The 44,463-nt window shown below is 70.6% G+C and carries 41 protein-coding genes, 1 tRNA gene and 3 pseudogenes; 21 read left to right on the top strand and 24 right to left on the bottom strand.

The genetic code is table 11. The features are described 5' to 3' along the window. Positions 1-71 precede the first annotated feature (71 nt). A complete protein-coding gene (locus tag RB628_RS12730; protein ID WP_318320477.1) occupies positions 72-920 on the bottom strand; it encodes a DUF4429 domain-containing protein in 849 nt (282 codons plus the stop codon). A gap of 67 nt (positions 921-987) precedes the next feature. Continuing rightward, positions 988-2,232 (bottom strand): alpha/beta hydrolase, encoded by a 1,245-nt coding sequence (locus RB628_RS12725; RefSeq protein ID WP_318320476.1) that lies wholly within the window; start codon positions 2,230-2,232, stop codon positions 988-990. Between the two features lie 332 nt (positions 2,233-2,564). Here RB628_RS12725 and RB628_RS12720 point away from each other — a divergent pair. Together RB628_RS12720 and RB628_RS12715 are read left to right on the top strand one after the other, a co-directional pair. Beyond that, positions 2,565-2,783: pseudogene (locus RB628_RS12720) on the top strand (MFS transporter); the annotation flags it as partial. Positions 2,784-3,081: 298 nt separating this feature from the next. Beyond that, positions 3,082-3,252: pseudogene (locus RB628_RS12715) on the top strand (small hydrophobic protein); the annotation flags it as partial. A gap of 22 nt (positions 3,253-3,274) precedes the next feature. Here RB628_RS12715 and RB628_RS12710 read toward each other — a convergent pair. After that, positions 3,275-4,030 carry a potassium channel family protein gene (locus RB628_RS12710; RefSeq protein ID WP_318320475.1) on the bottom strand — a complete coding sequence of 252 codons (756 nt, stop codon included), beginning with the start codon at positions 4,028-4,030 and terminating at the stop codon, positions 3,275-3,277. 115 nt (positions 4,031-4,145) lie between these two features. Next, entirely contained in the window at positions 4,146-6,893 is a 2,748-nt protein-coding gene (aceE, locus tag RB628_RS12705; protein ID WP_318320474.1) for a pyruvate dehydrogenase (acetyl-transferring), homodimeric type, read from the bottom strand. A gap of 468 nt (positions 6,894-7,361) precedes the next feature. On the opposite strand from aceE, the gene RB628_RS12700 reads away from it, so the two are divergent. The 6 genes from RB628_RS12700 (at position 7,362) to RB628_RS12675 (ending at position 11,889) form a co-directional block, all read left to right on the top strand. Further along, complete coding sequence (locus tag RB628_RS12700; protein WP_318320473.1) at positions 7,362-7,799, top strand: DUF3052 domain-containing protein; 438 nt, start codon at positions 7,362-7,364, stop codon at positions 7,797-7,799. Between the two features lie 183 nt (positions 7,800-7,982). After that, entirely contained in the window at positions 7,983-8,441 is a 459-nt protein-coding gene (locus tag RB628_RS12695; protein WP_318320472.1) for a peroxiredoxin, read from the top strand. 123 nt (positions 8,442-8,564) lie between these two features. Beyond that, positions 8,565-9,140, top strand: a complete 576-nt coding sequence (locus RB628_RS12690; RefSeq protein ID WP_318320471.1) for a TerD family protein — start codon at positions 8,565-8,567, stop codon at positions 9,138-9,140. Positions 9,141-9,244: 104 nt separating this feature from the next. After that, positions 9,245-9,820, top strand: a complete 576-nt coding sequence (locus RB628_RS12685) for a TerD family protein (RefSeq protein WP_318320470.1) — start codon at positions 9,245-9,247, stop codon at positions 9,818-9,820. 50 nt (positions 9,821-9,870) lie between these two features. Beyond that, complete coding sequence (locus RB628_RS12680) at positions 9,871-11,019, top strand: DUF475 domain-containing protein (RefSeq protein WP_318320469.1); 1,149 nt, start codon at positions 9,871-9,873, stop codon at positions 11,017-11,019. Between the two features lie 132 nt (positions 11,020-11,151). Further along, on the top strand, positions 11,152-11,889 hold the full coding sequence (locus tag RB628_RS12675; protein ID WP_318320468.1) for a Tellurium resistance: 738 nt from the start codon (positions 11,152-11,154) through the stop codon (positions 11,887-11,889). Between the two features lie 141 nt (positions 11,890-12,030). Here RB628_RS12675 and RB628_RS12670 read toward each other — a convergent pair whose 3' ends face one another. After that, a complete protein-coding gene (locus RB628_RS12670) occupies positions 12,031-12,774 on the bottom strand; it encodes a TerD family protein (protein ID WP_318320467.1) in 744 nt (247 codons plus the stop codon). Between the two features lie 194 nt (positions 12,775-12,968). On the opposite strand from RB628_RS12670, the gene RB628_RS12665 reads away from it, so the two are divergent. The 3 genes from RB628_RS12665 (at position 12,969) to RB628_RS12655 (ending at position 17,535) form a co-directional block, all read left to right on the top strand. Continuing rightward, on the top strand, positions 12,969-14,141 hold the full coding sequence (locus tag RB628_RS12665) for an HpcH/HpaI aldolase/citrate lyase family protein (protein WP_318320466.1): 1,173 nt from the start codon (positions 12,969-12,971) through the stop codon (positions 14,139-14,141). A 71-nt stretch (positions 14,142-14,212) separates the two neighbouring features. After that, on the top strand, positions 14,213-16,696 hold the full coding sequence (locus RB628_RS12660; RefSeq protein WP_318320465.1) for a phosphoribosyltransferase: 2,484 nt from the start codon (positions 14,213-14,215) through the stop codon (positions 16,694-16,696). After that, a complete protein-coding gene (locus RB628_RS12655) occupies positions 16,693-17,535 on the top strand; it encodes an HAD family hydrolase (protein WP_318320464.1) in 843 nt (280 codons plus the stop codon). The genes RB628_RS12660 and RB628_RS12655 overlap by 4 nt, the downstream gene beginning before the upstream one ends. Here the strand turns inward: RB628_RS12655 and RB628_RS12650 are convergent. From RB628_RS12650 to RB628_RS12635, 4 genes are all read right to left on the bottom strand, one after another. Next, positions 17,426-18,169, bottom strand: coding sequence for a DedA family protein (locus RB628_RS12650; RefSeq protein ID WP_318320463.1), 744 nt, complete (start codon positions 18,167-18,169; stop codon positions 17,426-17,428). The genes RB628_RS12655 and RB628_RS12650 overlap by 110 nt on opposite strands. Before the next feature lie 58 nt (positions 18,170-18,227). After that, complete coding sequence (locus RB628_RS12645; protein ID WP_318320462.1) at positions 18,228-18,446, bottom strand: zinc ribbon domain-containing protein; 219 nt, start codon at positions 18,444-18,446, stop codon at positions 18,228-18,230. A 168-nt stretch (positions 18,447-18,614) separates the two neighbouring features. Next, the gene (locus RB628_RS12640; RefSeq protein ID WP_318320461.1) at positions 18,615-20,045 is read right to left on the bottom strand and encodes a hypothetical protein; all 1,431 of its coding nucleotides are present in this window, start codon (positions 20,043-20,045) and stop codon (positions 18,615-18,617) included. A 144-nt stretch (positions 20,046-20,189) separates the two neighbouring features. Beyond that, positions 20,190-20,987 carry a DUF4097 family beta strand repeat-containing protein gene (locus tag RB628_RS12635; protein WP_318320460.1) on the bottom strand — a complete coding sequence of 266 codons (798 nt, stop codon included), beginning with the start codon at positions 20,985-20,987 and terminating at the stop codon, positions 20,190-20,192. 222 nt (positions 20,988-21,209) lie between these two features. On the opposite strand from RB628_RS12635, the gene RB628_RS12630 reads away from it, so the two are divergent. Both RB628_RS12630 and RB628_RS12625 read left to right on the top strand, forming a co-directional pair. Beyond that, positions 21,210-21,284, top strand: a tRNA-Val gene (locus RB628_RS12630). A gap of 153 nt (positions 21,285-21,437) precedes the next feature. Further along, positions 21,438-22,985 carry a serine/threonine-protein kinase gene (locus tag RB628_RS12625; RefSeq protein WP_318320520.1) on the top strand — a complete coding sequence of 516 codons (1,548 nt, stop codon included), beginning with the start codon at positions 21,438-21,440 and terminating at the stop codon, positions 22,983-22,985. A gap of 16 nt (positions 22,986-23,001) precedes the next feature. Here the strand turns inward: RB628_RS12625 and RB628_RS12620 are convergent, their stop codons facing one another. Together RB628_RS12620 and RB628_RS12615 are read right to left on the bottom strand one after the other, a co-directional pair. Continuing rightward, positions 23,002-23,340, bottom strand: a complete 339-nt coding sequence (locus RB628_RS12620; RefSeq protein ID WP_318320459.1) for a hypothetical protein — start codon at positions 23,338-23,340, stop codon at positions 23,002-23,004. A 107-nt stretch (positions 23,341-23,447) separates the two neighbouring features. Beyond that, positions 23,448-24,392, bottom strand: coding sequence for a 2-dehydropantoate 2-reductase (locus tag RB628_RS12615; protein ID WP_318320458.1), 945 nt, complete (start codon positions 24,390-24,392; stop codon positions 23,448-23,450). A gap of 139 nt (positions 24,393-24,531) precedes the next feature. On the opposite strand from RB628_RS12615, the gene RB628_RS12610 reads away from it, so the two are divergent. Continuing rightward, entirely contained in the window at positions 24,532-24,777 is a 246-nt protein-coding gene (locus RB628_RS12610; RefSeq protein WP_318320519.1) for a DUF2277 domain-containing protein, read from the top strand. 64 nt (positions 24,778-24,841) lie between these two features. Here RB628_RS12610 and RB628_RS42590 read toward each other — a convergent pair whose 3' ends face one another. The 7 genes and pseudogenes from RB628_RS42590 to RB628_RS12580 all read right to left on the bottom strand — a co-directional run bounded on the left by RB628_RS42590 (position 24,842) and on the right by RB628_RS12580 (position 31,586). Further along, positions 24,842-25,111 carry a ricin-type beta-trefoil lectin domain protein gene (locus RB628_RS42590; RefSeq protein ID WP_412180647.1) on the bottom strand — a complete coding sequence of 90 codons (270 nt, stop codon included), beginning with the start codon at positions 25,109-25,111 and terminating at the stop codon, positions 24,842-24,844. A gap of 158 nt (positions 25,112-25,269) precedes the next feature. After that, positions 25,270-25,437 (bottom strand): annotated as a pseudogene (locus RB628_RS42585) (hypothetical protein); the annotation flags it as partial. 93 nt (positions 25,438-25,530) lie between these two features. Beyond that, positions 25,531-26,157, bottom strand: coding sequence for a DedA family protein (locus tag RB628_RS12600; RefSeq protein WP_318320457.1), 627 nt, complete (start codon positions 26,155-26,157; stop codon positions 25,531-25,533). Between the two features lie 225 nt (positions 26,158-26,382). Beyond that, positions 26,383-26,823 carry a DoxX family protein gene (locus tag RB628_RS12595; protein WP_318320456.1) on the bottom strand — a complete coding sequence of 147 codons (441 nt, stop codon included), beginning with the start codon at positions 26,821-26,823 and terminating at the stop codon, positions 26,383-26,385. Between the two features lie 93 nt (positions 26,824-26,916). Further along, entirely contained in the window at positions 26,917-28,872 is a 1,956-nt protein-coding gene (locus tag RB628_RS12590) for an FAD/NAD(P)-binding protein (protein ID WP_318320518.1), read from the bottom strand. A gap of 198 nt (positions 28,873-29,070) precedes the next feature. Beyond that, on the bottom strand, positions 29,071-30,729 hold the full coding sequence (locus RB628_RS12585; RefSeq protein ID WP_318320455.1) for an alkaline phosphatase D family protein: 1,659 nt from the start codon (positions 30,727-30,729) through the stop codon (positions 29,071-29,073). A 212-nt stretch (positions 30,730-30,941) separates the two neighbouring features. Further along, entirely contained in the window at positions 30,942-31,586 is a 645-nt protein-coding gene (locus tag RB628_RS12580) for an HNH endonuclease family protein (RefSeq protein WP_318320454.1), read from the bottom strand. A gap of 364 nt (positions 31,587-31,950) precedes the next feature. Here RB628_RS12580 and RB628_RS12575 point away from each other — a divergent pair, with 364 nt between their 5' ends. Together RB628_RS12575 and RB628_RS12570 are read left to right on the top strand one after the other, a co-directional pair. After that, positions 31,951-32,532, top strand: coding sequence for a TMEM165/GDT1 family protein (locus RB628_RS12575; protein ID WP_318320453.1), 582 nt, complete (start codon positions 31,951-31,953; stop codon positions 32,530-32,532). 181 nt (positions 32,533-32,713) lie between these two features. Then, the gene (locus tag RB628_RS12570; RefSeq protein WP_318320452.1) at positions 32,714-33,385 is read left to right on the top strand and encodes an HAD family hydrolase; all 672 of its coding nucleotides are present in this window, start codon (positions 32,714-32,716) and stop codon (positions 33,383-33,385) included. 238 nt (positions 33,386-33,623) lie between these two features. Here the strand turns inward: RB628_RS12570 and RB628_RS12565 are convergent, their stop codons facing one another. Beyond that, positions 33,624-34,607, bottom strand: a complete 984-nt coding sequence (locus tag RB628_RS12565) for a peptidoglycan-binding domain-containing protein (RefSeq protein WP_318320451.1) — start codon at positions 34,605-34,607, stop codon at positions 33,624-33,626. A 185-nt stretch (positions 34,608-34,792) separates the two neighbouring features. On the opposite strand from RB628_RS12565, the gene RB628_RS12560 reads away from it, so the two are divergent. Then, positions 34,793-36,850, top strand: a complete 2,058-nt coding sequence (locus RB628_RS12560; RefSeq protein WP_318320450.1) for an MDR family MFS transporter — start codon at positions 34,793-34,795, stop codon at positions 36,848-36,850. On the opposite strand, the gene RB628_RS12555 is transcribed toward RB628_RS12560, so the two are convergent. Continuing rightward, positions 36,843-37,388 (bottom strand): GNAT family N-acetyltransferase, encoded by a 546-nt coding sequence (locus RB628_RS12555; RefSeq protein WP_318320449.1) that lies wholly within the window; start codon positions 37,386-37,388, stop codon positions 36,843-36,845. The two genes, RB628_RS12560 and RB628_RS12555, sit on opposite strands and share 8 nt — an antisense overlap. Before the next feature lie 170 nt (positions 37,389-37,558). Here RB628_RS12555 and RB628_RS12550 point away from each other — a divergent pair, with 170 nt between their 5' ends. After that, positions 37,559-38,161, top strand: coding sequence for a hypothetical protein (locus tag RB628_RS12550; RefSeq protein WP_318320517.1), 603 nt, complete (start codon positions 37,559-37,561; stop codon positions 38,159-38,161). 1 nt (position 38,162) lies between these two features. Here RB628_RS12550 and RB628_RS12545 read toward each other — a convergent pair whose 3' ends face one another. After that, positions 38,163-38,573: a hypothetical protein gene (locus tag RB628_RS12545; RefSeq protein ID WP_318320448.1), complete on the bottom strand. Its 411-nt coding sequence runs from the start codon at positions 38,571-38,573 to the stop codon at positions 38,163-38,165. On the opposite strand from RB628_RS12545, the gene RB628_RS12540 reads away from it, so the two are divergent. Then, a complete protein-coding gene (locus RB628_RS12540) occupies positions 38,551-38,946 on the top strand; it encodes a hypothetical protein (RefSeq protein ID WP_318320447.1) in 396 nt (131 codons plus the stop codon). The two genes, RB628_RS12545 and RB628_RS12540, sit on opposite strands and share 23 nt — an antisense overlap. Positions 38,947-38,963: 17 nt before the next feature. Here the strand turns inward: RB628_RS12540 and RB628_RS12535 are convergent, their stop codons facing one another. Continuing rightward, positions 38,964-39,377 (bottom strand): DUF1992 domain-containing protein, encoded by a 414-nt coding sequence (locus tag RB628_RS12535; RefSeq protein ID WP_318320446.1) that lies wholly within the window; start codon positions 39,375-39,377, stop codon positions 38,964-38,966. A 157-nt stretch (positions 39,378-39,534) separates the two neighbouring features. Here RB628_RS12535 and RB628_RS12530 point away from each other — a divergent pair, with 157 nt between their 5' ends. Further along, a complete protein-coding gene (locus RB628_RS12530) occupies positions 39,535-39,927 on the top strand; it encodes a hypothetical protein (protein ID WP_318320445.1) in 393 nt (130 codons plus the stop codon). A 13-nt stretch (positions 39,928-39,940) separates the two neighbouring features. Here RB628_RS12530 and RB628_RS12525 read toward each other — a convergent pair whose 3' ends face one another. Then, a complete protein-coding gene (locus tag RB628_RS12525) occupies positions 39,941-40,612 on the bottom strand; it encodes an O-methyltransferase (protein ID WP_318320444.1) in 672 nt (223 codons plus the stop codon). A gap of 466 nt (positions 40,613-41,078) precedes the next feature. Between RB628_RS12525 and RB628_RS12520 the strand changes: the two genes are divergently transcribed. Then, complete coding sequence (locus tag RB628_RS12520; RefSeq protein ID WP_318320443.1) at positions 41,079-43,130, top strand: bifunctional glycosyltransferase 87/phosphatase PAP2 family protein; 2,052 nt, start codon at positions 41,079-41,081, stop codon at positions 43,128-43,130. Positions 43,131-43,214: 84 nt separating this feature from the next. Here the strand turns inward: RB628_RS12520 and RB628_RS12515 are convergent, their stop codons facing one another. Next, positions 43,215-44,144 (bottom strand): phytoene/squalene synthase family protein, encoded by a 930-nt coding sequence (locus tag RB628_RS12515; protein WP_318320442.1) that lies wholly within the window; start codon positions 44,142-44,144, stop codon positions 43,215-43,217. Positions 44,145-44,463: the final 319 nt, after the last annotated feature.

Genomic DNA, 44,463 nt, shown 5'->3' with positions numbered 1-44,463 from the left:
CGCGGGGGCGTGACATGCCGTATCCGGCCCGCAGCGCGGAAGCCCCCGCAGCCGCCCCCCCCGGGCAGGTGTTACAGCTCTGCCAGCAACTCAGCCTTCTTCGCCGAGAACTCCTCGTCGGTCACCAACCCGGCCTCGTGCAGCTCACCGAGATGCCGAATCCGTTCAGCGACATCCCCGGGAGCACGCCGACCGGGGTTCGCACTGATCGCCGCCGGACCTCCGGAGGAACGCCGCACCGCCGCCAGTACCGCCGCCGCGAACGGCAACGACTCATGCACAGGCCCGTACCCCAGCCCGAACACCACCGAGGCGGGGTCCTGGTCGACCGGAGTGACGGAGGACTCCGCCCGCCGCACCAACCGCAGATGCCCCTCGAACACCTCGGGCGACCGCCACTCCACTCCGCTCAGGTCGGCGACCGGAAACGTCTGGTCGCCGGCCTTCCACTTCGCCGACGACGCGCCTGTCCAGAACCAGCGGAAGGACACGGCCCGCCCGTCGAAGGACGCCTTCGCGTCGTACGCCTTGAACGCCCGCGGCACCTCGGGCGCAGCCACCAAAAACCTTTCAGCAGGCCCCTGCTGGGTCAGCTGGGCCCGCAGCTCGTCCGCGTAGTACTCGGCGAGCGTCTCCCGCTCGGCCGGCAGCACCAGCCGGTACGGGTCGCAGCCCTCCTTCAGCTGGCCGTCGGCCGCCTCCATCAACGGGTCGGCGCCCGGACGGGGTTCGGCACGCAGGACCACCGTGCCGCGCTTGCCCGGAGTGAGCGTCACACCCGCGATCGCCTCAAGGGGGATACGGCGTTCGCCGAGCGCCTGGAACAGCTTCGGCGTGCGCAGGCCCCGTTCGAAGCGGATGAGCACGGAGTCGGAATCGAACTCCCAGGCGGCATGAAATCCGGCCAGTACGTCACCCATGCGGCTCATCGTATGTGGCGCGAGCTTCATAGTCCCCTCCCCGGGCACACCGTGATTTCTGCGTTCTCTACGCGCGTCCGGCCATCGCCCCGTCGGACAAACCCTTCAGACACACGTCATCCTTGCGGTCCTGCTGATCCTTGGGAACCCGCTGAGCGCACCGCACAGCGCGATACGCGCCGACGCCGATCTCCGCGAAGTTGTGCAGACTCTCCGTACCCGGCTCGAAATAGCCGCCGTGTCCCTTCGCGCCCCGCGCGGACAGCACCCGCGCGCCGAACGCCGACGACACCGGATCGGCGCCGTGTCCCAGGCCGCCGACCTCCAGGTACGGCACGTCCTGGATCCAGTCGTCGGCGTCCCGCATCGCCCACACCCGGGCGGAGGTGCGCAGCTGAGCGGAGTTCTCGGCCCGCATACCGGGGCTGCCGGCCACCGCGATGTCGGTCACCCGGCGCGGCAGCGTGCGCGCGGCGACCCCGCACACCACCGAACCGTAGCTGTGGCAGTACAGGGCGACCGACGCCCGGCCGGGCAGACCACGCACCAGCCTGTTCAGCCGCACCGCCCCCGACTCCGCGCGCATCGCCGTCGCCGCGTCCATGCCGAGCCCGCTGGGCGCGGTGTAGTCGGCCCACGCGATCACGGCCGTACGGGTCGTGGGACTCGCCTCCCACTCCGCGCGGTACAGCGCCGAGGCCATGCCGACGGGCGCCGAGTACCTGCGGTTGGTGCGCTGGAAGGTGAGGACGTCGGTGTCCACGCCCGGGACCACGACCGAGACGCGCTGCGCCGTGACGAGGTCGCCGAAGACCTCGGCGACGCGGCCCGAGCCCTCGGGGTCGAAGGAGAGGATCTGGCGGCCCTTCTCCAGCAGGTCGTCGTAGCGGTGCATCCGGCGCCCCGCCTCGTGCTGGCCGACGGACGAGAGCCGGTTGTCGTGCATACGCACCCGCTCGGCCTCGCGGGCCGTGCGCAGCGCGATGTGGTTGGCGCGGTAGCGCAGCGCGACGGGCACGCCGTTCATGTTGCCGACCGCCAGCGGGTAGCGCCGGACGAGCCGGTCGCGCTGGTGGGCGGTGAGCGAGGCGAAGAACCGGGTCAGCCGGCCGGGCGTCCCGTCCGGGTCGGGCAGCGAGCGGCCTCCGATCCGTCCGTCGTCCCACGCGGAGAGCGACGCCTGGAGCGGCGAAGGGGTGCGATGGCTGCGGACCGCGGTCCAGCCGGTCGTCGCGAGCATCACGAAGACCACGGCCAGCGCCAGCAGAGCGCGCCAGACGTTCAGTTGCGGGGAGGTGTCGAAGGAAGTCACTGAAAGGACACACTAGGAGAACGAGAGGGTCTCGCGTTGGCCGAGTGACGGGGATCACGTTTCGATAACTGACGCTGGGTATGCCACTCCGTACGCACGCCGGTACGAGGCGTCATCGCCGTCTCGTCGGCCGCATCAGCCCACCGAACAGGTCCGGCACGACCTGCGGTTGGAGGTCGCCGTCCACGTCCCCACCCTCACGCTCAGCGATCAGCCGCGCCATCGCCTCCTCCGTCTCGGCGGAGTGGCGCGTGTGCGTGGCGCTTGCCTCTGTGAAGCCGTCCTCCCTGAGGACGGACGAGGAGACGGTTGTCTGGCGGTGTCCTGACCCGAGAGCCGACAGTGACCTCGCGGGCAACTGGACGGCCGCGGGCCTTCCGCCGCTCACCCCGGAGACGCTCGTCGCGCAGATGACGGAGGTCGCCCACGACACGTTCATCTCCGGCATGAGCCCGGCCGGTCCGGTCGCCGCCGGGGTCGCGGTCCTGGTCGCGCTGCTGACGAGGCGCGGCGAGAACGCGGAGGCGGGCGCGGGCGCCGCGAACATGTGAGGCGCGTATATCGCGCATATATCTATGGCCTGGGCGGCGGAGTTCCCCTATCAGGGTGACTCCGCTAAAGATTCCTCCCCTTCGGGACACGGGACAGGTCACAGTTAGTCAAGTCCTCCGCACGACATGGCCTGTACGACATGGCTCGTACGACCTGGGAGGACGGCCGGGCCGCGGCGCGCTGCCGGAGGGGGACAGCGCGCCGGCGGGCCCGCCGAAAGGGCGGGAAGGGTCTCCAGCGGTGCGGCGATCGGCTCGGTGAGCCGCGGAAAGCCGATTCCGGCTCGGGCGCAGCCATATCGTCCTGGGCCCCGTGGCCATCGTCTGCGGCTGGCCGGCGATGGGCCGCAGCTGGAAGGGCCCGCACCCGATACCGGCCCTGGTGGCCGTGATCCTGGGCGCGATCGACACTCTCCTGGCCATCATCTGGCTGGCGAGCGCCACAGGCCCGACGACCGGCTTCTTCTGAGCGTCCGTCTGGCGCGGGCCTCCTAACGGGGCTGCTCCTCACCGACCCGTTCCCTCGTGACGGTGAGGGCGGTCACCTCCGCCCGCAGCGCCCGTACCTCGTCCGTCAGTGCCGCGATCGCCGCCGTCTGGCGCCGTTCCTCCACGTCGTCCATCTCGAACCGGGAGATGAACCAGGCGGCGATGTTCGCGGTGACGAGGCCGAGCAGCGCGATCCCGGACAGCATCAGTCCGACCGCCAGGACGCGGCCCACTCCGGTCGTCGGCGCGTGGTCCCCGTACCCCACTGTCGTCATCGTGGTGAACGACCACCACAGCGCGTCATCCAGCGTTCGGATGTTCCCGTCCGGTGACTCGCGTTCCACCGACAGCACGGCCAGCGAACCGAACATCAGCAGTCCCACCACGGCCCCGCCGACGTACGTCGTCAGCCGTACCTGGGACGCCATCTGGGCCCGCCGGCCCACCAGCAGCAGTGTGGAGACGATCCGCAGCAGCCTGAGCGGCTGGAGCAGCGGCAGCAGTACGGCGAACAGGTCCAGCCAGTGCCGTCGTACGTAGTCCCGGCGATGTTCGGCGAGAGCGACCCGCACGAGGTAGTCGACGGCGAACGCGCCCCACACCGCCCACTCCGCGATCGTGCACGCGATCGACACGGACCGGCTCGCGGAACCGTACACGATCGGCACCGCGTAGGCGACGGCGAAGACGACCGCGAGCGCCATCAGGGGCCGTTGGGTGTGCCTTGCCCAACGGGCCTGTGCCGATGGTTCCTTCATGCCCCGCATCGTAGGTGCTCCGGAGCGACCCACAGGGCCGCGGGGTGCTGCGCGACCAGCTCCCCGCGACCCGCGGACGGCCAAGTACCTGATGACCGCCCGCCCGGCGGAGTGCCTACGCGTCGCCGCCCGCGGCGCCCGGGTCCGCCGACGCCACGTCGAGCAGCTGGTACCGGTCGATCGCCTGCTTCAGCACCGAGCGGTCCACCTTGCCCTCCCTGGCCAGCTCGGTCAGCACGGCCACCACGATCGACTGCGCGTCGATGTGGAAGAACCGCCGCGCCGCACCCCGGGTGTCAGCGAAGCCGAAGCCGTCCGCGCCCAGCGACTGGTAGGTCCCCGGCACCCAGCGCGAGATCTGGTCCGGAACCGAACGCATCCAGTCGGACACGGCCACGAACGGACCCTCGGCCGCGCTGAGCTTCCGTGTCACATAGGGGACGCGCTGCTCCTCCTCCGGGTGCAGCAGGTTGTGCTGCTCCACCGCGACCGCCTCGCGCCGCAGCTCGTTCCAGGAGGTCGCCGACCAGACGTCCGCCCGTACGTTCCACTCCTCGGCGAGGATCCGCTGGGCCTCCAGCGCCCACGGCACCGCGACACCGGACGCGATGACCTGGGCCGGGATGGTCCCCGAAGTCCCTTCGCCCACGCGGTGGATGCCCTTGAGGATGCCGTCGGCATCGACGTTCTCGGGCTCTGCCGGGTGCTGGATCGGCTCGTTGTAGACAGTGAGGTAGTAGAAGACGTCCTCACCCACTTTGCCGTCGGCGGACTCCCCGTACATCCGGCGCAGACCGTCCTGCACGATGTGCGCGATCTCGTACGAGTACGCCGGGTCGTACGCCACACAGCCCGGGTTCGTCGAGGCGAGCAGCTGCGAGTGGCCGTCGGCGTGCTGCAGACCCTCGCCGGTCAGTGTCGTGCGACCGGCGGTCGCACCCAGGACGAAACCGCGCGCCAACTGGTCGGCCATCTGCCAGAACTGGTCGCCGGTGCGCTGGAAACCGAACATCGAGTAGAAGACGTACACCGGGATCAGCGGCTCGCCGTGCGTCGCGTAGGCCGAGCCTGCGGCGATCAGCGAGGCGGTGCAGCCCGCCTCCGAGATGCCGTCGTGCAGCATCTGGCCGGTCGGCGACTCCTTGTAGGCGAGGAGCAGCTCGCGGTCGACCGACTCGTACTGCTGGCCGAGCGGGTTGTAGATCTTCGCGCTCGGGAAGAAGGAGTCCATACCGAAGGTGCGGTACTCGTCCGGCGCGATCAGCACGAAGCGCTTGCCGATCTCCTTGTCCCGCATGAGGTCCTTGAGCAGCCGGACGAACGCCATGGTCGTGGCGATCGACTGCTGACCAGACCCCTTCTTCACACTCGCGTACGTCTTCTCCTCCGGCAGGGCCAGTGGCTTGGCCCGGACGACGCGGGTCGGGACGTAACCGCCGAGCGAGTTGCGGCGGTCGTGCATGTACTGGATCTCTTCCGAGTTCCGGCCCGGGTGGAAGTACGGCGGCGCGCCGCCCTCCAGCTCCTTGTCGGAGATCGGCAGATGGAGCCGGTCGCGGAAGCCCTTGAGGTCGGCGACCGTCAGCTTCTTCATCTGGTGCGTGGCGTTGCGGCCCTCGAAGTTGGGTCCGAGCGTCCAGCCCTTGACGGTCTTGGCGAGGATGACGGTCGGCTGGCCCTTGTGCGCCTTGGCCGCCGCGAACGCCGCGAAGATCTTCCGGTGGTCGTGGCCACCGCGCCCCAGATGCAGGACCTGGTCGTCGGTCATGCCCTCGACCATCGCGCGCAGCCGGGTGTCGTCACCGAAGAAGTGGTCGCGGATGTACGCGCCCGTCTCGGTGGCGTACGTCTGGAACTGACCGTCGGGGGTCGTGTTCATCTTGTTGACGAGCACACCGTCCCGGTCCTGCGCGAGCAGCGGGTCCCAGCTCCGGTCCCACACCAGCTTGACGACGTTCCAGCCGGCGCCCCGGAACTGTGACTCCAGCTCCTGGATGATCTTGCCGTTGCCGCGCACCGGGCCGTCGAGCCGCTGCAGGTTGCAGTTGACGACGAAGGTCAGGTTGTCGAGGCCCTCGCGGGCGGCGATCGACAGCTGGCCGAGCGACTCCGGCTCGTCCATCTCACCGTCACCGAGGAACGCCCACACGTGCGACTTGGAGGTGTCCGCGATCCCGCGCGCCTCCATGTAGCGGTTCATCCGGGCCTGGAAGATCGCGCCGAGCGGACCGAGGCCCATCGAGACGGTCGGGAACTCCCAGAAGTCAGGCATCAGCCGCGGGTGCGGGTACGAGGACAGCCCGTACGGCGCCTTCGACTTCTCCTGGCGGAACGCGTCGAGCTGCTGCTCGCTGAGCCGGTCGAGGAGGAACGCGCGGGCGTAGATACCGGGTGAGGCGTGGCCCTGGAAGAAGATCTGGTCGCCGCCGTCGCCCTCGTCCTTGCCCCGGAAGAAGTGGTTGAAGCCCACGTCGTAGAGGGAGGCGGAGGAGGCGAAGGTCGCGATGTGGCCGCCGACGCCGATCCCGGGCCGCTGGGCGCGCGAGACCATCACGGCCGCGTTCCACCGGGTCGCGTTGAGGATGCGGCGCTCGATCTCCTCGTTGCCGGGGAAGAATGGCTCGTCCTTCGTCGCGATCGTGTTTACGTAGTCCGTGCTCCGCATCTCGGGCACGGCCACGCGCTTCTCGCGGGCACGCTCGATCAGCCGCAGCATCAGATAGCGGGCCCGCTCCCGGCCGCGCTCGTCAACGGCGGCGTCGAGGGAGTCGAGCCACTCCTGGGTCTCTTCGGGATCGAAGTCAGGAACCTGACTCGGAAGGCCGCCAATGATGATCGGGTTGCGATCTGATCCGGAAGCCACGCTGTTCCTTCACTCTCGGGGGGGGCTTGATCCGGGGCACGCACGGGGCCTGCCCTGGGGCTGGGATGCACTGCTCCCCATCGTGTACCCCGGGGCCGGGTACGTCACCTCTACTCAGAGGTAGCCCCGGTGGAGGGCGCTGCGAGGGGTGGCCGCAGCCAAATCGCAACGATACGCCCAGTCCGTGACGTGTTCCGTAAAGCGATTCGGATCCAGCACGTTTGTGTGAGAGGTTCGGGAGTCACTCGGGAGCAGCAAAACCGCAAAGCGGGCAGAATGGTGTGTCGTGGGTCACTTGTTCCCGGGAACCGCTGTCTGAAGTTGCGGCGACACCGCCAGGATCGTCACCGTTTCGGCGGTCTGAACGGCCGGGTACTTGCGCGATCCGCCCCGCCCGTGTGGACTACGGCCAATGCTTCGCGCACGCGCGTGGCTGGACATTTCTCGAACATGATCAGGAGGCAACCCGTGAGCGCGACCGCGGACCACGCGGAGGAGCGGACTAACCCTGCCGCAAGGCTGGGGTTCCAGCCCGAGCAGGTGGTCCAGGAGATCGGCTACGACGACGACGTCGACCAGGAGCTCCGCGAGGCCATTGAGGAAGTCATCGGCAGCGATCTCGTGGACGAGGAGTACGACGACGTCGCAGATGCCGTGGTGCTGTGGTTCCGCGACGAGGACGGCGACCTGACCGATTCGCTGGTGGACGCCACCGCGTACATCGAAGAAGGCGGCGCGATCCTGCTCCTCACGCCCAAGACGGGCCGTGACGGCTACGTGGAGCCGAGCGACATCTCTGAAGCCGCGACGACGGCGGGTCTGTCGGCGACGAAGAGCGTCAGTGTGGGCAAGGACTGGAGTGGGAGTCGTCTGGCGACACCCAAGGCAGCGAAGTCCAAGAAGTAAGCAAGTGACCGTTCGCCGGTGCGGGCGTCTACCGGGGGTTGCGCCCCCAGACCCCCGATCGGCCTGAACGGCCTCGTCCTCGAACGCCGGACGGGCCGGATCACTCCGGCCCGTCCGTCGCCTTATGGTCGGCGCTCACTAGGGTGTTCTCACCCGAACAGCCCACCGAAGGGATGCAGGATCATGGCGATCGAGGTCGGCGACAAGGCCCCGGACTTCGAGCTCAGGGACAACCACGGCGCCACCGTACGGCTCTCGGACCTCCGCGGCGCGAAGAACGTGGTGCTGCTCTTCTATCCCTTCGCCTTCACCGGCGTGTGCACCGGCGAGCTGTGCGACCTCCGGGACAATCTGCCGAGGTTCTCCGACCGCGACACCCAGGTGCTCGCCGTCTCCAACGACTCCATCCACACCCTGCGCGTCTTCGCCGAGCAGGAGGGCTTCGACTACCCCCTGCTGTCCGACTTCTGGCCGCACGGCAACATCTCGCGCGCGTACGGCGTCTTCGACGAGGACAAGGGCTGTGCGGTGCGCGGGACCTTCGTCATCGACAAGGAGGGCGTCGTGCGGTGGACCGTCGTCAACGGCCTGCCGGACGCGCGTGACCTGAACGAGTACGTGAAGGCCCTCGACACCCTGTGATTCTTCGGTTCCAGGCCCTGCGGGGGACGGGAACCCGTTACTAGGATCAACACGTTGATCCGATACCGGCGCACGACGGGGCACACCGCCCCCGGCAGCAGACGAGACACCAATGGAGGACTCGTGGGAGTCAGCCTCAGCAAGGGCGGCAACGTATCGCTGACCAAGGAGGCCCCGGGCCTGACCGCGGTCATCATCGGTCTGGGGTGGGACATCCGCACCACCACCGGGACCGACTTCGACCTCGACGCCAGCGCGATCCTGACGAAAGCCGACGGCAAGGTCAGTTCCGACGCCAACTTCGTGTTCTTCAACAACCTCAAGAGCCCGGACGGCTCGGTCGAGCACACCGGTGACAACACCACCGGTGAGGGCGAGGGTGACGACGAGCAGATCAAGGTCAACCTCGCGGCGGTCCCGGCCGACATCGACAAGATCGTGTTCCCGGTCTCGATCTACGACGCCGAGAACCGTCAGCAGTCCTTCGGTCAGGTGCGCAACGCGTTCATCCGCGTCGTGAACCAGGCGGGCGAGGCGGAGCTCGCGCGCTACGACCTCTCCGAGGACGCCTCGACGGAGACCGCCATGGTCTTCGGTGAGCTGTACCGGCACGGCGCGGAGTGGAAGTTCCGCGCCATCGGCCAGGGATACGCGTCCGGCCTGCGCGGTATCGCGCAGGACTTCGGCGTGAACGTCTGATCCGGTTCCCTCCGGCCACGTCGTCCGGCGTCGCACTCCCGGTGCGGCGCCGGACGCGCTCAGTTACGCGATCGCAAGGTTTCACCTCGGGGAGGACCAGCATCATGGGCGTCACGCTTGCCAAGGGGGGCAATGTCTCCCTCTCCAAAGCCGCACCGAATCTCACTCAGGTGTTGATCGGGCTCGGCTGGGACGCGCGTTCCACCACCGGCGCGCCGTTCGACCTCGACGCCAGCGCGCTGCTGTGCGGGGGCGGGCGGGTGCTGGGCGACGAGTGGTTCGTCTTCTACAACCAGCTCAAGAGCCCGGACGGCTCGGTCGAGCACACCGGCGACAACCTCACAGGTGAGGGCGACGGCGACGACGAGTCGCTGATCGTCGACCTTCCCACGGTGCCGGCCGCCTGCGACAAGATCATCTTTCCGGTGTCGATCCACGACGCCGACAACCGCGGCCAGACCTTCGGCCAGGTCAGCAACGCCTTCATCCGGGTCGTCAACCAGGCCGACGGCCAGGAACTGGCGCGCTATGACCTGAGTGAGGACGCCTCGACGGAGACTGCGATGATCTTCGGGGAGTTGTACCGCTATCAGGGCGAGTGGAAGTTCCGTGCAGTTGGTCAGGGGTACGCGTCGGGTCTCCGGGGCATCGCTCTAGACTTCGGAGTCAACGTTTCGTAAAGCCGGGTACGGCAGCGGGGGAGACCCGTGAACACACGATTGGGTAGCCAGTGATTCTGAAAACCTTCGGCTGGTCGTTCGCGGTCACCGCGCTCGGCCTGGTCGCGGCGGCCTTCTACGGAGGGTGGACCGGCTTCGGTGTCGTGGCGATCCTCTCCATCCTCGAGATCTCGCTGTCCTTCGACAACGCGGTGGTCAACGCCGGAATCCTGAAGAAGATGAGTGCCTTCTGGCAGAAGATCTTCCTCACCATCGGTATCCTCATCGCCGTCTTCGGTATGCGGCTCGTCTTCCCCGTCGTGATCGTGGCCGTCAGTGCCAAGATCGGTCCGATCGACGCGGTCGATCTCGCGCTCAACAACAAGGACCGCTACCAGGAACTGGTCACCGACGCCCACCCGTCGATCGCCGCCTTCGGTGGCATGTTCCTGCTGATGATCTTCCTCGACTTCATCTTCGAGGACCGTGACATCAAGTGGCTCGGCTGGCTGGAGCGCCCGCTCTCCAAGCTCGGCAAGGTCGACATGCTGTCGGTCTGCGTCGCCCTCATCGTGCTCATGATCTCCGCGATGACCTTCGCGACCAACGCCCACCAGCACGGCGGCGCACACGTCGACAAGGCACAGACGGTCCTCATCTCCGGCATCGCCGGTCTGATCACGTACATGATCGTCGGTGGTCTCTCCGGCTACTTCGAGGGCAAACTCGAGGAAGAGGAGGAGCGCGAGCACGAGGCCGAGGAAGAGGCCGCGCGCACCGGCAGGAAGAAGCCGGCCATCGTCCTCGCCGGCCAGGCCGCGTTCTTCATGTTCCTGTACCTCGAAGTCCTCGACGCGTCCTTCTCCTTCGACGGTGTCATCGGCGCGTTCGCCGTCACCAACGACATCGTGCTGATGGCGCTGGGTCTCGGTATCGGCGCGATGTACGTCCGTTCGCTGACCGTCTACCTCGTGCGCCAGGGCACCCTCGACGACTACGTCTACCTGGAGCACGGCGCGCACTACGCGATCGGCGCCCTCGCCGCCATCCTGCTCATCACCATCCAGTACGAGATCCACGAGGTCATCACCGGCCTCGTCGGTGTCGTCCTGATCGGCTGGTCCTTCTGGTCCTCCGTGCGCCGCAACAAGGCGCTGGCAGCGGCAGAGGGAAAAGCGTCGGGCTCGGACGAGAAGACTGAGGTCTCGTCAGGGGTGTGACAACCTCCGGTGTGAGGAACGCTCTGAGCGGGGCGGCTACGAGGAATCGTCCTCGTCGGCCGCCCCGCGGCATTGCGGACAGTGGAACCGACGGCACTGACGGATTCGCGGGGCGGGACGGGTGGGGACGGGATGAGTTTCTGGGACGACCTGTGGCGCGGCCGGTCGATGGAGTTCGACGCCGGCAACGCGGCAAGCAACTCCATCGAGCTGACCAAGCGGCACCAGCGGGTCTCGCTCACCAGGCAGGGCGCCGCGACCGGGCATCTGCGCATCAACCTGTCCTGGCGGATGCGCACGTCGGACATCGGCGGCCCCAAACGCCAGAGCCTGTGGCGGCACCCGTTCCAGGCCCTGAAGCCGGAGGAGGTCCAGGGCCACACCCGGAGCATGGTGAACGTCGACCTGGACCTGGGCATCCTGTACGAGCTGGCCGACGGAACGAAGGGGGTTGTACAGCCCCTGGGGGGTTTTCTCGGAGAGACGAACGCGCCGCCGTACGTGAAGCTGAGCGGGGACGACCGGTTCGGGTCGGCGTCCGGCGAGACGGCGTACGTCAATCTTGATCACCGGGACGAGATCAAGAGGCTTCTGGTGTTCGTGTACATCTACGACCAGACGCCGGCGTTCGAACGGACCCACGCGATCGTGACTCTTTACCCCAGCAATGGGCCCCGTATCGAGATAGGGCTGGACGAACGGCACTCTCAGGCGCGGTCATGTGCGGTAGTGATGATCGAGAACGTGAAGAACGAGCTGATCGTGCGGCGGGAAGTGAAGTTCGTCTACGGGTTCCAGGCGGAGCTCGACCGGTTGTACGGGTGGGGACTGCAGTGGGGGCGGGGCTACAAGACAAAGGCCGAGCGCTGACCCTGGTCCGGGCGGGGGCGCCTGGGAGCTCTGGGGGCTCCGCGCGGTGGCGGGTGCGGGTTGTGTGCGGTTGATCGCGCCCTGCGGCGGGGGGCCGCGCAGAGTCACAGCCCCGCCTCCCCCTGCAGGGGCGCGTCCGCCCTACCGTCCGATGAACTGCGGGCCCTGGGGCGGGAAGCCGAAGTCCTGGCCCGGGGGTGCTCCCACCGGCTGCGGGTAGCCGTACGCCGGCTGGGTCGGGAGCGCGGGCGGGTGCTGGACCGTCGTGGCCGCCGAGGCGTCCGTGGACGGGGTGTCCACGGACGGGGTGTCCGTGGGCTCGGGAAACGGTTCCTCGGCCGGCGGGTCCTCCACCGAGATGCCGAAGTCCGTCGCCAGGCCCTCCAGGCCGTTCGAGTAGCCCTCGCCCAGCGCGCGGAACTTCCAGCCCTCACCGCGGCGGTACAGCTCGCCGCAGATCAGCGCCGTTTCCTCGCCAGTCTCCGGCTTGACGTCGAAGTACGCCAGCGGCTCGCCGTCCGCGACCGTGCCGTCGTACAGCAGGATGCGCAGCGACCGTACGCGGTCGAAGGCGACGCCGTCCGCCGAGGCGACCAGCAGAATCTGTCCGACTCCTGACTCGACACCGGTCAGATCCGTCTGGATCGTGTCGGTCAGGCCCTCGGCCACCCGTTTCTTGCCGAGCCGCCAGACCTTGCCCGAGGGGTGGCGGGGCTGGTTGTAGAAGACGAAGTCCTCGTCGGAGCGCACACGACCGTCGGGACCGAGGAGCAGCGCCGAAGCGTCGACATCCGGAACCCCCTGCCCCGGCGTCCAGCGCAGCACGGCGCGCACCGTCGTGGCTTCGAGCGGGACGTTCGACCCTTTCAGCATCGCGTGCGTCATGCGGTCATCCTGCCCTCTCGGTCCTGGTCACGACAACGCGGGGGCGTCGATTCCGCATGTCCGCGTTACCTGAACTTCATTCCCAGTGGGAACCCGCGACATGGATCCCTACGTACTATTACCGGCCACCATCAACACTCGACCGACACCTGATCAGTACTCGACCGGCCGTCCAGCCGCCACGGGGGAGTCTCATGCGTCATTTCGGGCACATCGCCCCTGAGGTACGGCAGCGTCTGTTCCACCAGGAGCCGTGCGAGTTCACCGCCGACTCCCCGGCCCGGCTGCTCGCCGCCGCCCTGGGCGCCACCCTGTACAGCCCGGCCACCCGCCCGCGCCTCGCCGACGCCATCGTCAAGCAGGTCTCCCGCGGTGTCGTCTCGATGGTGCTGTGCCTGGAGGACTCGATCGACGACTCGGAGGTCACGGACGCCGAGGAGAACCTGGTGCGGGAGCTCGGCGTGCTCGCCGAGCGCCCCGACGCCGCCACCGGGCTGCCACTGCTGTTCATCCGCGTCCGTACGCCCGGGCAGATCCCCGACCTCGTACAGCGCCTCGGGTCCGCGGTCCGGCTGCTGTCCGGGTTCGTGATGCCCAAGTTCACCGAGGAACGCGGGATGCCGTTCCTGGAGGCCCTCGCCGGCGCCGAGGCCGCGAGCGGCCACCGTCTCTTCGGCATGCCCGTGCTCGAATCCCCCGAGCTGATGTACCGGGAGACGCGCGTAGAAACCCTGGAGGGCATCTCCCGCGCCGTCGACAAGTACCGCGACCGCGTCCTCGCCCTGCGCCTCGGCGTCACCGACTTCTGCTCCTCCTACGGGCTGCGCAGAGCCCCCGACATGACCGCGTACGACGTCCACGTCGTCGCCTCCGTCATCGCCGACGTCGTCAACATGCTGGGGCGGGCCGACGGCACCGGCTTCACCGTCACCGGGCCCGTCTGGGAGTACTTCCGGGTCCAGGAGCGCATGTTCAAGCCACAGCTGCGCCGCAGCCCCTTCCTGGAGGGGCAGGCCGAGGAACTGCGTGAGAAACTCATCGAGCACGCCATGGACGGGCTGCTCCGCGAGATCAGCCTCGACCAGGCCAACGGTCTGCTCGGCAAGACCTGCATCCACCCCTCGCACGTGCTGCCCGTACACACCTTGTCCGTGGTCAGCCACGAGGAGTTCAGCGACGCCCAGGACATCCTGCGGCCCGAGCGCGGCGGCGGAGGCGTCCTGCGGTCGGCGTACACGAACAAGATGAACGAGGTGAAGCCGCATCGGGCCTGGGCCGAGCGGACACTGCTGCGCGCCGAGGTCTTCGGCGTCGCCAACGAGGACATCGGCTTCGTGGAGCTGCTCACCGCCGGTATCCCCGACTGATCTCCGCCTTCGATCACCTGTACGACTGCCATGACCGACCTGGCACCCCCGACGAACACACATAGGGACTCATGAACAACGCTGTGCACAACGGGGTCTGGTCCGGGACCTGGGTCGCCGAGCGGCTCGGTGTCGAGCTGGTCGGCGACGACGAGCTGCGCGAGCTGCTCGGCCTCGCCCTGCGGCGCAACCCCAGGCGGGCGCACCTGCTGGTGTCCAACGTGCTCGGCAAGCACGTCCCGCAGTCGCCCGCCGTCGTCTACGGCCACGGCTTCGCCCTCGGCAAGCGGGTGCGCGAGCTGCTCGGCGCCGACGAGTCCCGGCGCGCCGTCGTCCTCGGGTACGCCGAGACGGCCACCGGGCTCGGCCACTGCGTCGCCGACGGCGTGGGCCTCGCGCCCTACCTCCACTCCACCCGGCGCCCGGTCGACGGCGTCGCCCCGGCGGGCGGCTTCGAGGAGTCCCACTCGCACGCCACCTCCCACCTCCTCCTCCCGGAGAACCCCGCGCTGCTGGCCGGCCCCGGCCCGCTGGTCCTCGTCGACGACGAGTTCTCCACCGGCAACACCGTCCTCAACACCATCCGCGCCCTGCACGAGCGCTATCCGCGCGAGCGGTACGTCATAGTCGCCCTCGTCGACATGCGCTCCGCCGCCGACGCCGGCCGCCTGGACGAGTTCGCGGACGAGATAGGCGCCCGCGTCGACCTGGTCAGCGCGGCGGACGGAACGGTTCGCCTGCCGGAGGGCGTGCTCGCCAAGGGTCAGGCGCTCGTCGAGCGGTACGAGAGAGCCGCAGCGCCGGTCCAGCAGGGAGCCGGGGGGCGGGTGTCCCGCGTCGAGCTGCGCTGGCCCGCCCGGCTGCCGGACGGCGGGCGGCACGGGTTCACACCCGGGCACCGAATACGCCTGGAGGGCGCGCTGCCCGCCATGGCCGCCCGGGTCGCCGACGCGCTGCCCGACACGGCCCGGCGCGTCCTCGTGCTCGGCTTCGAGGAGCTGATGTACGCCCCGCTGCGCCTCGCCCGCGAGCTGGAACAGGTGGCGGAGGGCGCCGAGGTCCGCTTCTCGACGACCACCCGTTCACCCGTCCTCGCCGTGGACGACCCGGGGTACGCGATCCGTAGCCGTCTCGTCTTCCCGGCCCACGACGACCCGGCCGACGGCCATGGCGAGCGCTACGCCTACAACGTGGCCGGCGCCGGCTTCGACGCCGTCGTCGCGGTCGTGGACTCCGCCGCCGACACCCCGCAACTGCACGCCCCCGGCGGCCTGCTGGCCACGCTCGCCGCACACACCCCGAACGTCGTGCTCGCCGTCCTCCCCTCGTACGTACCCGCACCTCCGCACGTACCCGAAAGGCCCCGCATGCTGCCCGAGCCCCTCCGCGGACCCGCGTTCTCCTCGTATCCACCGGACGAGGTCGGCTGGCTGCTGCAGGATCTCTCGGACGTCAGCCTGGAGGCGCCCACCGAGGAGCGCGAGGAGGCGATCCAGGCGGGCGGCGCCCACTACGCCGAGTCGCTGCCGGTCGAGTACCAGCCCAGCGACCAGTACCAGGAGCTGTTCCGCGCCGCCCTCGACACCTCCGCCGCCCGCATCGCCCAAGCCGTGGGCGCGGTGACCGAGTTGGTGCTCGCCGAACTCCCCCACAGCCGAAAGCGCGGGGGGACCCCCACACCGCGGCCGGTGCTCGTCTCGCTGGCCCGCGCCGGAACGCCCGTCGGCGCCCTCATGCGCCGCTGGGCCAAGCACCGTCACGGGCTCGAACTGCCCCACTACGCCGTGTCGATCGTCCGGGGTCGCGGCATCGACGCCAACGCGCTGCGCTGGCTGGCCGCCCACCACGACCCCGCCGACGTGGTGTTCGTCGACGGCTGGACCGGCAAGGGTGCCATCACCCGCGAACTCGCCGACGCCATCGAGGAGTTCGAGGCATCCGACGGCATCACCGGCTTCGCCCCGGAGATCGCGGTCCTGGCGGACCCGGGCTCCTGCGTCCGTACGTACGGCACCCGCGAGGACTTCCTCATCCCCTCCGCCTGCCTCAACTCGACGGTTTCCGGGCTCATTTCGAGGACCGTCCTGCGCGCGGACCTGGTCGGGCCGAACGACTTCCACGGCGCGAAGTTCTACCGCGAACTCGCCGGCGCCGACGTCTCGGTGGACTTCCTCGACGCCGTCTCCGCCCGCTTTCCGGAGGTCGCGGACGCCGTCGGCACCTCGGTCAAGGAACTGCTCGCCGCCGACCGTTCCCCGACGTGGGAGGGCTGGGCGGCAGTCGAGCGGATCAGCGAGGAGTACGAGATCCACGACGTGAACCTCGTCAAGCCCGGCGTCGGTGAGACCACCCGGGTGCTGCTGCGCCGCGTCCCCTGGAAGATCCTGGCCCGCGCCGGAGCGGGCGCCGACCTCGACCACGTACGCCTGCTCGCCGAGCAGCGGGGCGTACCCGTCGAGGAGGTGGCCGAACTCCCGTACACCTGCGTGGGTTTGATCCACCCCAAGTACACCCGGGGCGCGACCGGCGCCGACGGCCGGGCGGTGTCGGTATGAGTCCCGTCCTTGTCGCCAGCGATCTCGACCGTACGCTCATCTACTCCGCCGCGGCCCTCGCGCTGACCATGCCGGACGCCCGCGCGCCCCGGCTGCTCTGCGTCGAGGTGCACGAGAGCCGGCCGCTGTCCTACCTGACGGAGGTGGCCGCCGGACTGCTCACCGAGCTCGGCGACGCGGCCGTCTTCGTGCCGACGACGACCCGGACCCGCAAGCAGTACCTGCGCATCAACCTGCCGGGCCCGGCACCGAAGTACGCGATCTGCGCGAACGGCGGCCACATCCTCGTCGACGGTGTCGCCGACGAGGACTGGCACGCCAGGGTGCAGGCGAGGCTCGCGGACGAGTGCGCGTCCCTGGACGAGGTCCGGGACCATCTCGCCGCCACCGCCGACCCGCTCTGGGTACGCAAGCACCGTATCGCCGAGGACTTCTTCGCCTACCTCGTCGTCGAGCGCGAACTGCTGCCCGACGAGTGGGTGAAGGAACTGGCGGTCTGGGCGGAGGTCCGCGGCTGGACGGTCTCCCTCCAGGGCCGCAAGATCTACGCCGTGCCGAAGCCGCTCACCAAGAGCGCGGCCATGCGCGAGGTCGCCCGCCGCACCGGCGCCACCCTCACGCTGGCCGCCGGCGACTCCCTCCTCGACGCCGACCTCCTCCTCGCCGCCGACCGCGGCTGGCGGCCCGGCCACGGCGAACTGGCGGAAACCGAGTGGACGGCGGACACGGTCAACGCGCTGCCCGAACGGGGGGTCGCGGCGGGGGAGAGGATCCTTCGGGAGTTCCTGCGTGAGACGCGTGACGCCCGGGGGAATCCAGGGGCTCCGGCGACCCGGTAGAGGCCCGGTCACGTCCTCCCTGTGCCCGTCGCCGTACGCCCCGTACGGCGACGAAGGCGGCCAGTGCCAGGGCGGCCCCGACGAGCACCACCTTCGAGTACGCGGAGACGACGGTCGTGACCTCGGCCCAGTTGTCGCCCAGCAGATATCCCGCGCACACGAAGGCGGTGTTCCACAGGGCGCTGCCGAGGGTGGTGAGGCAGAGAAACACGGTCAGGGGCATGCGTTCGACGCCTGCCGGCACGGAGACCAGGCTGCGGAAGACGGGGATCATCCGCCCGAAGAACACCGCCTTCGTGCCGTGCCGCAGGAACCACGCCTCGGTCTTCTCGATGTCCGCCACCCTGACCAGCGGCAGCCGGGCGGCGATGGCGACGGTGCGGTCGCGGCCGAGCAGCGCGCCGACCCCGTACAGCGCGAGCGCACCGACGACCGAGCCCGCCGTGGTCCAGAGCAGCGCGCCGAGCAGACTCATCCGGCCGGTGCTCGCCGCGAAACCGGCCAGCGGCAGGATCACCTCGCTCGGCAGCGGCGGGAAGAGGTTCTCCAGCGCGATGGCGAGGCCCGCGCCGGGGGCGCCGAGCGTGTTCATGAGGTCGGTGACCCACTGGGGTGCGGCCGTCGTGGCTGTCATACGGCCACGCTAGGGAAACCGACCTGAAGGGACCCTGAACCGCCTTCCCGGCAGGCCCTCAGCCGCAGCAGCCCCCGCCGCAGCAACCGCCGCCACCGCCCGACCGGGGCGCCGCCGCCGGTGCGGACGCCGAGCCGCCGACGGCGACCGTCGACAGGAGCTTCACGGTGTCGTCGTGACCGGAGGGGCAGTCCGCGGGGGCGGCCGACTCGGCCATCGGGCGGCTCAGTTCGAAGGTGTCGCCGCAGGTGCGGCAGCGGTACTCGTAGCGAGGCATGGGGACAGGTTAGTGCCCAGTGCTGGTCCCCCCGTCGTTCGGGCGCGGACCCCGCGGTTTCGATACCGAACACCTACTACTACGCCTGCCGCACCTGATCGCTCCGGTCACGCCGCTCCGGTCCCTACCCGGGCCGAGGCGGCGGGCCGCCACGACAGGGGGGTGTGCTCAGTGGGCGGTCGTCCCGCGCTCCTCGCGGATACGCGTCACCACACCGGCCACCGCGTGGCGCACTGCCTCCGTCTCCGTCAGGAAGTGCCAGTAGTCGGGGTGGCGGCCCTCCAGCGAGGCGATCGCGCGGTCCAGGCGGGCCACCGAGTCGTCCAGCGGGCGGGCGTCCCGCGGGTCCGGAGTGTTGCGCCCCGACATGGCCAGCCGCTGCGCGTCCCGGATCGCGAAGCGCGTCCGGTCGATCTCGCCCTGCGGGTTCTTCTGCACGGCGTTCAGCTGCCGCAGCCGCTCTCCGGCCGCCGACACCGCCTCGTCGGTGGTGTTCAGTAGCGCCCGCACCGTCGACAGCAGAGCTGTCGCGTCCGGCCAGCGCTGGGCGTCCCGGGCGGCCTGCGCCTCCCTGAGCCTGGTCTCGGCCTGCCGTACGTGGTCCGTGGCCTGTTCCGGAATGTGCTGGAGGTCCTGCCAGCACGCCGCCGAGAACCGCCGCCGCAGCTCGCTCAGCAGCGGCTGCACCTGCCCGGACCGAGTGGTCAGCGCCTCCGCGCGGGTACGCAGCGACACCAGCCGATGGTCGATCTCGGCAGCCCGCTCGGGCAGCCGCTCCGCCTCCGCCCGCACCGCCTCCGCCTCACGCGCGACCCGGTCCGCCCGCTCCAGCGTCTCCGGTACGCCGTGCTGCCCCGCGCCCTGGTTGAGCCGCGTCAGCTCGGGCCCGAGAGCGGCGAGCCGGGCGGCGAGGTCGTCCGCCCGCAGCCCCGACGCCCGTACCGTGTCCAGGGCGTTCGAGGCGGCCAGCAGGGCCTGGCGGGCGCGCTCCACGGAAGGCGCGAGCCGGGCCAGCTGCGTCTCGGCCTTGCCGAGCAGCGGCCCGAGCCCGTCCGCGAAGCGGTCCAGGTCCTGCTTGACCCGCCCCAGCTCCTCCTTGGCCCGGGTCAGCTCGGAACGGGCCTGGTTGGCGGCCGAGGCCTCCAGGTCGTCGCGGTCGAGATCGTGTGCGTCGACGGCGTTGATGTACTGGCCGCTGGCCTCGTCGATCCGGTGCCCGAGCCTCTCGAAGTCGGCGACGGCGCGCCGGGCGGCGGGGGTGTCGTCGACAGCCTTGATCGTCTCTATCGAGATCCGCAGATCCCGCTGGGCGGTGTCCAGTTCGTAGAAGGCGGCGGCAGCGGCGTCCTTCGCGGCCTGCGCCTCGGCGCGCTGACTCTCGGCCCGCCCGCCGAACCACCGCCGTGTACCGCCGCCGGCGAAGGCGGCGGGCAGGACGAGAAGCAGCGGCAACGGCAGCAGTACGAGCGTCAGCGCATCCCGGGCGGCGGCGCGCACGCCGGTGCGACGGGCCTCGGGTGGGCGGTGCGGGGAACGGCGGGACGACTGGTGCGCGCGCGGCGCAATCGGCGTGTACGGCTCAGAAGTGGTCGCCGTCACATCCCTCTCCCGTGCTGTGATCTGCCCTGCCCGGTTCATTCTCCCACCGGTTGAGGACGAACACACGGCCCGGTCGGTTCGCGCTGCGCGTACCAAGTCGCGTATCGGGTCACGTACCGAGCGCGCACCGGGCCGCCGGGAGGCTCACTTGGCGGCGGCCCGCACCCGTATGCTCCCGTCCTGCGTCTTCGCGGACACCAGGTGCGAGCTGCGTTCGTCGCGTGGCACGGACACCTTCACGGAGCCGTCGTCGGAGTCCGCCGTCACGCGGTACGTCTCGTGGGGCAGCTCGATGGTGAGCGAGCCGTCGTCGCTGCTCGACTCGACCAGGTCCGGTACGGCGGCGAGTTCGAGTCGCACCGCACCGTCCTCTGAGTGCGCCCGCACCTGCTGGGAGCGCACCCCGAGGGCGCGGATGGAACCGTCGTCGGTGTGCAGCCTCAGCGGGCCGGTGGAGTCCTTGACGGTGACGGAGCCGTCTTCGGAGCGGATGTCGAGGGCCTGGTCGAACCCGCGCGCGGTGACCCTCCCGTCCCCGTTCCGCACGACGACGGAGACATCGCGCGGCACCTCGATCCGGTGCTTGGCGGAGCAGTCGGCGACCACGCCCGAGCACTTCACCCGCAGCTTGAGCCGGTCGTCCTCCATGGACCAGGTCACCTTGGGATCCTTGCCCATGGTCACGGAGCCCTGGAACCAGCGGGTGACCTCGATCCGGCCCGACCTGACCGAGTCCACGGCGACGATGTCGAGCCCGGACTCGTTCGAGTCGACGGTGAGCGTGCGCCCCTGGAGAGCGAAGGAACGGTGCTCCGGATCCTTGTCGTCCCCCGCGGAGGCACAGGCCGACGCCGTGACGACGAGTGCGACCACGGCACCGGTGACGGCGACTGCGCGGGTGCGGATGCGGATGCGGATGCGCGGAAATGCTGATCGGGCCATGGTCCTTCTCCCCCTGAGGCGAACGCGGGACCGGTGATCGGCGATCGTTGGAGCCGGCCCTGCGACACTCTTCGACCGTACGGAGCCGGTGCCCGCCGGGGCATCCGGGACGCTCCCCGATCCGTAGTGGGGAAAACCCCCGCATCCGAGCCCGAGGATCTCCGGGACGGATACGGGTTTGCGAGGCAGGGCCCCGGGCAATGTAGGCTGGCGGCTCGTCCTGGGCGCGTAGCTCAGTGGTAGAGCGCCGCCCTTACAAGGCGGATGTCGGCGGTTCGAAACCGTCCGCGCCCACCAGGATCAAGCAACGAGTGGCCCTCCGGCGGTTTCGCCAGGGGGCCGCTTCGTGTGGCGAGTGTGGCGAACGCGACCTTCGGATCACCCTCGTATCCGTGCCGGATATCGTGAGCGGCAGTGACAGTGGGACAAGAGAGGTTTGCGGTGTCGCACGTGTCGGACGAGGGACGGCTCATCGCCGGGCGGTACCGGCTGACCGAGCAGATCGGCCGGGGCGGCATGGGCACGGTCTGGCTGGCCGCCGACGAGATGCTCAACCGCCGGGTCGCGCTCAAGCGTCTGCACGAGGACTCGCGGTACGCCGACGACGAGCTGGCCCTGATGTACGAGCGCACCCGCCGCGAGGCGCAGAGCGCCGCCCGCATCGCGCACCCGAACGTGGTCGTCGTCCATGACGTCGTCGAGGACGACGGGCTGCCCTGCATCGTCATGGAGTACGTGCCCTCCACCACGCTGGGCGGCCTGCTCAAGAGCAGCGGAACCGTTTCGCCCGAGGAGGCCGCCCGGGTCGGCCGGGGCATGGTCGGCGCGCTGCGGGCCGCCCACGAGGCAGGCGTCCTTCACCGTGACGTCAAGCCGGGCAACGTCCTGCTCACAGAGGGCGGCCGGGTCGTCCTCACCGACTTCGGCATCGCCACGGCGACCGGCACCAGCACCCTCACCCGGACCGGCGAGATCGTCGGCTCCATCGACTACATGGCGCCGGAGCGCATCCAGGGCGACACCCCCGGGCCCGCCTCCGATCTCTGGGCGCTCGGCGCGACCCTCTACCAGGCGGTGGAGGGACAGCCGCCGTTCCGCAGGCTCACGCCGGTCGAGACGGCGTACTCCATCGTCACCGCCGCCCTGGAGCCGATGAAGCAGGCCGGCCCGCTGGAGCCGCTGATCACGGCCCTGCTGGCCAAGGACCCGGCCGAGCGGCCCTCGGCGGAGGAGACGGAACTGGCGCTGCGGGCGGTGACCGAGGACACGGAACCGCGCACGTGGACGGCGTCCGCCTCGATGCCGACACCGGGACAGGTCCCGGATTCCGGCCGTACCGGTGGCACGCGGCGGGGGACCGGTGCCGGAAGGGCGGCCCCCGGAAAGCCCCGCGGGCGCGGGCGCCTCACCGCCCTCTGGAGCGCGGTCGCGGTGATCCTGGTCGCCGGGGGCACGGCGGGCGGTGTCTACTACGCGAACTCCTCCGGGGACGACGGCACGCGCAGCGCGGGCCCGGCGACGAGTCCCACCCCGGCCTACGCGCCCTCGCCCGTCCCCGACGGCTACCGCCTGGTCACCGAGGAGGGGCTCGGCATCGCCTTTCCGGTGCCGGACGGCTGGACGCTCGACAAGCGGACGTCCGACGGGGTCGTCTACATCGACGAGACCCGTCTGGCCAGCCTCAGCATCGGCATGGTGGACCCCGCGGGCGACCCCCTGGCGCACTTCAGGGACATCGAGGCGAACACGAAGCTCAACTACCCCGGGGGCAAGTACCGCAAGCTCTACATGCAGCGCACGACGTACCGGGGCCAGAAGGCCGCCATCTGGGAGTTCACCTTCGAGGGCCGGGCGCGCGTCTTCCACGCCATCAACCTCGGCTTCGGGCAGGAGGGCGGCCGGGAGTACGACATCTATGTCTCGGCACCCGAGAAGCAGTGGGACACCTACCGGCCGGTCTTCGACCGGGTGCGGGAAGGGTTCCGCACCACGTCCTGAGGTCAGGCCGCCGGCTTCAGGCCTCGTCCGTGTCTTCGTGTGCGTGCTTGAGGCGGGTGCGTGCGTCCACCCGGTCCGGTCCCGTGACCTCCGCCCAGAAGCGGTGGCCGCTCACGAACACCGCGAGCTCGTGCTCCCGCCGCCGCAGTTTCTCCACCTCGGCCTGTTCGTCGGCCGACCAGCCCGGCGACGCGGGGCGCTCCACCTTGCGCCAGCCGCCGGTGTCACTGAAACCGTCCAGCGGCTCGACCGACCAGGGGAGCCGCTTCAGTAGGGCGGACAGCTCGGCCCGGACCTGATGCAGCTCCTCCTGACCGGCCAGGAGGTCACTCGGGAAGTCATAGGTCGTCGCCACGCGGCAATGGTACGCCTGTTCGATTTTTGGATGCGAGTTCCTCCGGGGACTTCCTCCCTGTCTTCACGCGGACGAGTGACCGTGCCGGCTGTGCCGGGGAGAGCGGGTCAGCGGCCCCCGGACGCCAGCTCCCGCACCACCCGCGCGGCCACCGGTACGTCCACGCCGTGCCGTTCCGCCGCGCGCAGCAGGGCTCCGCCGACCGCGTCCAGCTCCAGCGGGCGGCCCGCCTCGGAGTCGCGCTGCATCGACGACCTGGTTGCCGGGGGGAAGCTGTCGTAGCGGGCCAGGGCCTGGGCGGGGTCCGCGGGGCCACCGCAGGCCAGGCTCACCGCCGCCGTCTCCTCGACCAGGGCGGTCAGCTCGTCGCGATGGCGGGTGCGGACGTCGCCCAGCGGGAGCCCGTACAACGTGGTCAGCAGGGCGAAGGGAGCGAGGAACGACATCTTCGCCCACAGCGCGGCCGCCTCGTCGGGCAGGACGCGGGTGGCCGGTCCCGCGGCCGTGAAGGCGGCGGAGAGTGCGTCGAGACGCTCGCGCGGTACCGGGTCGCCGGCCAGGTCGATCTCCACGAAGGGGCTCGCGTGTTCGATCACGCCGGGTGCCGTACGGGTCGACTCGACGCGGATCACGGCCGGGGCGACGCGGTCGTCGCCGTAGCGGGCGCGCAGTGCGGCCGGGTGTTCGACGCCGTTCAGGAACGGTACGAGCAGGGCGCCGCCCAGCGCCCTCGCCGGGACGCGTTCCAGGGCCGCGTCGAGGCTCGTGTGCTTGACGGCTACGAGGACGGCGTCCACGGCGCCGACGGGGCCGGACGCCTCCGGCAGCTCGGCCGCCGCGTCCACCTCCGCCGTGAACCCGCCGAACTGTCCGCTCCGGACGCGGATGCCGCCCTCGCGGAGCGTCCGCGCGGTGTCGTCCCCGGCCAGGCAGAGCACGCGGTGGCCCGCGCGGGAGAGCAGGGCGGCGAGGAGGCCGCCGACGCCTCCGGGGCCGAGTACCGCGAAGGCGAGCGTGTCCCGACGTACGGCTGCGGGTGTGTCCGTCTGCATGTCTGATCGAACCTCTCCTCGGTCGGCCCCTGACAGGTGGCCGCTTCGCGGAGCATGATCGCAGCCGGTACGGGCGTACCGCGCGCGCCTTTCAGCATGCGGGCGGCGCGGACCGTCCCGTACGCGCGAGACTGGTCGTATGTGCCGCAGCATCAAGACCCTTCGTCCGCCCGTGCTCCCCGAAGAGGCCACCGAGGAGGACATCCGGGCCGCCGCCCTCCAGTACGTCCGCAAGGTCTCCGGCTTCCGGGCGCCGGCCGCCCACAACCGCGAGGTCTTCGAACACGCCGTCGACGTCATCGCGACGGCCACGGCCGAGCTGCTCGCCGGGATCGAGGTTCGCGGCGGGGGTGGTGGTACGACGACAGCCCGGCACGCGTTCTAGAAGGCGCGTCGGGCTGCAGGGCTCGCGCGCTCGGCTGGTCTGGCTGACCGTCCACTTCTGGCTGTCACCGGTGCCGCAGGACCATCTGCGTGCCGTTGGTCGTGCCCGCGCGGTAGGCGTCCAGGCAGAGGCCCGCGTTGACGTTCGTGATCGTGGCGTCGGTGTTGACGTTCCACTTCTGGTTGTTGCCGCCGTGGCAGTCCCGGATGACGACCTTCGTACCGTTGGCCGTGCCGCTGTCGTAGGCGTCCAGGCACTTGTTGCCGTACACCACGAGTTCCTTGCGGGAGGTGTACGTCCACGCCTGGTTGGAGCCGCCGTTGCAGTCCCGCAGGCCTGGGTGCCGTTGGTGACGGTGTTGTTGAAGATGTCCAGCCAGTGCCCGGACTGCTCGCCGACGACCAGGTTGCCGTTCGTCCCGGGCACCGGCTGGACGGCCAGCGTGCCCAGGGTCGGGCCGTTCGTCACGGCGAGCGTGTTCGCGGCGCTCTTGGAGAGGGCGACCTGGACGGAGATCGTGCCCGGGGTCGACCCGGTCGGCGGGAACGACACGGTGGTCGCCGTCTGGCCGTTGACCTTGGGGGTCGCGGTACGGGCGGTGTTCGTGTTGTTCGTGTACGTGAAGTCGGCGACCGTTACACCGGTGTTCGCCGCGCTCACGCCGGTGTAACGGGCGGACGAGTCGGGCTCGTACGCGCTGCTCGCCGCCTCCGTGCCGTCGGTGATCGTGGCGCCGCCGACCCGTGGCGCCACCTACCCGTGCGCGCCCGCCACCCGGGGGCGGCGCATCAGGAAAGCCGCCCCGGCGCCCGCGCCGAACAGGGCCGCCACCGACACTCCTGTCGCCAGCCAGGTCCCGCCCAGCAACTGGCCGCCGAAGTAGCCGAGGGCGACGCTGTATGCCGCCCAGGCCAGGCCCGCCACGATGGACCAGGGGAGGAACTCGCGCACCCGGCGGTGTGCGGCGCCCGCGCCGAGGGAGACCACCGAGCGGCCGGCCGGGGCGAAGCGGGCCACCACGACCAGGATGCCGCCGCTGTGCGCGAGAGCCTGGCCGAGACGTTCCTGCGCGCTGGTCAGGCGCCGGGAGCGGGCGATCGCGCGGTCCAGGCGGGCCCCGCCGTGCCAGGCCAGGCGGTATGCCACCAGGTCGCCCAGGACCGACGCCGTGGCCGCGCACAGGGTGAGCGCGAGGATGTCGGGGACCTCCTCCGGCACCTGTCCGGTGGCCGCGCCCGTGCCGGCGGCGGCAGCCGTGGCTGCCATGATGACCAGTACACCGCTCGGCAGTACCGGCACCAGGACGTCGAACAGAACGGACACACCCACCAGGGCGTAGATCCACGGGGTCCCGGTCAGGGACCCCACACTCTCAAGCACCGCAGACTCCCCGAGACTCCCCCGTCGGCCCGATCCGTGCCGCTACCTCGCGGGGGAGCGGTGGGCGGCCTGTCACAGCCATACAGCGTACGCGGGGGGTCCGGCTGGAGATCCACGGGGGGCTCATGGGTTCGGCACACGATGTTCACCCCGACGTACTCCGGTGCCCATCCCCGGGATGCGGGGATGGGCACCGGTGACGCATGGGGCAGGGTGCATCGGTGATCAGGCCGCTACCGGCGTCCTGTCCCGGGATGCCTTCGTCGTGTCCGACGAGCGCTTCGCGAGGAAACGGTCCACGCCGAAGGCGCCGGAGCCGGTGAAGACCAGCAGGAAGAACGCCCAGCAGAAGGCGGCGGCCAGTTCGCCCTGGTTCTGGATCGGCATGAGGGCGTTCGGCTGGTGGACATCGAAGTACGCGTACGCCATCGCGCCCGAGGCGATGAACGAGGCGGCGCGGGTGCCGAGACCCAGCAGGACCAGGCTGCCGCCGACCAGTTCGATCACGGCCGCGTACCAGCCGGGCCAGGTGCCGGCCGCTACGGTCTCCCCGCCGCCGAGGACTCCGAAGAGCGAACGGGCACCGTGGCAGGCGAAGAGCAGGCCGACCACGATCCGGAAGAGGCCGATGGCGTAGGGCTGAGCGTTGTTGAGGCGAGCGGACATGTGGGGGATGTCTCCTTCGGTCGAGGGCCGTTCCGTCGGAGGACGGATCGGTCCTGGGGGCGGAACCGAGCGGGTAATCCACCGTAGGGCGCCCTAATCAATGCTTGCAAGTTCAACATTTAGCCACTGCTTTGCCTTCTGAGGAGTCTCTGCCTGCCGTTCCGACTCGCCGATTACCGCACGTGGAACCGCTCTTGAGGTCATGCGCAGCACCGCCCGCGCAACCGCGTCCGCGTCCGAAAGTGTGACCGAATCCACGCCAGGTCGAGCCCCGGCCGCCGTCACCCAGTGCACGCCCTCCGTGGGCACTCCGAACACCAACCGCCTTTCGTGTGGCCGACCTTGACGGTTCATCAGCAGATACGGGCGGGGGGTCACGTCGAGTCCGCCGGTTTCGTAGCCGTCGATCATGTGGGGCCTCGCCTCGCCCGTCCTCAACAGCCGGGCGAGGAGCGGGTCGGCCGTGCGGCGCAGGTCGGGTTCCGGCAGCCGTGCCTCTATGAGCGAGGTCACGCGTACGGCCGAGCCCGGCACGTCGGGGGAGTGCGCCACCCAGGCCCCGTCCTCGGCCCGCAAGTCGAGGCGGGGCCCGAGTACCTCCACCACGCCCGCCGCCATCAGCGCCGTCAGCTCCTCGACGCGTCGCCGGGGCGGCCCGATGGACAGGAAGGCGTTGAGCGGGGTGTACCAGCGGTCCAGGTGGTCCCGGCGCGAGCCGCCCGGCAGCCCGCCGTGGTCCACGATCAGCCGCAACTCGTTGCGCAGGTCGCGCAGCACGTCCTGGGCCGCTTTCACGGGCCCGTCGACATTGCCCAGCGCGGCCTGGGCGGCGTCCTCGCGGAGGTGGGCGAGCAGCCAGTCCCGCCAGGCGGCGGCGTCGGGGAAGACCTGTCCGGCGTACGGCCGCGACATCCGCTCCCAGGACCAGCGGTCGGCCTCCGGGATGCCGAACTCGTCGAGCACGGCCGCTTCTTGGCCGCCTCGGTGCGGGGCGGCGAGGAAGCGGTCCCGGAAGCCGCTGAGCAGGGGGCCCGCCAACTCCCGTGTCCGCAGCAGGGTTTCGTAGTAGACCGTCTCGACCTCCTTCGCCAGCAGCGGCCATATCTCCGTGCGGAAGTCGGGTGCCTCGCCGGAGTCGGCGCGTTTGCGGAAGTCGGATATCACCTCGTCGGTGAGGACGCGCGGGGTGTGCCTGCCGTACGGGCCCTTCGCGTTGTCGCCGCGTGCCTGGTACGGGATGCCGCGTCGCGAACCGGCGTAGAGCCGCGGTTCACGTCCCGAGGGCAGGTAACACAGCCCACCCGCACCGGACCTGGACGCGTCCCGCACGAAACGGCCGCCGCGGCCCGTTGTCAGCAGGGTCAGATGGTCGAAGAAGTTGAGGCCGAGGCCGCGCAGCAGGACCGGTTCGCCGGGGGCGAGCGTGGAGAGGTCGACGTCGGCCGGGTTGGCCGGCGGAATGTGGCACAGGCCGTGCCGGTCGGCGTACGCGGTGAGGTGTCGCTGTTCGTCGTCCGGGACGAGGGGGAGGTGGCCCTGGGCGAGAACGACGGCCGAAAGGCCGTGCAGGGTACGGCCGTTGTCGAGGGTGAGGATCTGGCTGCCGTCGGGTGCGTCGTCCAGACGGGTCGCGCGTGCCGGGTACGTCTCGACGTGCACGGCGGGCGGTGCCTCGCGCACGACCTTCGCGAACACCCACTCCAGGTAACGCCCGTAGTGGGCGCGGGTCGGGTAGTCGTTGGGCCCCAACTCGCCTTCCTCACCGCCGTGTTCGTCGCGCGCCCACTCATGCAGGCTCGGGCCCGGCCGGACCGGGCCCGAGCAGTCCACGCTGTCGTCGGTGAACAGGGTCACCTGCGAGGCCACCGTGTTCATCAGCAGCCGGGGCGACTGCGAGGTGCGCCAGACCCGGCCGGCGCCCGGCGGTGCCGGGTCGACGACATGGACCGTCAACCGGGCCCCGGGCGGCAGGAGTTCGGGCGCGGAGGCACAGAGGCGTTCCAGCACGCTGGTGCCACGCGGCCCGGCGCCGACCAGGGCGACGGACATGGACAGGGACCCGGGGGTGATCCCAGAGGCGGTCCTGGACGGCTTGACGGTCGCTGGAGACAAGGGGGTCACTCCCGGGCGTGTGGGGCGCGATGGCAGCAGACCGCCCGCCGGAAGCGGACGGTCCGCCTCATCATGCCGTCGACGACCGCACGGGCCGAGCACCGGGGACGTGGGTCGCTCCCGGTGTGGGATGCCTCACCCGCTCAGCTTCGACTCCGTGAGCGTCTCCAGCTGTGCGCCGCTGCCCTTCTCCCCCCGGACTCGGTCGAGTCGCAGCCCGGCCGAACGGCCGCGCAGAGTCAGGGTCATCAGCATGTTGCCGAACCAGGGGCCGCCCGTCCTGCGCCAGGAGACCGGCGGAGGCGGGACCCGGCCGTGCCGGGCGAAGCGGCGGCCCAGGGCGCGGCCCAGGCCGCTCCAGCCGAGGCGGAAGCCGACCTTTATGTGGACGGGGATGGCGTTGTGGACGGGGGAGCAGGTCAGCTGGAGGACGCGCGAGTCCGGGCGTCCGGCCTCGGGCCAACTGGGCTCGGCCGCGTAGGCGTGGTGGACGTCTCCCGACAGGACCAGCACCGTCGCCGGGGCCTCGGGACCCGTGCCGACCTCCGCGATCAGATCGGCCAGGTCGGTGAACGAGGTGATGAACGCCGCCCAGTGTTCGAGGTCGGCCCCTCGGCGCAGTTTCTCCCCGAACCGGGCCCAGCGCTCGCCCCGTTCGCCCCGGCACAGGGCCGCGTCCCATGCCTCGGCGTCGTGCACGAGGTGTGGCAGCAGCCAGGGCAGCGAGGTGCCGATGAGGAGATGGTCGTACGAGCCGGGATCCATCAGCGCCTGTTCGCGCACCCAGGCCGCCTCGCCCGGGTCCAGCATCGCGCGGCTGTCCTCGTCGAGGACTCGGGCCGCCCTGCTGTCGACCATCAGCAGGCGTACGCGGCCGAAGTCGCGCCGGTAGCTCCAGCGGACCGAGGCTGAGTCGGCGTCAGCCTCGGCGGCGAAGGCGCGCAGGACGTCCGTACCGTCGGGGTTCTCGCGTACGGCCGCGTACAGCGGGTCGGTGGCGAGTTCGGCCGGGGTGAGGTTGCCCAGGTGCTGGTGCACCCAGTACGACATCAGGCCGCTCTGCAGCCGCTCGTGCCACCACGGGGTCTCCCGCATGTCGGCCAGCCAGGACGCGCTGGTGTTCCAGTCGTCGATGACGTCGTGGTCGTCGAAGATCATGCAGGTCGGGACGGTGGAGAGGAGCCAGCGGATCTCGGGGTCGAGCCAGGACTCGTAGTAGAGGTGGGTGTACTCCTCGTAGTCCGCGACCTCGGCGCCCGGCGGTTCGGAGAGGTCGCGGCGGGCGGCCAGCCATTGGCGGGTGGCGTCGGACACCTCGTCGGCGTACACCTGGTCGCCCAGGAGGAGCAGTACGTCCGGGCGTTCGGCCGTGGGGTCGGCCGCGATGCGCGCGGCCAGGGTGTCCAGGGCGTCCGCGCCCACCGGGTCCTTCTCGCCGGCGGCAGGCGCCGCCCAGCGGCAGGACCCGAAGGCGACCCGGAACGCGTCACCCTCTCCTTCGCCCCCTCCGTCTTCGGCGGTGCGGATGACGGAGGGCGGCAAGGGCGAGCCGGGCAGCGGCCACACGCGGACGCCGTCCAGGAACACCTCGTACGGTGTTGTCGTGCCCGGCGTGAGGCCGGTCACCGGGATCAGGGCGTAGTGGTGGCCCGCGACCTGGAAGGTCGGGGCCTCCCCGCCGGCGCCGTCCGCGCAGCGCGTCTCGGCGATGCAGGGGCGGCTCGCCTCGACCCACACCGTCGCGGACGAGCCGTCGGCGTACCTCAGCAGCGGTCCCAGGCGAAGTGTCGCCACGTGATCACCCTCCTCCGTCGCACCGTACGGTACGGACGACGGGGGAGGGCGGGGAGGTTCCATGTATGGTGCATTTTGTTGGTGGTTCACCGGCGGCCGGTCAACGGCCCGTCAGTGGCCCGATCGGTAGCCCGATCAGCAGACCGTCGTAGCTCGTCAGGCAGTCCGTCGGCGATCCGTCGGCAGTGGGTCGACGGGCGCTCGGTGGGTGATCAGCAGCTGGAGAGGTAGCTCGTGAGCGCGCTCTTCTCGGCCGAGTCGACCGAGAGGTCGTAGTAGTACTTCACCTGGACCCAGGCGCGGACGTACGTGCAGGTGTACGCGGTGCGCGAGGGCATCCACTCGGCCGGGTCCTTGTCACCCTTCGACTGGTTCACGTTGTCGGTGACGGCGATGAGCTGCGGACGGGTCAGGTCGTTGGCGAACGCCTGGCGGGTGGCGCTGCTCCAGGAGTCGGCGCCGGAGTCCCAGGCCTCGGCCAGCGGGATCACGTGGTCGATGTCGACGTCGGAGGCGGCGGTCCAGGTGGCGCCGTCGTAGACGGAGTACCAGCTGCCGCTGGTGGCGGCGCAGGCGGAGCTGGTGACGACGTTCGTACCGTCCCGCTTCAGGACCGTCTCACGGGTGTTGCAGGTGCCGGAGATGGTGATCCAGTGGTTGAACAGGTCGCGGTCGTAGCCGGTGCGGTCCTCGGTCGCCACCGTGAGCGAGGCGAGGTAGGTGCGGGCGGTGGCGGCGCTGACCGGGGTGGGGAGAGCGGCGGAGGCGGTCGGACCGTTGAAAAGTCCGACCGAGGCTATGAGTCCGGTGAGCACGGCCAGTATGCTGAGCCGTCGACGCGCGTAGAACTTCGGCATGCGAACTCCCTCGGGGGATGGGGGTGTTGAACGCGAGCGACTGAATGGTTGCGTCGCTGGATTGCCGTGAGATGTGCGATCGGTAAGAAGTTAGTGACGTGGGCATGACATGACAACCCTTCGGGGTCGGCTATCGTGGACGGCGCAGAAGGGGAGTAGCTCTTCGCCGGACCGTCGACATACTGCTCAGCTCGTCTGAGCCGGCGCCCGGAGGCAGGTTCCGCACGGACTGTGCGACCGGCCAGCGAGACCTTCGGCAGAGCAGCACATACGTGTTACGTGTGCTGCCGTGCCGAGGTGTCGCAGCGCGAGCAGCGCGAAGTCATCACACTCTCGGTGGGGCAGCCCGACCGATTGAGGAACCTTGATCAGCATCAGTGTCACGGCGCTCGTCTTCGGCGTCGTCTTCCTGGCCGAACTCCCGGACAAGACCGCCCTCGCCGGGCTCGTCCTCGGCACCCGCTACCGCGCTTCATACGTCTTCGCGGGTGTCGCCGCCGCCTTCGTCGTCCATGTCGCGCTGGCCGTCGCGGCGGGAAGTGTCCTCACGCTGCTGCCGCAGCGGCTCGTCCACGCGCTGACCGGCGTGCTCTTCCTGGGCGGGGCCGCCGTGCTGATGCTCAAGAGGGGGGAGGGTGAGGAAGAGGTGCGGCGGCCGGAGAACCAGTCGTTCTGGAAGGTCTCCGGGGCCGGCTTCATGCTCATCCTCGTCGCGGAGTTCGGCGATCTCACCCAGATCATGACGGCCAATCTCGCCGCCCGCTACGACGACCCGCTCTCCGTCGGCCTCGGCGCGGTGCTCGCGCTGTGGGCGGTGGCCGGGCTCGGAATCGTGGGTGGCCGGGCGCTGATGAAGCGGGTGCCGCTGGAGCTGATCACCAAGATCGCGGCGGTGCTGATGCTGGGGCTCGGGGCGTGGAGTCTTTGGGAAGCGGTGGCTGGGTAGGGGTGATGGGGGGTCGGGATGGGGGTGGTCCCAGGTGGCCGGTTGGTGAACGGTTGCCCAAGGCGGTAGCGGGAGACGCCTTTTCTTTTGTACCGTGTAGGAACAAAGTGGCTCCCGCCCGTTCTCCCTGACCGGCGGGCGGGGCCGCCTTGGTCCCGCATCTGTGCTTTGGAGCCTGCGAATGACGGTCCCCACCGTGCTCACCGCCCGCGCCCTCCTCCTGGACATGGACGGCACCCTCGTCAATTCGGACGCCGTCGTCGAGCGCATCTGGCGGCGCTGGGCGGACCGGCACGGACTGGACGGCGACGAGGTCATGAAGGTGGTGCACGGACGGCAGGGCTACGCCTCCATGGCCGTACTGCTGCCCGGCCGGCCCATGGAGCTGAACCACGCCGACAACGCGCGCATGCTCGCCGAGGAGACCGCCGATCTGGTCGGTGTCGTCGCGATACCGGGCGCGCCCGAGTTCCTCGCCTCCCTGCGTGGGCTTCCGCACGCCCTGGTGACCTCCGCCGACGTCGGTCTCTCGACCGCGCGGATGGCCGCGGCGGGGCTGGGGCTGCCCGGCGTCCGCGTCACCGCGGAGTCGGTGGGCGCGAGCAAGCCGGACCCTGAGGGTTTCCTGAAGGGGGCCGCCGAACTGGGTGTCGACCCTGCCGACTGTGTGGTGTTCGAGGACTCCGGGGCTGGGATCTCGGCGGGGCGCTCCGCGGGGATGCGGGTGGTGGGGGTTGGGCCGCGGGCCCACTCTCACCGGCCGGATGTGGTGGTGCCGGATCTGACGGGGGTGCGGGTCGAGAGGGGGGAGGGCGGGGAGGTGCGGGTGGTTGTCAGGGGGGCCGGGGTTTGAGCACAGGTCGTGTTTCCCAGCCGCCCACCCGTCCCGGCACGATTGCCGGGCGCCCTCGAACCCCTGTTGCCGCCTGACGCCTTCAGCATCGGCCGGCACCTCCAGCGCGGGCGTGTCGTTCAGCCCGTCCGGCGTTTGAGGGCGAGGCCCGTTCAGGGCCGTAGGGAGGTCTGGGGGCGCAGTCCCGGCGATGTTCACGCCGACTCCGGTGCCGGATACCTGCACAGCCCGCGCAGTTCTACGGCTCTGTCGTCTCCGATTCGAGCCGCTCCCGCGTGGTCCTGTCGTACACCCCCAGCTCGTTCGCGTCGATGCCGCGCGTCGTCTGGTACGTGGTCACCGCGTTCTCGACGTTGTCGTCGTAGACGCCGTCGGTGTCGTTCAGATAGAGGGCCAACTGCCGCAGCCTCAGCTGGAGTTCGAGAACCTCGTCGCCGTTGTCGCCGGGGCGCAGGATCGGGGCGCTCTCCTCGTCGTCTCCGGGAGCCGGGGTGATCGTGCCGGTGGCCTGGGCGGTCGTCGGGGCCTGGGTCGGGGCGGCCGGCCTGGACGGGGTCGGGGAGGGGGCCGCCCGCGGGGGCGAGGCGGTCGGGCTCGCGCTGCGGGACGGGGTGGGGGTGGGTGACGCCGACTTCGACGACGTGGGACTGCCGGACGGGGTCGGGGACGCCGCGCTGGTCGTCGCCGCCGGCACACTCTCCCGTACGTCCTGGGCGGACGTGCTGTCCCGGGACGGCTTGTCGTACGTGAACATCCCGCCGGCCAGTCCGCCCGCCGCCAGAACGGCGACGACGGCTCCGGCGACACCGAGAAGGAGGACCCGGGGGCGGTTGCCCGACCCGCTCGGCGGCTCGTCCTCGGCGGGGTGGGCGGGGTGCGGGGGGCTGCCCAGGGGCTGCTGCGGTACGGCGGCCATCGCCGCGGTGGAGGCCTCGTCCGGCCAGTCGTTCTGCGGGACCGCAGGCATCGGCATCGTGGCCTCGGCCGCCGGGTAGGTGGCCGCCGGGTCCTCGGGTGACGAGGACGACGCGGGTGTTTCCGGGGTCAGTTCCACGTACGGGCGTATGCGCAGCGGGTCGAAGTCCTCCGCTGCCGCCGCCTCCGCCGTGCGGTTCTCTATGTGGGCGTCCGCCGCACGTTCGGCGCAGGCGCAGGAGGGCGTGTTGTCGGCTCCCCGGGGTGCGCCGCACTCCGGGCACACATGCCCCTTCGGATCGTTCACTGCGCGTCGGTTCCTTCCCCGTACGAACCCCCGTACGAATGCCAGAGATTATCCAGAACTCCTTCACACCTTCTCCCGGAAGCCCCCGGAATCCGGGGTTCCGCCGAATCTCGTGAGGATTCGACAGGCCATAACCGGTCACACCGACCACGATGGGGGTGTTACGAGAGTCACAGGAGGACTTCATGGCCGGGGAAGCGCGCGGTAGGACGGGGGACGTGGCGGACGAGCGGGCGGCGACTGCCGCACCCGAACAGGTGCCCGGGAACGTGCTCGTCTCCATCGGCGCCCTGCTGCTGGGCATGCTGCTCGCCGCTCTCGACCAGACCATCGTGTCGACCGCGCTGCCGACCATCGTCAGCGATCTCGGCGGAATGGACCACCTGTCATGGGTGGTCACCGCCTATCTGCTCGCGTCGACCGCCGCGACCCCTCTCTGGGGCAAACTCGGCGACCAGTACGGCCGGAAGAAGCTGTTCCAGGCCGCGATCGTGATCTTCCTCATCGGCTCGGCACTCTGCGGCATGGCGCAGAACATGCCCCAGCTGATCGCCTTCCGCGCGTTGCAGGGGCTCGGCGGCGGCGGGCTGATGGTCCTGTCGATGGCGATCGTCGGGGATCTGGTGCCGCCGCGTGAACGGGGCCGCTACCAGGGCCTGTTCGGTGCCGTCTTCGGCGCGACCAGTGTGCTCGGCCCGCTGCTCGGCGGGCTCTTCACCGAACACCTCAGCTGGCGCTGGGTGTTCTACGTCAACCTCCCCGTCGGCGCCGTCGCCCTCGCCGTGATCGCGGCCGTCCTGCGCATCCCGCGCCGGTCCGAACGGCACGTCATCGACTACCTCGGCACCTTCCTCATCGCCTCCGTCGCCACCTGTCTGATCCTCGTCACCTCCCTCGGCGCCTCCTGGGGGTGGGGCTCTCCACGGATCGTGGGCCTCGCGGTACTCGGGGTCGTGCTCGCCGTCGCCTTCGTCCTCGCCGAGCGGCGGGCGGCCGAACCCGTCCTTCCGCTCAAGCTGTTCCGGCTGCGCACCTTCACCCTCAGCGCCGTCATCAGCTTCATCGTCGGCTTCGCGATGTTCGGCGCGATGACCTATCTGCCGACCTTCCTCCAGGTCGTCCAGGGCGTCTCCCCGACCATGTCCGGCGTGCACATGCTGCCGATGGTGCTCGGCCTGCTCGTCGCCTCCACCGTCTCCGGGCAGATCGTCAGCCGCACGGGCCGCTGGAAGGTGTTCCCCATCGCGGGCACCGGCGTCACCGCCCTAGGCCTCCTCCTGCTCCACCAGCTCGACGAACGCAGCTCCACCGGCGAGATGAGCGCCTACTTCCTGGTCTTCGGCCTGGGCCTCGGTCTGGTCATGCAGGTCCTGGTGCTGATCGTCCAGAACGCCGTCTCGTACGAGGACCTGGGCGTCGCCACCTCCGGCGCCACCTTCTTCCGCTCCATCGGCGCCTCCTTCGGAGTGGCCGTATTCGGTACGGTCTTCGCCGGCCGCCTCGGCGACAAGCTCACGGACGCCTTCCGGGGCGTACAACTGCCCGCCGGGGTGTCGGTGGACGCGCTGGAGTCCGACCCGCGCGGTATCGCCGCCCTTCCGTCGGCGCTGCGCCCGGCCGCTCTGGAGGCGTACGCGTCCGCCATCACCGACGTCTTCCTGTACGCCGCCCCGGTCGCCGTTCTCGGCTTCGTCCTCGCCTGGTTCCTGCGCGAGGACCGGTTGCGCGGCTCGGTGACCGCGCCCGACGTCACGGAGACCCTCGCCAGCAACCCGGTCCAGCGGTCGTCGTACGACGAGGTGTGCCGTGCGCTGTCCGTGCTCGGCACCCGGGAGGGGCGCCGCGAGATCTACCGGACCATCACCGCACGGGCCGGCCTCGACCTGTACCCCGCGGCGAGCTGGCTGCTGCTGCGCATCCGGCGGTACGGCTGGGCGGAGCCCGCGGTGCTGGCCGAGCGCAGCTCCGTACCGCTGGGCGTGATCATCGAGGCCGCCCGGCAGGTCGAGGAACGCAGGCTCGCCGTACGCGAGGGTCCCGACCTGCTCCTCACCGACGAGGGCCGCGAGGCCGCCGAGCGGCTGGCGCGGGCCCGCGAGGAGTCCCTGGCCGAGCTGCTGGGCGACTGGTGGGGCCCGGACCGCCCCACCGACCTGGTCCAGCTGGTGGGACTCCTGAACGAGGAACTGTGCGGCTCGGACGCGGAACAGCCGCACAACGGCTCGGCGAACAGATTCAGTTGAGGCTCTCCGGGTTCTCCGGGCTCTCCAGCCCGGCCGGGTTCTCCAGGCTCTTGCGGAACCAGTGCTCGGCGTACATGTCGTCGTTGTGGGGCCCGGTCTCCGTGTAGCCCAGTCGCGTGTACAGGGCGCGTGCCTCGACCAGGTCGGCGCGGGTGTCCAGGACGAGCTGCCTGGCGCCGAGGGTCCGTGCCGCGTCCTCCGCCGCGGCCACCAGGAGCTCGGCGCCACCCTTGCCGCGCATCGCCTCGTACAGGAAGACCCGGGTCAACTCGCCGGTCGTGGCGTCGAGGAGCCGTACGCCCGCGCTGCCGGCCGGCTCACCGTCGTACCGGGCGACGAGCGACTGCCCGTCGGGCGGGGTCAGTTCGGCGCCAGGGTGGGCCGTGAGCCCGCGCTCCAGCTCACCGGGCTCCGTACGCCGGCCCTCGTGCAGGAGGTACCAGCGGTCGCTGACCTCCGTGTGGTACGCCCGCCAGAGCGCGGCGGCGACGGGGGTGTCGAAGGGTTCCGGGGCGACGGTCCAGGTCATGACCGGCATTCTCCAGAGCCGCCCTGCCCGGCGCGCAAGCGAATCGTGCCGACCTGCGGCGAGTCCGGCACCGAGCAGTTTGGGGAGCGCCTTTCGGGCAACCCGGCACCTTGACCGGCCTGTTCGGACTGTCGGTCGGGTCGGTCGAGAAGTCGGTCGAGGAAATCCGGAAGGCATCCATGTCCACAGGAGTGCTCATCGTTCTGATCGCGATCGCGATCCTCGTGGCCGTCGTCGTAGGCGCGGTGGCCCTGAACCGGCGGGCCGCGGGCTCGCACGGCCCACGGAATCTGAAACGGCGCTTCGGGCCCGAGTACGAACGGGTCGTCTCCCGTCACGACGGGGACACCAAGGCCGCCGACCACGAACTCGCCGAGCGCGTCGAACGCCACGGCGACCTGCGTGAACGGCCGCTGGAGCCCGCCGAGCGCGAACGGTTCGCGGCCCGCTGGACGGCCGCCCAGGAACGTTTCGTCGAGTCGCCGCAGGAGGCGGTCGCCGAGGCGGACCTGCTCCTCGCCGAGCTGGCCGGCGCCCGTGGCTTCCCCGACGGCGGCCAGTACGAGGAGCAGTTCGCCGCGCTCTCCGTGCACCATGCCCAGCATGTGCACGGCTACCGGCGTGTGCACCGCGCCGCCCACGAGAACCAGGCCGACACGGAGGAGATGCGCACGGCGATGATCGAGGCCCGCGCCTTCTTCGACGACCTGGTCCACCCGGGGGAAGAGCCCCGGCCGAAGTCGAGGTCTCGACTCAACAAGCTTCAGCTGAAGGGAAGTTGACTCACATGTCGGACATCGGGAACCGGGACGGGAAGCGGCCGTACAACCAGAAGCCGGACCTGGACGGCGGGAAGCCGGCCACGGAGAGGGCGGGCACGGAGCGGTCTGCTGCAGACAGGGCGACCACCGACGGGTCGACCACCGAGCGGCCGGTCGCCGAACGGCCGGCCACCGAGCGGTCGGCCAGCGACAGGGCGACCAGCGGCAGGGCGACCACCGACGGGTCGACCACCGAGCGGTCGGCCAGCGACAGGGCGACCAGCGGCAGGGCGGCCACCGACGGGTCGGCCAGCGACAGGGCGACCAGCGACGGGGCGGCCAGCGGCAGGGCGGCCACCGACGGGTCGGCCACCGAGCGGTCGGCCAGCGATAGGGCTACCGCCGACAGGGTGGGTACCGACAGGGCGGGCACCGAGCGGTCCGACGCCGGGAAGCGGGACGGTGTTCCCGTCGTCCCGCCGTCGGCCGCCGCTCCGGCCCCGGCCCGTGCCCGCGAGGCCGGGTCGGCCCACGGGACCGCGCTGCTCCCGCAGGACGAGCGGGACAAGCTGGCCCTGCGGCTCCAGCACGCCGTCACCGGGTTCGTGGACGGCCCCCAGGAGTCCGTCGAGGAGGCCGACCGCGTGCTGGAGGAGGTCACCGAGCGCTTCACGGAGGCGGTGGCGAACAGCCGCCGTACCGTGCGCGCGACCCTGCAGTCCACCGGTGACAGCGGCGACACCGAGCGGCTCCGGCTCGCCCTGCGGGACTACCGCGAACTGACGGAACGGCTGCTGCGCAGCTGAGGCGACCTGACTCCCGCCTACTCCGCCTGCCCCGCCCGCGCCTCCCGCCACTGCCGTACGACGTCGTCGACGTCGTACGGCTTCAGGCCCAGCGGGGGGCCGGGCGGCGGTTTGAACATCATGTCGCGGATCCTGGCGTTGATCTCCGTCACGATCCGGATCACCGCCCCCTCGGAGGGGGCCGTGCACGCCGCCGCCAGCGCGTCCTCCGCCTCCTTGCGCAGGGCCAGCGTCGGCGGCAAAACCGACAGCCCCTCGCGGGCCATCTTCTGCTTGATCCACCACAGTTCGTCGTACGACGTGTCACGACCGTCGGACAGCGGCTTGCCCGCGCCGGGAAGCTCGGCGAACTCCCCCCGCGCCTCCGCCTCGCGGATCTGCCTGTCGACCCAGGACTCGAAACCTACGCCGGGTGGCTTGCGTTCGGTCATGTGTCCATTGTGCCGGACGTCGCCCAACCCGAGGATCGGGCGATTTATCATGCGGCGGCGGTACGGCAACATGGCTGCCGTACAGGGACTGTTCAGCAACGACTGTTCCGCGAGGAGCGGTCGGGTCACCTTCGGTGACCGTTCAGAAGGAGCGCACGTGCTCGAACTCACCATGGCTACCGTCTCCGGGACGGACGCCGGCGCCACGGCCGGCATGCTCATGGCCGAGGCGCCCAGCGAACCGGGGGCCATCATGCGGGTGGGCCGGGACAAGGCCGTGTGCCGTCTCGCGACCCCCGACGACTGGCTGTTCGTCTCACGGGTCCACCTGGAGTTCCTGTGCGGCCCCGACAACAGCTGGCATCTCTCGTGGCTGCAGGGCTCCCAGCCCGACCCGTCCTCCGAAGTCCGGCTGGTGGTCGGCGAGTACGCCCAGACCGTGCCGTACGGGGGGAGCGTGCCGCTGCCCCGGGGCGGTGCCGGAGAGATCATCGTCCAGGACCGCACCGGGCCGCGCAGCGTCAACGTGGGCTTTTACCACGAAGGTTGAGGCTCGCAGCCGGTCAGGCGACGACCCTTGCCAGTGCGAAGCCGTCGTACCCCTTGCTGCCCACCGTCTGTACCGCCGTGCCGCTCAGCCTCGGGTGCTCGGCGATGAGCCGGAGAGCGGCACGGGTGCCGCGCACACCCGGGTCGGTGGAGTCCGCGTCGGTCACCGCGCCGCCGCGCACCACGTTGTCGACGATGATCAGGCTGCCCGTGGTGGTCAGCCGCAGCGCCCACTCCACGTAGCGCTGGTTGTTGACCTTGTCGGCGTCGATGAAGACCAGGTCGAACGGCTCGGGGTTCTCGTCCGCCAGTTTGGGCAGCGACTCCAGGGCGGGGCCCGTCCGCACCTCGGCGATGCCGTCGAGGCCGGCCCGGGCGAGGTTGCGGCGGGCGACGTCGGCGTGTTTCGCGTCGTACTCCAGGGTGATCAGCCGGCCGTCGGCCGGGAGGGCGCGGCCCAGCCAGATGGTGCTGTAGCCGCCGAGCGTGCCGATCTCCAGGATGTGGCGGGCACCCTGGATGCGGGCGAGGAGATGGAGCAGCTTGCCCTGGTTCGGTGCGACGCTGATCGGCGGCAGCCCCTCCGCCGCGCTGTCGCGCAGGGCCGCCTCCAGGGCGTCGTCGGCCGGGACCAGGAGGGCGGTGAAGTAGTCGTCGACGTCTGCCCAGCGCTGGGACTCGCTCATGAGAGTCGTGCCTTCCGCTCGTGTGTGTGCCGAGTTATTTGTAGCCCTCACGGGCGATCAGGTCGGTGATCCGCGCCCCGTCGAGTTCGTGGACCGTCTCGCCGGCCCGGGGGCGCGGGCGTGCGGCTCACCGGAGCCTGGATTTCGACGCGACCACCGTGGGGTGACCGCGACGGGCCCGGACAGACCATGGTCGGCTTCGGACGGAGGCCGTCCGATCCAGCCTGGAACCGGCCGGTTTCCCGCCTCCGCGCGGTCCGCGCCGCAATCGGGGTCGGGAACTCGACGCCAGGCCGACTATCGTCGTGCGGACAAAAGGCAGGGGTCTCTCAGGTGAAGAGGGGGTTGCTCGCGTCTCACATCGGAGGCGGTGCGATTCTCTAGGGATTCGTACAGGATGAGACGCGTGGGACCAAGCGGTACCCATGGGGTGTATGGGACGGACGGGGCGGGAGGCCTACGAGGCGTGGCAAACGCAGAGCACGGTGGTGGAGCGGGAGGTGCCTTCGGAGTGGGCGCCGCCGGGACGGCGCAGGCACGGCTGAGAGCGGCCCGCGTGGCGCTCTGGCTCGTTGTCGCCGTTCTCGCGGTGAGACAGGTGGCCGCCGTCCTCAGCACCCCGAAGACGGACCGGCTGACCGACCTGGAGACCTGGGTCGGGACCAACGGCGTCCTGCATGTGAACGGCTCGCTCTACGACTCGACCCAGTTCACCGGTACCCCCTTCGGCGGACTCGTCCTCAAACCGCTCACCAAAGCCGCCGAGCAGGCCCTCGGCTGGGGCTGGACCTTCGGCACACTGCTGCTGGTCGTCGCCCTCGGCCTGGTCGCCGCCCGCGCCCTGCCGGCACCCGTGAGCCGCCGCACCTCGCTGCTCGCCGCGCCCGTCGCCATCAGCCTGCTGATGCTGTCGCTGCCCGTGCGCAACGCCCTCCACCTCGGCCAGACCAGCATCATCCCCGTCCTGCTGGTCCTGCTCGGCTGTTTCGTCGCGCGCGAGGAACGGGCCGCCGGCGCCCTGATCGGCCTCGCGGCGGCCCTCCAGCCCACCGTGCTGCTGTTCGCGCCGCTGCTGTGGTTCACCGGGCGGCGCCGGGCCGCCGTCTCCGCCGGAATCACCTTCGCCGCCTGCACCGCGCTCGCCTGGGTCGCCATGGCGGACGACTCCTACACCTACTGGGTGCACCACATGGGCGGGGCCGGGCTCGGCGGCGCCGCCGACGGCCTCGCCAACCAGTCCCTGCACGGCGCCCTGCTGCGGCTGGGCGTCGAAGGCCCCCTCGAAATCACCCTGTTCCTGATGCTCGGCGCGGGCGTCGCCGCTCTCGGCCTGCGCCGGGCGGTGCGCTACGCCCAGGACGGCCAGCTGCTGCTGGCCGTGGCGATCACGGGCTGCGCGGCCATCGCCGTGTCCCCGACGACCTGGCAGCACCAACTGCTGTGGGTGCTCCTCGCGGTCGTCGGCCGGGTCGGCAAACGCGCCTCCGACCGCTACATGTGGCCCGTCGCCGTCGTCATCGTGATGACGCTGCCCGCCAAGATGGTCATCCCGAACATGGGCGCCCTCTACCCGGTCCGCGACAACATCGTGCTGCTGGCCGCGATCGCCGCCGCCACCGTCGTCCCGTTCCTGTCCCGGACCTCGGAGTACTACCGCGCACCGATCCCGACGGACTACGCGGCGCCGGTTCCCGCCCGCTTCGGCCGCGTCCCTCTCCTGCCCTTCATGCGCCGGGTGCTCACCCGCCCGAACCTGCTCCTCGAACTGCTGCTGATCCGGGTCACGTACGCCGCCTACCAGAAGGTTCGGCTCGCCGCGACCGGCGGCACGACCACCGGCGGCCGGTCCACCGCCGAGGCGCACGGCCATCAGATCCACGACCTCGAGAAGTTCCTGCGCATGGACATCGAGCTCTGGGTGAACCACACGGTCGTGAAGATCGGCTGGCTGCGGGACTTCTTCGACTTCTACTACACGTCGTTCCACTTCGTCGTGCCCCTGAGTGTCCTCGCCGTTCTCTACTGGCGCCGCCCGGTCGACTACCGCTGGGCCCGCGCCTCCCTCGGCTTCGCCACCCTGCTGGCCCTCGTCGGCTTCTGGCTCTACCCGCTGGCGCCGCCGCGCCTGATGCCGGGCCTCGGCGTCATCGACACCGTGAACGGCGTCCAGGACTTCTCCAGGCCGGACTACGGCACGCTCACTGAGCTGACCAACCAGTACGCCGCGATGCCGTCGCTGCACTTCGGGTGGTCGCTGTGGTGCGGGCTCGTCATCGCGATCGTCGCGCCGAAGTGGTGGATAAAGGCGCTGGGGCTGCTGCATCCGTTGTTCACCGTCTCCGCGATTGTCGCCACCGGCAATCACTGGGTGCTTGACGCTGTGGGCGGGGCGGCGGTGGTTCTCGCGGGGTTCGGGCTGTCGTACCTGTTCATGGGGCCGCGGGCCCGTGTGGTCGTCCGGGCGGCGGAGAGCAGTGGTGAACGGCCGGAGGCTGTGAAGGACCGTGCGCTGAAGTAGTTCGTGGGCCGCGGGTCGGTCGGGGCTTGTCGCGCCCACGCGGCGGAGCCGCGGACGATACGGTTCCGCGCCCCTGAAAGCGGTTTACGCGCCCTTCGCCAGACGTGCGGGCAGGTCCGGGGTCCGTCCGTGTGAGGCCGCCAGTATGCGCAGGCACTCGATCGGGTTGTCCCGTACGGCGCGGCGGGTGACCGCTGCGCCCATCGCCCTCGCCCGGCGCAGGCGGTGGTCGTGCAGGAGGATCACGAAGCGGGTCAGCGGGCGTTGTTCCTCGGGGAGTTCCGCGACGATCCGGGTTGACTCGCGGAGCGTGGCGTGGGCCGTCGCGGCCGTCGCGGAGAGCAGGGACCGGACGCCCGGGAGGTCTCGGCCGCGTTCCAGGTCCGCCCGTACGACGCCGTGCTTCTCCAGGTCGTCGGTGGGGAGGTAGAGGCGTCCGTCGCGCAGGTCCTCGGCCAGGTCGGTGAGGAAGTCGGTGCGCTGGCAGGCGTCGGCGAGCAGCCGGCAGCTGTCCGCGTAGGCCCGGCTGCCGCCGCCCGGCATCGACAGGCCCGAGGTGATCATGAGGAACGGCCAGGTGAGCTTCTCGATGTACGCCTGGTGGTCACCCTCGGTCGTGAACCCGGGGAAGTCCAGGTCGACTTGGGCGCCGATGAGGTATGAGTCCACCCAGGAGCGCGGCAGTTCACGCGCTTCGGCGGTGTGCAGGAAGGCCCGCAGCAGGGGGTGGCGGGCGATTCCCGTGTCCAGGGCGGTGCGCACCTGCTCGGCCCAGCCCTCGTAGCGACGCGTCCGCTCCGGCACGGTGCCCCGGTCGCACAGGTCGTCCGTGAACGACGCGAACGCGTACCCGGCCAGGATGTGGGGCTGGAGACGGGCCGGGATCAACAGCCGTACCGCCAGATGTCCGGCGGGTTCCCGGCTCACCATGAACTGCTTGGCCTTCAGATAGGCGGCGCGGTCGGCACCGCTGTGCACTCCCGCCGCGTCCAGACAACGTTGCCAGGATCGCACCGGCACGCCTCACCGTCGTAGTTGTAGTTGCCGTCGCAGTCTACGGCGGGTGGTGGGCGGAGGCAGGGGCGGGGCGCAGGGGTCGGCCCCTGCCTCACGTCGGGACGGGCCGGCGGCGCCGGGATGCCGCCGGCCCGAGTTTCCCCCCGGGGGGTGTGGCTAGTACCGCGGCAGGCGACGTCCGCCCCGTCGCGACTCCCGGCACGCTCCCCCACTGCCTTGAGGGCGTGGGAGGTGCCCCCACTCGCCGCACCGGCCGAAAGTCCAGGTACGTCCAGTACGAGGGCTTGCGGCCGGCACGCCGAGAGCACGCACCGGA

This window comes from Streptomyces sp. ADMS (assembly GCF_033441795.1).
Classification (GTDB): domain Bacteria; phylum Actinomycetota; class Actinomycetes; order Streptomycetales; family Streptomycetaceae; genus Streptomyces.
This window is presented reverse-complemented; position numbering and strand designations above follow the sequence as displayed.

Coding starts and splice junctions, on each gene's coding strand:
- RB628_RS12730 (WP_318320477.1), bottom strand. CDS start 920: ATGGGTGACGTACTGGCCGGATTTCATGCCGCCTGGGAGTTCGATTCC.
- RB628_RS12710 (WP_318320475.1), bottom strand. CDS start 4,030: ATGAAGGAACCATCGGCACAGGCCCGTTGGGCAAGGCACACCCAACGG.
- RB628_RS12695 (WP_318320472.1), top strand. CDS start 7,983: ATGGCGATCGAGGTCGGCGACAAGGCCCCGGACTTCGAGCTCAGGGAC.
- RB628_RS12685 (WP_318320470.1), top strand. CDS start 9,245: ATGGGCGTCACGCTTGCCAAGGGGGGCAATGTCTCCCTCTCCAAAGCC.
- RB628_RS12675 (WP_318320468.1), top strand. CDS start 11,152: ATGAGTTTCTGGGACGACCTGTGGCGCGGCCGGTCGATGGAGTTCGAC.
- RB628_RS12670 (WP_318320467.1), bottom strand. CDS start 12,774: ATGACGCACGCGATGCTGAAAGGGTCGAACGTCCCGCTCGAAGCCACG.
- RB628_RS12665 (WP_318320466.1), top strand. CDS start 12,969: ATGCGTCATTTCGGGCACATCGCCCCTGAGGTACGGCAGCGTCTGTTC.
- RB628_RS12660 (WP_318320465.1), top strand. CDS start 14,213: ATGAACAACGCTGTGCACAACGGGGTCTGGTCCGGGACCTGGGTCGCC.
- RB628_RS12655 (WP_318320464.1), top strand. CDS start 16,693: ATGAGTCCCGTCCTTGTCGCCAGCGATCTCGACCGTACGCTCATCTAC.
- RB628_RS12650 (WP_318320463.1), bottom strand. CDS start 18,169: ATGACAGCCACGACGGCCGCACCCCAGTGGGTCACCGACCTCATGAAC.
- RB628_RS12645 (WP_318320462.1), bottom strand. CDS start 18,446: ATGCCTCGCTACGAGTACCGCTGCCGCACCTGCGGCGACACCTTCGAA.
- RB628_RS12635 (WP_318320460.1), bottom strand. CDS start 20,987: ATGGCCCGATCAGCATTTCCGCGCATCCGCATCCGCATCCGCACCCGC.
- RB628_RS12615 (WP_318320458.1), bottom strand. CDS start 24,392: ATGCAGACGGACACACCCGCAGCCGTACGTCGGGACACGCTCGCCTTC.
- RB628_RS12610 (WP_318320519.1), top strand. CDS start 24,532: ATGTGCCGCAGCATCAAGACCCTTCGTCCGCCCGTGCTCCCCGAAGAG.
- RB628_RS12595 (WP_318320456.1), bottom strand. CDS start 26,823: ATGTCCGCTCGCCTCAACAACGCTCAGCCCTACGCCATCGGCCTCTTC.
- RB628_RS12590 (WP_318320518.1), bottom strand. CDS start 28,872: ATGTCCGTCGCCCTGGTCGGCGCCGGGCCGCGTGGCACCAGCGTGCTG.
- RB628_RS12580 (WP_318320454.1), bottom strand. CDS start 31,586: ATGCCGAAGTTCTACGCGCGTCGACGGCTCAGCATACTGGCCGTGCTC.
- RB628_RS12570 (WP_318320452.1), top strand. CDS start 32,714: ATGACGGTCCCCACCGTGCTCACCGCCCGCGCCCTCCTCCTGGACATG.
- RB628_RS12560 (WP_318320450.1), top strand. CDS start 34,793: ATGGCCGGGGAAGCGCGCGGTAGGACGGGGGACGTGGCGGACGAGCGG.
- RB628_RS12555 (WP_318320449.1), bottom strand. CDS start 37,388: ATGCCGGTCATGACCTGGACCGTCGCCCCGGAACCCTTCGACACCCCC.
- RB628_RS12550 (WP_318320517.1), top strand. CDS start 37,559: ATGTCCACAGGAGTGCTCATCGTTCTGATCGCGATCGCGATCCTCGTG.
- RB628_RS12535 (WP_318320446.1), bottom strand. CDS start 39,377: ATGACCGAACGCAAGCCACCCGGCGTAGGTTTCGAGTCCTGGGTCGAC.
- RB628_RS12525 (WP_318320444.1), bottom strand. CDS start 40,612: ATGAGCGAGTCCCAGCGCTGGGCAGACGTCGACGACTACTTCACCGCC.